Source organism: Geobacter sulfurreducens PCA, assembly GCF_000007985.2.
Classification (GTDB): Bacteria; Desulfobacterota; Desulfuromonadia; order Geobacterales; family Geobacteraceae; genus Geobacter; species Geobacter sulfurreducens.
Genome location: NC_002939.5, coordinates 687501 through 745171, shown reverse-complemented (window position 1 = coordinate 745171; position 57671 = coordinate 687501). Strand labels below are relative to the sequence as shown.

General features: G+C 62.0%; 48 protein-coding genes, 1 tRNA gene and 2 rRNA genes (1 of these 51 only partly in view). 17 read left to right on the top strand and 34 right to left on the bottom strand.

Annotated features, from left to right (window positions below; genetic code table 11):
- Positions 1–453: 453 nt before the first annotated feature.
- The gene (locus tag GS_RS03500) at positions 454–1737 is read right to left on the bottom strand and encodes a cytochrome c (RefSeq protein ID WP_010941362.1); all 1284 of its coding nucleotides are present in this window, start codon (positions 1735–1737) and stop codon (positions 454–456) included.
- A 194-nt stretch (positions 1738–1931) separates the two neighbouring features.
- Between GS_RS03500 and GS_RS03495 the strand changes: the two genes are divergently transcribed.
- Positions 1932–3845, top strand: coding sequence for a SpoIIE family protein phosphatase (locus GS_RS03495; RefSeq protein ID WP_010941361.1), 1914 nt, complete (start codon positions 1932–1934; stop codon positions 3843–3845).
- On the opposite strand, the gene GS_RS03490 is transcribed toward GS_RS03495, so the two are convergent.
- Both GS_RS03490 and GS_RS03485 read right to left on the bottom strand, forming a co-directional pair.
- A complete protein-coding gene (locus tag GS_RS03490) occupies positions 3842–4957 on the bottom strand; it encodes an HD-GYP domain-containing protein (RefSeq protein ID WP_010941360.1) in 1116 nt (371 codons plus the stop codon). The genes GS_RS03495 and GS_RS03490 overlap by 4 nt on opposite strands.
- Positions 4954–7122 carry a HEAT repeat domain-containing protein gene (locus GS_RS03485; RefSeq protein WP_010941359.1) on the bottom strand — a complete coding sequence of 723 codons (2169 nt, stop codon included), beginning with the start codon at positions 7120–7122 and terminating at the stop codon, positions 4954–4956. The genes GS_RS03490 and GS_RS03485 overlap by 4 nt, the downstream gene beginning before the upstream one ends.
- Before the next feature lie 201 nt (positions 7123–7323).
- On the opposite strand from GS_RS03485, the gene hpnI reads away from it, so the two are divergent.
- Positions 7324–8466: a bacteriohopanetetrol glucosamine biosynthesis glycosyltransferase HpnI gene (gene hpnI / locus GS_RS03480; protein WP_010941358.1), complete on the top strand. Its 1143-nt coding sequence runs from the start codon at positions 7324–7326 to the stop codon at positions 8464–8466.
- Between the two features lie 3 nt (positions 8467–8469).
- Here the strand turns inward: hpnI and GS_RS03475 are convergent, their stop codons facing one another.
- On the bottom strand, positions 8470–9228 hold the full coding sequence (locus GS_RS03475) for a glucose 1-dehydrogenase (RefSeq protein WP_010941357.1): 759 nt from the start codon (positions 9226–9228) through the stop codon (positions 8470–8472).
- Positions 9229–9358: 130 nt separating this feature from the next.
- On the opposite strand from GS_RS03475, the gene GS_RS03470 reads away from it, so the two are divergent.
- Both GS_RS03470 and GS_RS03465 read left to right on the top strand, forming a co-directional pair.
- Positions 9359–10078, top strand: a complete 720-nt coding sequence (locus tag GS_RS03470) for a hypothetical protein (protein ID WP_010941356.1) — start codon at positions 9359–9361, stop codon at positions 10076–10078.
- Entirely contained in the window at positions 10075–10719 is a 645-nt protein-coding gene (locus tag GS_RS03465; RefSeq protein ID WP_010941355.1) for an HAD family hydrolase, read from the top strand. Before GS_RS03470 ends, GS_RS03465 begins: the two co-directional genes overlap by 4 nt.
- Here the strand turns inward: GS_RS03465 and GS_RS03460 are convergent.
- Positions 10706–12514, bottom strand: coding sequence for a PAS domain-containing sensor histidine kinase (locus tag GS_RS03460; protein ID WP_010941354.1), 1809 nt, complete (start codon positions 12512–12514; stop codon positions 10706–10708). The two genes, GS_RS03465 and GS_RS03460, sit on opposite strands and share 14 nt — an antisense overlap.
- 144 nt (positions 12515–12658) lie before the next feature.
- Between GS_RS03460 and GS_RS03455 the strand changes: the two genes are divergently transcribed.
- Genes GS_RS03455 through GS_RS03445 form a run of 3 tightly spaced genes read left to right on the top strand, consistent with a single transcriptional unit; the run spans position 12659 to position 14203 of the window.
- Positions 12659–13573 (top strand): sugar kinase, encoded by a 915-nt coding sequence (locus GS_RS03455; RefSeq protein ID WP_010941353.1) that lies wholly within the window; start codon positions 12659–12661, stop codon positions 13571–13573.
- A gap of 34 nt (positions 13574–13607) precedes the next feature.
- Positions 13608–13841, top strand: a complete 234-nt coding sequence (locus tag GS_RS03450) for a hypothetical protein (protein ID WP_010941352.1) — start codon at positions 13608–13610, stop codon at positions 13839–13841.
- Positions 13838–14203, top strand: a complete 366-nt coding sequence (locus GS_RS03445) for a translation initiation factor Sui1 (protein WP_010941351.1) — start codon at positions 13838–13840, stop codon at positions 14201–14203. The genes GS_RS03450 and GS_RS03445 overlap by 4 nt, the downstream gene beginning before the upstream one ends.
- A gap of 12 nt (positions 14204–14215) precedes the next feature.
- Here GS_RS03445 and GS_RS03440 read toward each other — a convergent pair whose 3' ends face one another.
- Both GS_RS03440 and GS_RS03435 read right to left on the bottom strand, forming a co-directional pair.
- Positions 14216–14785 (bottom strand): class I SAM-dependent methyltransferase, encoded by a 570-nt coding sequence (locus GS_RS03440; protein ID WP_010941350.1) that lies wholly within the window; start codon positions 14783–14785, stop codon positions 14216–14218.
- Positions 14778–17477, bottom strand: a complete 2700-nt coding sequence (locus GS_RS03435; protein ID WP_010941349.1) for an MMPL family transporter — start codon at positions 17475–17477, stop codon at positions 14778–14780. The genes GS_RS03440 and GS_RS03435 overlap by 8 nt, the downstream gene beginning before the upstream one ends.
- A gap of 228 nt (positions 17478–17705) precedes the next feature.
- On the opposite strand from GS_RS03435, the gene shc reads away from it, so the two are divergent.
- The 4 genes from shc to hpnH all read left to right on the top strand — a co-directional run bounded on the left by shc (position 17706) and on the right by hpnH (position 23853).
- Positions 17706–19745, top strand: coding sequence for a squalene--hopene cyclase (gene shc / locus GS_RS03430; RefSeq protein WP_010941348.1), 2040 nt, complete (start codon positions 17706–17708; stop codon positions 19743–19745).
- 73 nt (positions 19746–19818) lie between these two features.
- Positions 19819–20805, top strand: a complete 987-nt coding sequence (gene hpnA / locus GS_RS03425; protein WP_010941347.1) for a hopanoid-associated sugar epimerase — start codon at positions 19819–19821, stop codon at positions 20803–20805.
- Positions 20806–20856: 51 nt separating this feature from the next.
- Entirely contained in the window at positions 20857–22770 is a 1914-nt protein-coding gene (dxs, locus tag GS_RS03420; protein WP_010941346.1) for a 1-deoxy-D-xylulose-5-phosphate synthase, read from the top strand.
- 84 nt (positions 22771–22854) lie between these two features.
- Entirely contained in the window at positions 22855–23853 is a 999-nt protein-coding gene (hpnH, locus tag GS_RS03415) for an adenosyl-hopene transferase HpnH (protein ID WP_010941345.1), read from the top strand.
- 141 nt (positions 23854–23994) lie between these two features.
- Here hpnH and GS_RS03410 read toward each other — a convergent pair whose 3' ends face one another.
- From GS_RS03410 to GS_RS03365, 10 genes are all read right to left on the bottom strand, one after another.
- A complete protein-coding gene (locus GS_RS03410; RefSeq protein WP_010941344.1) occupies positions 23995–24489 on the bottom strand; it encodes a chemotaxis protein CheW in 495 nt (164 codons plus the stop codon).
- A gap of 9 nt (positions 24490–24498) precedes the next feature.
- Positions 24499–26205: a methyl-accepting chemotaxis protein gene (locus GS_RS03405; protein WP_010941343.1), complete on the bottom strand. Its 1707-nt coding sequence runs from the start codon at positions 26203–26205 to the stop codon at positions 24499–24501.
- Positions 26206–26518: 313 nt separating this feature from the next.
- Complete coding sequence (locus tag GS_RS03400; RefSeq protein ID WP_010941342.1) at positions 26519–27166, bottom strand: response regulator transcription factor; 648 nt, start codon at positions 27164–27166, stop codon at positions 26519–26521.
- Positions 27166–28197 (bottom strand): ATP-binding protein, encoded by a 1032-nt coding sequence (locus GS_RS03395; protein ID WP_235044960.1) that lies wholly within the window; start codon positions 28195–28197, stop codon positions 27166–27168. Before GS_RS03395 ends, GS_RS03400 begins: the two co-directional genes overlap by 1 nt.
- Positions 28198–28577: 380 nt before the next feature.
- Positions 28578–32141, bottom strand: coding sequence for a DUF748 domain-containing protein (locus tag GS_RS03390; RefSeq protein WP_010941340.1), 3564 nt, complete (start codon positions 32139–32141; stop codon positions 28578–28580).
- Between the two features lie 90 nt (positions 32142–32231).
- On the bottom strand, positions 32232–32822 hold the full coding sequence (locus GS_RS03385) for a class I SAM-dependent methyltransferase (RefSeq protein WP_010941339.1): 591 nt from the start codon (positions 32820–32822) through the stop codon (positions 32232–32234).
- Between the two features lie 155 nt (positions 32823–32977).
- Complete coding sequence (locus GS_RS03380; RefSeq protein ID WP_010941338.1) at positions 32978–33655, bottom strand: ABC transporter ATP-binding protein; 678 nt, start codon at positions 33653–33655, stop codon at positions 32978–32980.
- The gene (locus GS_RS03375) at positions 33648–34811 is read right to left on the bottom strand and encodes an ABC transporter permease (protein WP_010941337.1); all 1164 of its coding nucleotides are present in this window, start codon (positions 34809–34811) and stop codon (positions 33648–33650) included. Before GS_RS03375 ends, GS_RS03380 begins: the two co-directional genes overlap by 8 nt.
- On the bottom strand, positions 34812–35195 hold the full coding sequence (locus GS_RS03370; RefSeq protein ID WP_010941336.1) for a lipoprotein: 384 nt from the start codon (positions 35193–35195) through the stop codon (positions 34812–34814).
- 146 nt (positions 35196–35341) lie between these two features.
- Positions 35342–35683: a hypothetical protein gene (locus tag GS_RS03365; RefSeq protein WP_010941335.1), complete on the bottom strand. Its 342-nt coding sequence runs from the start codon at positions 35681–35683 to the stop codon at positions 35342–35344.
- 213 nt (positions 35684–35896) lie between these two features.
- Between GS_RS03365 and hcp the strand changes: the two genes are divergently transcribed.
- Positions 35897–37549, top strand: a complete 1653-nt coding sequence (gene hcp, locus GS_RS03360) for a hydroxylamine reductase (protein WP_010941334.1) — start codon at positions 35897–35899, stop codon at positions 37547–37549.
- Positions 37550–37616: 67 nt separating this feature from the next.
- Here the strand turns inward: hcp and GS_RS03355 are convergent, their stop codons facing one another.
- Entirely contained in the window at positions 37617–38360 is a 744-nt protein-coding gene (locus tag GS_RS03355) for a DUF3108 domain-containing protein (RefSeq protein WP_010941333.1), read from the bottom strand.
- A 210-nt stretch (positions 38361–38570) separates the two neighbouring features.
- Here GS_RS03355 and GS_RS03350 point away from each other — a divergent pair, with 210 nt between their 5' ends.
- The 3 genes from GS_RS03350 to GS_RS03340 all read left to right on the top strand — a co-directional run bounded on the left by GS_RS03350 (position 38571) and on the right by GS_RS03340 (position 41375).
- Positions 38571–39281: an AAA family ATPase gene (locus GS_RS03350; RefSeq protein WP_010941332.1), complete on the top strand. Its 711-nt coding sequence runs from the start codon at positions 38571–38573 to the stop codon at positions 39279–39281.
- Between the two features lie 85 nt (positions 39282–39366).
- Positions 39367–40257 carry an RluA family pseudouridine synthase gene (locus tag GS_RS03345; protein ID WP_010941331.1) on the top strand — a complete coding sequence of 297 codons (891 nt, stop codon included), beginning with the start codon at positions 39367–39369 and terminating at the stop codon, positions 40255–40257.
- 263 nt (positions 40258–40520) lie between these two features.
- Positions 40521–41375: a cytochrome c gene (locus tag GS_RS03340; RefSeq protein ID WP_010941330.1), complete on the top strand. Its 855-nt coding sequence runs from the start codon at positions 40521–40523 to the stop codon at positions 41373–41375.
- 224 nt (positions 41376–41599) lie between these two features.
- Here GS_RS03340 and rplI read toward each other — a convergent pair whose 3' ends face one another.
- From rplI to GS_RS03275, 14 genes are all read right to left on the bottom strand, one after another.
- Complete coding sequence (rplI, locus tag GS_RS03335; RefSeq protein WP_010941329.1) at positions 41600–42046, bottom strand: 50S ribosomal protein L9; 447 nt, start codon at positions 42044–42046, stop codon at positions 41600–41602.
- A gap of 20 nt (positions 42047–42066) precedes the next feature.
- Positions 42067–43011, bottom strand: a complete 945-nt coding sequence (locus GS_RS03330) for a YybS family protein (RefSeq protein WP_010941328.1) — start codon at positions 43009–43011, stop codon at positions 42067–42069.
- 12 nt (positions 43012–43023) lie between these two features.
- Entirely contained in the window at positions 43024–43335 is a 312-nt protein-coding gene (gene rpsR / locus GS_RS03325) for a 30S ribosomal protein S18 (RefSeq protein WP_010941327.1), read from the bottom strand.
- Positions 43336–43355: 20 nt separating this feature from the next.
- Positions 43356–43709 carry a 30S ribosomal protein S6 gene (gene rpsF, locus GS_RS03320; protein ID WP_010941326.1) on the bottom strand — a complete coding sequence of 118 codons (354 nt, stop codon included), beginning with the start codon at positions 43707–43709 and terminating at the stop codon, positions 43356–43358.
- 145 nt (positions 43710–43854) lie between these two features.
- Entirely contained in the window at positions 43855–44949 is a 1095-nt protein-coding gene (gene ychF, locus GS_RS03315) for a redox-regulated ATPase YchF (RefSeq protein WP_010941325.1), read from the bottom strand.
- Between the two features lie 41 nt (positions 44950–44990).
- A complete protein-coding gene (gene pth / locus GS_RS03310) occupies positions 44991–45572 on the bottom strand; it encodes an aminoacyl-tRNA hydrolase (RefSeq protein ID WP_010941324.1) in 582 nt (193 codons plus the stop codon).
- A 33-nt stretch (positions 45573–45605) separates the two neighbouring features.
- Positions 45606–46190, bottom strand: coding sequence for a 50S ribosomal protein L25 (locus tag GS_RS03305; protein WP_010941323.1), 585 nt, complete (start codon positions 46188–46190; stop codon positions 45606–45608).
- 40 nt (positions 46191–46230) lie between these two features.
- The gene (locus GS_RS03300) at positions 46231–47175 is read right to left on the bottom strand and encodes a ribose-phosphate pyrophosphokinase (RefSeq protein ID WP_010941322.1); all 945 of its coding nucleotides are present in this window, start codon (positions 47173–47175) and stop codon (positions 46231–46233) included.
- A gap of 65 nt (positions 47176–47240) precedes the next feature.
- A tRNA-Gln gene (locus tag GS_RS03295) sits at positions 47241–47315 on the bottom strand.
- A 55-nt stretch (positions 47316–47370) separates the two neighbouring features.
- Positions 47371–48210 carry a 4-(cytidine 5'-diphospho)-2-C-methyl-D-erythritol kinase gene (gene ispE, locus GS_RS03290; RefSeq protein WP_010941321.1) on the bottom strand — a complete coding sequence of 280 codons (840 nt, stop codon included), beginning with the start codon at positions 48208–48210 and terminating at the stop codon, positions 47371–47373.
- 75 nt (positions 48211–48285) lie between these two features.
- Positions 48286–49074 (bottom strand): polysaccharide deacetylase family protein, encoded by a 789-nt coding sequence (locus tag GS_RS03285; RefSeq protein WP_232008963.1) that lies wholly within the window; start codon positions 49072–49074, stop codon positions 48286–48288.
- A 156-nt stretch (positions 49075–49230) separates the two neighbouring features.
- On the bottom strand, positions 49231–51828 hold the full coding sequence (gene clpB, locus GS_RS03280) for an ATP-dependent chaperone ClpB (RefSeq protein WP_010941319.1): 2598 nt from the start codon (positions 51826–51828) through the stop codon (positions 49231–49233).
- A gap of 106 nt (positions 51829–51934) precedes the next feature.
- Positions 51935–52099 carry a hypothetical protein gene (locus GS_RS17390; RefSeq protein WP_010941318.1) on the bottom strand — a complete coding sequence of 55 codons (165 nt, stop codon included), beginning with the start codon at positions 52097–52099 and terminating at the stop codon, positions 51935–51937.
- Positions 52100–52203: 104 nt separating this feature from the next.
- Positions 52204–53277 (bottom strand): branched-chain amino acid aminotransferase, encoded by a 1074-nt coding sequence (locus GS_RS03275; protein ID WP_010941317.1) that lies wholly within the window; start codon positions 53275–53277, stop codon positions 52204–52206.
- Between the two features lie 286 nt (positions 53278–53563).
- On the opposite strand from GS_RS03275, the gene rpoH reads away from it, so the two are divergent.
- On the top strand, positions 53564–54418 hold the full coding sequence (rpoH, locus tag GS_RS03270) for an RNA polymerase sigma factor RpoH (RefSeq protein WP_010941316.1): 855 nt from the start codon (positions 53564–53566) through the stop codon (positions 54416–54418).
- A gap of 71 nt (positions 54419–54489) precedes the next feature.
- On the top strand, positions 54490–55236 hold the full coding sequence (locus GS_RS03265) for a HesA/MoeB/ThiF family protein (RefSeq protein ID WP_010941315.1): 747 nt from the start codon (positions 54490–54492) through the stop codon (positions 55234–55236).
- A gap of 59 nt (positions 55237–55295) precedes the next feature.
- Here the strand turns inward: GS_RS03265 and rrf are convergent.
- Together rrf and GS_RS03255 are read right to left on the bottom strand one after the other, a co-directional pair.
- Positions 55296–55412, bottom strand: a 5S ribosomal RNA gene (rrf, locus tag GS_RS03260).
- A 106-nt stretch (positions 55413–55518) separates the two neighbouring features.
- A 23S ribosomal RNA gene (locus GS_RS03255) occupies positions 55519–57671 on the bottom strand; it runs 805 nt beyond the window's last position.

Genomic DNA, 57671 nt, shown 5'->3' with positions numbered 1-57671 from the left:
ATACCATGTGAGTATTACGTTAAATAACCGACACTCGACGCACCAAAAGTCAAAATCACGACATAATACCGATTGGCAACAGCCTTCCGAAAACAACAGTTCACAATGAAATCAATCAGTTTCACTATGCACCCATTGCCAACACCCCACGTACCCATCAAAGCTATTCATAAAGCAGCAAATTGAATACCAATATGTGACAAAAATTTAATAAATACAAAGTAACCGCAGGTGATGCAGTTTAATATCCATCTCCCCTTAATTGCACTGCTTTTGTTTATTTCCTTGTGTTTTCAGCGGGTACGAAGGAGCGGAGGTTTCGGGAAGGTGGTTGAGCGAGGGGGGGCGAGCACTTCCGGACGTGCATCAGCGGCAAAAAAGGGCCGACCATTGCTGGCCGGCCCTTTCAAGCCACTGTTTTCGCTTTTCTCAGAGTGGTGCGGACACTCGATATCAGTCCCTGGCGTGGCACTTGTTGCAGAGCACGCGCTGGTAGGGAGAAAACGCCTGCGGATGCCTCCCGTAGTATGCCTGCCGGGTCTCGGCCACGGTCCGGCCCTGGGCCTGGGAGGGGTTCATGACCGGATCGGGCCAGATGGCATTGCCGGAGGCATCGGCCACGGTAATGTGGTTGGAGTCGATGGCGAACCGCGTCATATGGCTGAAGCCGGAGGCGTGGGCACGGTGGCAGGAAAGACACGACACCTTGTCCGTTGCGGCCGGACCGGCGGTGGTGGCGATTGCATCCTTGAGGGCCGTCAGGTCGGTCACATCCCCCAGCTCAAACGGGACAAGCGACAGATAGGCCGTAGCCACAGTGCCGTCCAGGCTGCCCGTCTTGCGGTAGGCATTGTAGGTCTGGGCCACGTCGCCGAGCTGTTTGTCGGCCGGGTGAAGCGAAGAACCGGGGGCAGAATGCATGAGGGCATGGCAGTTGGTGCACCAGGCAGAAGTCCCCTTGCCGTAGGAAACGCGGGTGTCGCTGGATTCTTCGGACCGGTTGTAGACGACGGGCGCCACCGCAAAAGGCGCTGCGTGGGTAAAGGCCGGGCCGCCGGCCAGGGACTTGGGTTTGTAGCCGACCCCCGCCAGGAGTCGATACGTACCCACGGCGGAACCTGCGTCGGGGAGGGAGCCGTAGGAGCCGGCCCCCCTGATCGGCTTGCCGCTCGTGGCCTGAACCCCGTTCTCCACAATGCGGTACGCGCCGTGCGGATCGTGGCAGCTGGAACAGTGGAGGCTGTCGGACGGATAGGGAGTGGAGCTTCCCGGAGCGTTGATATTTGTGGTGTCTGCCACATAGTTAAAGTCGGCGGCGACAATGTTGTGACCATGCTGTTCGCCGCGAATCTCCACCGAGGCTGAGCCCGGCGCGGGAGCCCAGGAATAGGATTTTTTCAGCCAGCCGAAATCGCCGCCGGGGGTGAGCTGCAACGGCGGCGACCCCACGGGCATGTCATTTTCGGCAGTGGAAACATGATACGAGGTGGGACCGGTGTCTCCGGCCTGCTGATGGCAGTTGAGGCAGGCTGAGCTCTGGTCCGATCCTCTGAGAAGAAACGGGCCGCTCTGAAAGCGGGCGCTCGACCCGGTCATGGCGGCGCCTTCGCTTGTATTGTGCATGGTGTGGCACCCCTCGCACTGGGCCGCACCGCCCGAATGGAAGGCCCCGGCCGGCGTCGCAATACAGATGGCCGCCAGTACCGCAGATACACACCCCGCCTGCAATGATTTCATGATGTTCTCCAGTGCCAATAACATAGTCTCAACTCATGTAACTCTTTTCGGCATAACGGAAATTTTCTTGAACGCATTTGTGGAGGCACTGATTTTTTTCGCCCGTCGACGCCTCCTTCTTGCCCCACCTGCAACCCGTAGTACACTATGAAACCGGGACGTTATCTCCGGGACAGGGCACCAGGAGGCACGCCATGGGCATTCCACTCCGCGTTCTGATCATCGAAGACTCCGAAGACGACATGCTGTTGGTGCTGCGGGAACTCCGCAAGGGGGGATACGAGCCTGATCATGTGCGGGTGGAGACCGCCGCCGAGATGGTTGCGGCCATGGCGGCGCGGGACTGGGATCTGGCCCTCTCGGACTACGTCCTCCCCCGCTTCAGCGGCATGGACGCGCTGCGGCTCTGGCGGGAGCGGGAGGAGGATCTGCCGTTCATCGTGGTGTCGGGCAAAATCGGCGAGGAAACGGCGGTGGCCGCCATGAAGGCGGGCGCCAACGACTACCTCATCAAGGGAAGCACCTCCCGGCTGGTGCCTGCCATCGCCCGCGAACTGCAGGAGGCGGAAGTGCGCCGCAAGCGCCGGGAGGCCGAACAGGCCCTGGCCCGGAGCGAGGAACGGTACCGGCGGCTGGTGGCCGCCGTGTCCAACTACACCTACACCGTGGAATTGGCGGAAGGGCACGTGATCCGCACCTCCCACGGCCAGGGGTGCCTGCCCGTGACCGGCTACACGAGCGACGAATACAATACCCGCCCCACCCTCTGGTACGAGATGATCCACGGCGAAGACCGGGACCGGGTGCTGGCCAGCATCGCCCGGCTGGAGGCAAAGAAGGGGGTGGTGACCCTCGAGCACCGGATCGTCCGCAAGGACGGTGAAACCCGCTGGGTGCGCAATACCATCGTCCCAACCTGGGACGACACGGGCCGGCTCACGGCCTACGACGGACTCATCGCCGACATCACCGAGCGCAAGGAAGGAGAACTGACCCGCCAGATTCAGACCGTGGCCCTGAAGGCGGCGGCCAACGCCATCGTCATCTGCGCCCCGGAGGGGAGGATAATCTGGGCCAACCCCGCCTTCACCCGCCTGACCGGCTACCTGCTGGACGAGGTGGCGGGCCGCGGCATCGGTATCCTCAACTCCGGCGTGCACGGTAAGGAGTTCTACCGCAATCTGTGGCACACCATTCGCTCGGGTACGGTCTGGCACGGCGAGATGATCAACCGGCGCCGGGACGGCTCCCTCTACCCGGAAGAGCAGACCATCACGCCGGTGCGGGACGAACGCGGGGCCATCCGCTGCTTCATTGCCATCAAGCAGGACATTGCCGAGCGGAAACAGGCCCAGGAAGCGCTGTTGGAGAATGCCCGGCTCGCCTGCGACATGCAGCTGGCCCGCCAGATCCAGCGATCGCTGCTGCCGGAGACGCCTCCGCCCGTGCCGGGTTGCCGGTGCGCGGGGCGCTGGGTGCCGGCCGCCCACGTGGGGGGCGATTACTACGATTTCTTCCCCCGGGAGGACGGCTCACTCGACCTGGTCATCGCTGACGTGTCCGGCCACAGCGTCGGCGCGGCTCTTATCATGACCGAACTGCGGAGCGTCATCCGCTCCCTGGTCCACGCGGGGGGAACACCCGCTCAGATCGTCGGTTCGCTCAATGCACTGCTCCATGAAGACCTGTCCCGGGCGGAGCTCATCATAACCCTCTTCTATGCCTCCTACTCCCCCGCCACCCACACTCTGGCCTTTGCCAGCGCCGGACACAGCCCTCCCCTGGTCTGCCGCCGCCGGGGGGAATGCCGCCAGATTGACGCGGAGGGGCTGATCCTCGGCGTCAATCCCCTCGTGGAGTATGAGCAGAACGAAGTCACCATGGCCGCCGGAGACATCCTTCTGCTCTACACCGACGGCATCACCGAGGCGACCGGCGCGGACGGGGAATTCTTCGGCACGGCCAGGCTCGCCCGGGCCATGGAGGAGGAAAGCGGACGCGAACCGGAAGAACTCCTCGACGCCATTCTGACACGACTGCGGATGTTCACGGGGGGAGTGCCGTCCGGCGACGACATCTGTATGGCGCTGCTGAAGGTGGGGGATTAGGCGGCAAGCCGGCTCAAGACCAGCAGAAAATTGCGGGTGAGGAGGGGATGGAAATCCCGGCCCCGCTTCTCCAGCAGGATGCCGGCTATCTGACGGAGTTCCATGGAGTCGCGGTAGGCGCGCCGGGTGCGCAGGGCATCGAAAAAGTCCGAAAGGGTCGTCATCTCGCTGCAGAGACTCTGGCGCCAGCCGGCGGCAACGGACGGATAGCCGGAGAGATCGTGCTTTAGATGGTGCTCGAAGGTGGCAACCACTGCGAGCCGCGGCACGCCGGGGGTTTCAGCCAGACAGCGGGCTCCCATGAGGGGATGGCGGCGCATGACGGCCCATTCGTCATCATCCAGCTGGCCCGGCTTGGTGAGTATCTCGGGGGGAACGAACATCTTGCCGATGTCGTGAAGCATGCCGGCAATGCCTATTTCCTGCAGGAGAGGCCCGTCGATGCCCAGGGCCATGGCCTGGGCCAGATTGAGGACACAGACGTTCACCGAGTGGGTGAATGTATATTCGTCAACGTCCCGCAAAGGGGCCAGGGCCGCCAGCGGACTGGCCTGCTCGCGCAGGGCGGTGATGAAGCCCGCCACCAGATCGGCCAGGCCGGTCACATGGCTGCGCCGGTGGCGGGCGACCCCTTGGTACAGCTCCATAAAACGGCCGATCTCCATGGCGGGCAGGCCCGAGGCGTGTCCGGTGCCGTCCGTGCCCCCGGAATAGCGGACCTCCACCCGGCCGAACCGCACGTGGGGTGACGAATGGAACTCGCCACCCGCCGTTCCCGACCCAGCGAGAATCGATGCCAGGGCCGCCAGCTCCTCTTCCGTCACGCCGCGCAGGAACTTGAGGTGCCCGATCCCCCGGGACGTGAGCATTCCCGCGAGGCGTTGCAGAAACAGCCCTCCGTCAAGCGGCGTGCCCTCCACCAGTATCTCGCCATCGATGACCACCAGCGACAGGGCCTCGTCCGCCTCAAGGGCGGCCGACAGCTCTGTGAACGCCTCGGAACGCAGCAGGATGACGCGGGGATGCCGGGCCGCGTAGAGGGCGGCGCCGGAAATGGCCGTGACCAGCGACCTGAGTGCCCCGAGAAGCCGTTGACGCGTCGCTTCGTTCATCGGTCCCTCGCTTCGGCGAGCCTGAGCGCGACCCGCGCGGCACCGGCGATTTCGCCACCAGTAGCGGCGGCATCGCGCAGCAGGCGCAGGGGCTCCTGCCCCGGGAAACGGGGAAGCGAGCGGATCACCTCCAGCTTCACCTGATTGAGGGCCGCGGAGCGCAGCAGGCTCCTGCTGCCCAGAATGCGCGTCAGCTCCGGCAGGGCTGCGGGATCCCCCGTCTCGGCCAGCGCCCGGACCGTGGCGCAGCGGACCTCTGGATCGGCGGCAGCGCCGCCGCGCCGCAGAAGCTCGATCAACTGAGCCCGGACCCGCCGGCTCGCATTGCCGTCCACCAACGGCACCGCCATGAGCAGGGTCTCGCGGTCAGAGCTGTCCAGCCCGCGGAGCAGCCACTGCTCCGCCTGGGAGTCGCGGAACCTGAGCAGGGTGCGGGCCGCCTCCTGACGTACCTTGGGGTGGGGATGCGCAAGCAGCTTTCTGGCGGGTGCCGCGCCGGCCGAGTAGTCGAGTTGCCGGAGAAGGATCAGGAGGTTTCGCACGAAGTACCACCGGCCGTCCTCCAGGAGGGCGACGGCGGCAGCGCCGGCGGCGTCGCCGAGCCCCATCAGGCATTCCATGTACCAGCGTCGGAGGGTCATGGACTCCTCCACCGCCAGCCGGTCAAGCAGGGGAGTCACACAGGGGGAGCCGAGCTGCGAAATAATCTGCCGGATCTCGTCGTAACGCACTTTTCCCCAGATGGCGGGCGCGTCGATCAATGCAGCCGCGAAAGACGGAGCGCCGAGTGCCTCTCGCAGGGCAGCGCCGGCACCGGCCTTTTCCAGGGCGTGGATGCGCAGGAACAGTCCCCCCAGTGAACCGAAGTCTCCGGTGGCGAGGTAGTACTCGGCAAGCTCTGCCAGGTTCGACGCAAACGGGTCGGCTCCGTCAGGCTCCAGGCGGATGATTTCCATGATGACCTCTCCCGCCTTGACTGCAGCATTTTCCGATTCAAGTTCCAGCCGCAGGGACTCCAGTTCGGGAGCCACCGCCCGTTGAACCCCGGCTCGCGTCAAACGGGAGAGGTCTTCCTCATAGGGCAGGGGAACGAAGGCCCGGCTGTCCCCTTCTCGCAGAACGGTTTCCAACCGGCGCGCCATCTCCGCCGCCCCGGCGGGATGGGACGATGGGGCCCGGCCGACAGCAGTGGAGGGGGCGGCCAAACCGAAACGCTGAAAGAGATCGAGCAGAACGGCAGGGATGGAGGAGCCGCGTTCGGTCAGCCCCGTAAAGGCCTCCATGACCGCTCCGTCGGACAGGGCTGCGGCAACCCGCTCCGCCATGGCAGGATGGCGCGCCAGGGACGCAAAGGTACTGCCCAGAAACTGGCGGCGTAACTCGGGGGTGAGCAGTTCGGCCAGCTCGGCCAGGCGGGCCGTCTGACTATCGTCTCCCACCGGATGTTGCTCGGCCTCCCGTACGGTGCGGAGAAACGCGGTGATGACCGCGTCGTAACTTTTCTGCCGGTTTTCCGATGAGCCGGCGAGGCAGCCGTTCATGAGCCGGGCCAGCTCCTCCGGCGCCAGAGTGCCGTGATGCTCGGTCACCGTGCCGAAGGGGTCCAGGGTACCATCGAGCATCCCCCGCACGTACCGCTCCCAGAGTGAAAGATCGTCCTGATCGGCCGATGGGGCCGTAACACGCTCGTCCTCGGTTACGTGGAACAGGCCGTAATCGAGCCCCGTCACCTCAAGCCCCAGGATAGCCGCTTCGGTCATCATCCGCCCCAGGCCACCCCGCTGGCGAATCTCCTCGCGCCGGAGACCCAGCAGTGAGCAGAACCGGACCAGTTCGTCCGGGGAGACGCCCCGTTTCACCGTAAGCAGGGTGAGCCCCCGCTCGGAGAGAAACCGTGCCAGGTCACGGAACACGAGGTTCCGACGGTCCAGGGGGTGGCCGCCGAAGAGGATGGTGTCGCGCGCGATGCCCATGGTGGCGCTTCCCTCGCCGGCGAGGAGCAGGTCCGTCTGGCCGGCGACCTTCTCCGCCGCGGAGCGGATGGCCGGATGCCCCTCCGGGTAGGCCGAGACCGCCCGCCTCAGGATATTCAGCTCGATGATGAACGAGGAGAGAATACCCGGCTCGATGCCGGCAATGCGTATGTCTGAGTTCGTATCAGTCAAACGTGACCGCTCCCGTGGCACCGGCACCGTAACTGCTGAGCCCGGCTCATTGCCGGTGCATCGTAAACGAAAACGGCATACCGTGCAACGCATGCCGTCGGAACCGCTTCCCTGGGGGAAAAAGGGGTTGCATAATCAGCCCAAATGGAGAGAATAGCCCTGCCGCGCCGGACACTAGGGGCGCGCCGCAGAGAGGTTCCCGTGACGCCCGACACCCTGCTTCCCCTCCTCGCCGTTCTCCCGCCGCTGGCCTACGGGCTCCTGGCACTCTTCTGCGCCCGGGCCTGGTTCGGCCGGCAGCGACCCGGACCGGGACACACCCCGCCGGTGACCATCCTCAAGCCGGTCAAGGGGATGGACGCAGAGAGCTTCGAGAACTTCGCCTCCTTCTGCCGCCAGGAGTACGGCGGGCCGTGGCAGATGCTCTTTGCCTGCGCCTCGGCCGACGACCCGGTCATTCCGGTGATCCGGCGCCTCATGGCCGAGTTTCCGGACCGTGACATCGATCTGGTGGTGGACGGCACCATCCATGGCCCCAACTACAAGGTCTCCAACCTGATCAACGCCTTCCCAAGGGCCAGGCACGACATCCTCATCGTCTGCGACAGCGACATCCGTGTCACGTCCGACTATCTGGGGGAGGTGACCGCGCCGTTCGCCGACCCGGCAGTGGGGCTCGTCACCTCTCTCTACCGGAGCCCCGGCGTACGGGGCGCCGCCACGGCCCTGGAGGCCATGGGGTTCACAGTGGAGATGGTGCCGAACGTCATGGTCGCCCAACGGCTCGAAGGGCTTTCCTTCGCCCTGGGCGCCTCCATGGCGGTGCGGCGCACGGCACTGGAGTCCATCGGCGGCTTCCCGGCCCTGACCCACTATCTGGCCGACGACTACCAGCTGGGCAACAAGATCCACCGGGCCGGCTGGCGGCTGGAGCTGTCGGACTGTTTCGTGGAGAGCGTCATGCACCGGGAGAACCTGACCACGGTCCTCTCCCGCCAGCTCCGCTGGTGCCGCACCATGCGGGCCTCGCGCCCCGGCGGCTACCTGGGCTCGGGCATCACCCAGCCCGTTCCCCTGGCCTGCCTGGCACTTCTGGTGTCGGGCTGTTCCGCCGCCGGATGGGGGGCGGTGATCCTCCTCTACCTGACCCGCGCCCTGGTGGCCGTTACCTTCAGCCGCCGGTACCTGCGGGACGGCATCTTCCCCCGCTGGCTCTGGCTCCTCCCCCTGCGCGACATCCTCGCCTTCGCCACCTGGGCCCTCTCCTTCGCCGGCAACCGGGTCCGCTGGCGCGGCAACCTCTTCCGGCTCCTGCCGGGAGGAAAGATCGTGGAAATCGGCTGAGAGTTACACGTACACCATCTTCCGCGTCATTCCCCCGTCCACCACGAAATTGACGCCGGTGACGAATCCCGCCTCGGGCGAGACCAGCCACGCCGCCAGGGATGCCACATCCTCCGGCGTGCCGACCCGGCCGGCGGGGTGCTGGCTCCGGTCCTCCTCCGAATGTGCCGCGGGCCGGCGACGGCTCGCCTTCTGCCACTCGCAGGTCTCGATCCAGCCGGGAGAGATGCAGTTCACCCGCACGCCGGGGCCGAGGGAAACGGCCAGGGCATGGGTGAGCGCCACCAGCCCCCCCTTGGACGCGGCGTAGGCCTCGGTGTCGGGCTCGGACATGAATGCCCGGGTGGAGGCGATGGTGACGATGCTGCCGCCGTGGCACGCCAGGAACGGTGCAGCGTGCTTCGCGCAGAGAAAGGCGCCGGTCAGATTGGTGCCGATTAGCCTCTGCCATTCGTCCAGGGAACAGTGCTCCAGGGGAACGCTCCGGAAGACGCCGGCATTGCAGACCAGGATGTCCAGCCTGCCGAAATGCGACGCCGCCCGCTCCACGAGCACGCGGACATCGTCCTCCCGGCCCACGTCGGCGGGAACGAACAGGACCCGGCCGAGTCCGGCGAACCCGGCGGCCGTTTCCTCCCCGGCCTCCCAGTCCGTGTCGGCCATGACCACGGCGCATCCCTTTTCCATCAGCTTCTTCACGACCGCCTTGCCGATTCCCTGGGCTCCCCCGGTAACTACGGCAACCTTTCCCTTGAGCGGCATGACACCCCCCTCACGCTGGTTTTCGCAGTGCGCTGCCAGACAATTGTACTCCATTTTGGTTCTCTGTTTTTCCCCGATCTTCTGCTACCATTGACCGGGCGGCGAACCGGACGCCGCCGGAGGAACAATCATGAGGCATTATCTTCGCATCATCACCGCGGCGCTTGCCGGGCATCTGCTCGCCGCAGCGGGCGCTGCCCATGGCTGGCACGATGAAACCCACCTGGCGGTTGCACGGGCGGCCGGCTACCACAAGTGGTACAACGCGGCAGGACCGGATATCGCCAAGCAGAAGGCGGGAAACATCGAACAGCGCAACCACTACTGCAACAACAACCGGGGCGAGGCGGTGACCGTCGGGACGGTCCTCGGCCAGATTGCCCGCTACAACGATCCATCCGATGAAGAGGGCCATCTCTACGGCGCCATCATCGCCGCGCTCCGGGGATACGAACGCTCCAGCCGCGAGGGGAAGTACGCCGAATACCACCTGGCCTACGCTGCCCACTACCTGGCGGATCTTTCCATGCCCCTGCACAACACCCCCTACGACGACTTCAACCGGAGGCGCCACGAACGAAACGACGGCATCGTGGAAAAATCGGTTCTCCGTGACGTTGAGCGTATCCAGCGGCTCATGGCGCCGGTGGCCCTGGGCAGGGAGAGTTTCGAAGCGGACCTGGCCCGGGAGATCACGCGAATCGCCAATGGCGCCAGCCGGCTGGCCGAGCGGATGCGGCGGGAAAACCGGGACATGACCCCGGAGGAGACCTACGGGCAGCTCGCCCAGAGTGCTGCACTGCTGGAAGCTGTTCTCGGCCGGGTTCAACAGCGGGGGGGCGAACGATGACGGACGAACGGCGTCCGGACCCGGTCGTGCCTGACCTGCTGGCGCGCCCTTACTGGATCTTCGACATGGATGGAACCCTGACCGAGCCGGTTCACGACTTCGCCGCCATACGCGCCGCCCTGGGGGTGCCGGCGGGGTGCGACATCCTCGGCCATCTGGACACTCTCCCCGAAGGGGAGTCGCGGCGTCTACACGGACTTCTGGACGAAATCGAGATCGAACTGGCGGGCCGGGCCGAGGCGTCCGCCGGAGCCCGGCGCCTGGTGCAGGCCCTGGACCGGCGCGGAGTACGCATGGGGATCGTGACCCGCAACACGAGACAGGTGGCGCTGCGGGTGCTGGAACATATCGGCGTGGGGAGCTACTTCCCGGCCGGGAGCATTCTGGGGCGTCACGACGCACTCCCCAAGCCGGAGCCGGACGGCATCCTCCGCCTGGCGGCATCCTGGGGGACAACCGGACGGTCTGCGGTAATGGTGGGGGACTACCTCTTCGACCTCCAGTGCGGCCGGTCGGCAGGGGCGCTCACGGTACACGTGGACCGGACCCGAGCCTTCCGCTGGCCCCAGTTCACCGATCTGGCGGTGGCAAGCCTGGAAGAGCTGGCTGAACTGGTGGAACGGGGAATCAGCCGAGAGTGAAGGAGAACGCGGCCCCCCGTCCGATCTCGCTCTCGGCCCGGACCGTGCCGCCGTGGCGTTCCACGATCCGGCGGACAATGGCCAGCCCCATGCCTGGGCCGGAGAATTCCTCGGGGCCGTGGAGCCGCTCGAAGGAACCGAAGAGCTTGTGAACATAGCGCATATCGAAGCCAACGCCGTTGTCGCGGACGACATACACATTTTTGCCATCGCGGGACTCCATGCGGAACTCGACCTTGGGCCGCTCGACACGTGCAGTAAACTTCCAGGCATTGCCCAGGAGGTTTTCGAACAGTATCCTGAGCAGGCGCGGGTCACCGCAACCGTTGATCCCGTCGGCAACCTCGAGTTCCACCTTGCGGTCCGGCTCCCGTTCGGACAATTCGCGGCCCACCGAGCGCGCAATGGAGCTCAGGCTGACATTACGGCGCTCAATGTCCTCCCGTGAGATGTGAGACAGACTCAGGAGCCCGTCCACCAGCTCACCCATATTGACCGCCGCCCGGCCGATGCGCGACAGGCAGTGGCGGCCGGTGTCATCGAGACGGTCCCGGTAGTCCTCCTGGAGCATCCGTGCATAGCCGGCGATGTGCCGCAGGGGTGCCCGCAGGTCATGGGAGACCGAGTGACAGAACGACTCCAGGTCGGCGGTGCGCTCCCGGACCCGCGCTTCCAGGTCGGCATTCAGCCGCCGGATTTCCTCCTCGACGGCCCGACGGTCGGTGACGTCGTGCAGGAGCCAGACCTCGCCCGATTCGTACTGGTAACCGAAGAACTCCAGGTGGCGGATCGTGCCGTCCTTGCGCCTGACGGGCATGATGCGGGGGACGCGCATCCCCGCCGCGCGATCCGCCTCGTAGACGGCGCGGACCTCTGCGGCCTGCTCGCCGTAGATGGTAGAAAACCACTTGTCGAGGGTGTCCAGTTCATGGCGCCGGTAACCGGTTATCTCTTCCACTGCCCGGTTGACCAGGAGCCGGTCACCCTCCCGGTGGGCGGCGCCTGCAGGCAGATGCTCCACCATGAGCCGCAGCCGGTGCTCACTGGTGCGCAGGGCTTCTTCCACCCGTTTCCGCTCGCTGATATCACGGGCAAAGCCGTAGACGATCTCCCGCCCACCGATGCTCGCATACCTGACGGAAATCTCCTTGGGGATGTCGCGGCCGTCCCGGGTCCGGTGGACCGAGTCCATAACGAACCCACCCTGGAGCCGCACCGTTTCCCACATGACGGGCCAGCGGTCGGAGGGGACCAGGGGATCCACGTCGCTGACGGTCATGGAGAGGAGCTCTTCGCGGGAATAACCGAGGTTCTCGCAGGCCGCCCGGTTGACATACACCAGGCGCCCCTGGCGGTCCGCCCAGAAGATTTCATCGGTGGCATCATCGACCACCGCCCCCATCAGGACGAGTTGTTCCTCGTTCCGCTTGCGTGCGGTTATATCGAAGATGGTCCCCACCATCCGGGCCGGGCGACCGGCGTCATCATGGTCCACGGCGGTCCCCCGCGCCTGGACCCAGACGGTGGCGCCGTCACCCCGCAGGATACGGTATTCAAGGGTGGCCGAGATGCGGCTCCCATCCATGAGGTCTCTGATGACCGGCACGCACGCGGGCCGATCGTCGGGATGGACGATTGCCTCGATAAAGACGCTGTCAATAAAGGTTTCGTCGGATGAGTAGCCGATCAGGGTGCGGTAGCCTTCACTCAGGAAAAGTCGGTCAGCGCGCAGGTCCCAATCCCAGAATCCGTCGGTGGCGGTTTCCAGGATCAAGGCGAGGCGGTCGGAATTCATTCAGTGCTCCGGATTTGAATTTGATCAGGGCAGGATGGAATAAGTTTGCAAATGTAACCGAATTGCGACGACAATGTAAACAATTTTAATGTTTACTGGTTTTTTAATAAACCTTTACGAGCAGATGCACACGGAGACGTGACGATGGTTGTGACGGGACTGGGACAGTGCTGCTGGGACACGCTGGCTGAGGTGGAGGAGTATCCCTCGCCCGACAGCAAAGCAGAATCGGGACAATGGGTGGAGCAGGGAGGAGGGCCGGCGGCCACGGCACTGGTGACTGTGGCGAGACTCGGCCTGCAGTGCCGCTTTGCCGGTGTGGTGGGGGACGATGCCGCGGGCGCGCTGATCCGCCATGCGCTCCACGCGGAAGGAATTGACGTGACCCATCTGCTCACCCGGCCGGGAGCCGCCTCCCAGCGGGCCTTCATCATGGTCGAACGGACCGGCGGGCGGCGGACCATCGTCTGGCAGCGCCCCACCGGCGCCCACCTGGCCCCTGCGGAACTTGAGGAGCCGTTCTGGTCCGGCAGCGCCTTCCTCCACCTGGACGGGCTCATGGAAGAGGCGTCCCTCCATGGGGTCCGGGAGGCCCGGCGCCGGGGAATCCCGGTCATGGTGGACGCGGGCCGGATGCGTCCTGGGATGCGGGAGCTCGCGAAACTCTGCGATTACCTGGTGGCGGCGGAGCAGTTCTTCCTCGACTTGGGCTGGGACGGTTCCGAGGAGCAGTTCGCACGGCTTGCCGACGGCCTCGGCGCACCGACAGTCACCGTTACCTTGGGCGACAGGGGGAGCCTCACCCGGCACGACGGAACGACCTGCCACGTGCCGGCGTTTCCCGTAACGACCCTGGACACCACGGGTGCCGGGGATGTCTTTCACGGGGGCTATCTGTTCGGGCTCCTCAAGGGGTGGCCGTTGCGGGAGACGGTGATCTTCGCCTCGGCCGCGGCGGCCCTTTCATGCCTTCACCTGGGTGCCCAGCGGGGAGCGCCCCGGCTGGACGAAGTGATCCGGTTCCTCGTTGACCGGGGAATTCCCGTGCCGGCCGTCTGAACCGGGCCGCAACACCACATGAAGAGGTCAATCCATGAAACACCTGATGACGTACCCTGTCCTGATTCCTCTCGCCCTGATCCTGGGCATGGCCCCCTTCGTGCCGGAGCCTCACCTGGTCGAAAAGTTCCGGATGCTGTCGGCCGGGACCCTGACGCGTCCCATCGACATCTTCGATCTGCTCTGGCATGCCTGGCCCCTGGCGCTGCTGGGCTTCAAGGCGGGCCGGGACCTGGGCCGGCGCTTTTCGGGGGGGAAGGAACAATGAAAGGGAAAAGCTCGTCCGGCGCCACCCTTGTCTGGTCGTCGGAACACGGTCGAATCTGTTCCGGCTGCGGCAAGCCGGTTGCATCCTGTTCCTGCCGGGAAAAGGGCGCGGCCCCGGCCGGAGACGGCATTGTGCGGGTCAGGCGCGAAACAAAAGGGCGGGGCGGCAAGACGGTAACCGTGATCACGGGAGTCCCCCTGAACGAGGCGGGGGTCAGGGAGCTTGCCGGTGAGCTCAAGCGCCGCTGCGGCACCGGCGGCACGGTGAAGGAGGGGGTCGTGGAGATCCAGGGCGATCACGCCGACCTTCTGGTAGCCGAGCTCACGCGGCGGGGATTCATCGTCAAGCGGGCCGGAGGGTAAAGGGAGGGGCGCTCAGGCGCGGCACTCAGCCACCACCAGGTAGGGCGCGGCGGACGAACGGTTGCCCTGGCGGCAGCGCCAGACATTGAAACGTGCCGGCGGCAGGGAGGCTGCCCAGGCATCCACGGCTGCCTCCTCTTCCGGCCCGCCGGGATGGCCGGTGTAGACCGCCACCGTAACGATGCCGCCGGGCAGGAGTAGTTCCGTCGCCTGGTCCAGGGCCGCGCCGGTGGTTGCCGGGGTGGTGATCGTGCCGTTCTCCGCGCCGGGCAGAAACCCCAAGTTGAACACCACGGCGGTCACCGGACCGGGCACCAGTTCCGCCAGCCGTTCGTGACCGCCGTTGACCAGCTCCACCCGCTCCCCGCATCCGGCCGCTTCCAACCGCTTCGCCGTGGCGGCCAGGGCCGCATCCTGAATATCGAACGCCCAGACCCGTCCCTCCGGCCCCACCAGCTCCGCGAGAAAGAGGGTATCATGGCCGTTGCCGCAGGTGGCGTCGACCACCCGGTCCCCCGGCTTCACCCGTTCGCGCAGGAAAAAGTGCGCCAGCGGGACCGCACCGCTGAGCCCCCTAGTCACTACGCTTCCCCACCAGCGTCAACACCGCCGGCAGCACCAGGATGAACGCGGCCTGGCAGGCCACCATGCCCAGGCTCATGACCGCCCCGATGCTGAAGACCCCTTGGTGGCGGGCCACCATGAGCGCGCCGAAGCTCGCCATGATGGTGAGTGTATTGTAGATGACGCCCAGGCCGGTGCTGCTCATGATGACCGAGGCAGCGTCCCCCTCTTCCCGGCGGAAGCGGTTGATGATGTAGATCCCCGAATCCACGGCAATGCCGAGGATAAGCGGCAGCACGATGATATTGGCAGAGTTGAAGGGAATGCCGGCCAGCCACATCCCCCCCACCATGAGGAGCATTCCCACCACCAGCGGCACGAGCCCCACCAGGGTATAGACTAGACTGCGGAAGGTAATGAACAGGATCAGCACGATTGCACCGAAGGCGTAGACGAACGCCCGCAAGTAGGCGTCGCGCATGATGGTCATGGATTCGTAGACCATAACCGGCTCGCCGTTGGCCCGGGGCGCCACGCTGCGAACCTGGTCCAGGAACCGCTTCAGTGGCTCGCGCTCGAAAATCTCCTGCCGGGGCGCCACCTGGAGCAGATACGTGCCGCTTTTCCCCACGAAGCGCTCCCTGAGCTGCTGAGGCACGTCCGCCTCGGTTACCGGACGGACTGCGAGGCTTGCCTTGAGCTGCTGGATCTGTTCCGGGAACGAGGCGAGCATCCCCCCCTGGAAATCCCGGAGCATGCCGAGGGCATTGCGGTCCTTTTCTTTCTCAAGGTCAGCGAAGAAACGATCAAGGGTGGCGAGGAAGGCCCCCACCCGAACAGCCTCGGGCCTCTTCTCCGCCTCGAGCCGCACCTTGAACCGCTCCACGGAGGTACGGAAATTCTCGAACACCGTGGGGAGTTCCATGACCCGCAGATCCTCCTCGTAGGGAACCGGGTTCACATCGGCCAGTTCATCCCGCAGCACGGCCAGTTCCCGGAGCTTGGCATCCTGATCGTCGGGGACGAACGTAAGGAGGCTCACCACGTGGTCGACCGTCGGCAACTGCTCCAGGCGGGCCGTGAGCATCCTGGCCTCGGCCGGCGTCGCAGCGGTCACTTCGGCGAAGTAGCCCGCATTCTCCCTGCTTTTCATCAGCTTGTAGGCATACTCCACCGACTCGAGCCCCCGGGCCTGCAGGTTAAGGAGATTGTAGTCGAAGCGGGTATCGGCCAGCGGATAGAGCGAAGCGAGGCAGAGCAGAACAGTGATCCCCACGACGATCCGCGGATGGCCGAAGAGAAACGCCTCCAGCCGTGCGAACCGGGGTGAGCGCCTCAGCAGGCCGGCGGCCCGGGCTTCTCGCTCGGTCTCCCTCGTTTTGCGCAGCGGCACGAGAAGGACCAGGGCCGCGGGCAGGGTGGTGAAGGTAACGGCCACGCAGACGGCAATGCCGAGGGAGGCGATGATCCCCAGCTCGGCAATTCCCCGGAAATCGGTGAAGGCGAAGGTGAAAAACGCCGCTGCCGTGGTGGCGGCGGCCATGACAATGGCGAGCATGTTCCGGCTGAGCCCCGTGTTCACGGCCTCCAGTTCACCGGCCCCGAGCCCCAGCTCTTCCTGGTAGCGGAGCACCACCTGGATGCCGTACTCGATGCCGATGCCGATCAGCATGACCGCAAAGACCATGGAAAGGATGTTCAGGTGCCCGACCACCAGGGTCGCCACGCCGAAGGAGACGCAGATGGCCACCACCAGGGAAACCATGGCGGCCGCCACGTTCAGCACCCCCCGGAAGGCCGCCAGCAGGAGGACCACGGTCAGGGCCAGGGAGAGACCCGTTGCCAGGGTGATGTCCCGCTCGCTGGTTGCCATCTCCTCGTACTCCAGAACCGGCGTGCCGGTGAGCCCAACGGTCACGCCGGCGAACTCGGGACGTGCCTTGAGCTCAGCCACCCGGGCGCGGACCACGCGGATCGCCTCCTCGGCCGGAACAAAACTGGCAGCGTCGCGCACCGGCCTGACCGTCACTATCTGCATCCGCTGGGCCCGGGCCAGAGCCGAGTCCCCACCGAGGAAGACCTCTTCAAGGGAAAAGGAGCCCTTGCCGCCGCCAAAGGAGGCAATGCCGCTGCCCAGCTTGTCGAGCATAAAGACGAGTCCCGCCCGTTCCCGGTCGCGGCCGGCGGAAGAATCGTCCGCCGCCGTGTAAACGTCCATGCGTGTGGTAAGATGGGTAAAGAGGGTCTGGACCGACGGCGTTGAGGCGAGATCCTTCAGCACCGGCTCGGCCAGGGTAAGGTTTTCTCGGAGCGACCGCAGCTCGTCCAGGGGAAGGAGCAACAGGCCGTGCTCCCGGAAAAACGGAAGACCGTTGGGGTGAAAGACATCGCGAAAGCGCGTCCGATCGGCCGAGAGGTCCGCGGCCAGGCGTTCGGCAAAGCCCGATGCCCTGGCCTGATCGCCGCTCTCGACCACCACGACGATCTCTTCGCGGTCGCCGAATTCCGCCCGGTTTGCCCGGTAGTCCTGCTGGAACGGCGCATTTTTCGGCATCAGGTCGTCGCGGCCGGTCAGGAAGCTCATCTCCTGCCAGGTATAGAGCACCGAAAGCACTGCCAGCAGGAGTGACACCCCGAGAACGAGGCGCGGATGGCGGGCGACGACGCCGAAAAGTCCCGTAAACCGTTTTCTGTCGTTTGTGTGCTGCATGAATCCTCCCCACACGTCAAAACCTTGGCACGATACCATAGCCCCCCCGATGGGTGCAATCGTCTCGTGCCGCAGCTCTGGAGCGGCGGCAGCCGTTGCAGGGAGGTCAGTAACCATTGAAAACGGTGTCTTTTTTGTTAAATCTGTGATATTAAACACCGATTGCTGTTGGCTGCCCACGGTTGGCGGGCCGATATTCAGATGCATTGTCCAAGGAGCAGAGCCGAGATGAAAATCTCAAAAAATCCCATTTCGCACGCACTCACTTCGTTCAATGATGCGGCACGGGAAACAGCTGACAATAGTGCCGCACGCAAGTCGGGGAAAATCCACCACCTCCCCGCCACCATTTGGAAAAAAAAGGAATCGACGGTATCGAGCCCTCTCGATATAGCTATCGAGCGGACCCAGGAATTCTTTTTCCGCGAGCAGCTCCCCGCCGGCTACTGGTGGGCCGAGCTGGAATCCAACGCTACTATAACCGCCGAATACATCATGCTGTTCCACTTCATGGGGCTGGTTAACCGTGAAAAAGAGCGGAAGATGGCCAATTACCTTCTCCGCCAGCAGACTACGGAGGGCTACTGGACCATCTGGCACGGCGGTCCCGGCGACCTTTCCACCACAATCGAGGCCTATTTCGCCCTGAAGCTCGCCGGCTACCCGGCCGATCATCCGTCCATGAGCAAGGCCCGGGCGTTCATCCTAGAGCACGGCGGCATCCTCAAGGCGCGGGTCTTCACCAAGATATTCCTTGCCCTGTTCGGGGAGTTCTCCTGGCTGGGGGTTCCCTCCATGCCCATCGAGATGATGCTGCTCCCCGCCGGCTTCACCTTCAACATGTACGAGTTTTCCAGCTGGTCACGGGCAACGATCATCCCCCTCTCCATCGTCATGGCGGAGCGGCCGGTGCGCAAGCTGCCCCCCTGGGCCCGGGTGCAGGAGCTTTACGTGCGCCCCCCGCGGCCCACGGACTATACCTTCACCAAGGAAGACGGTATCCTCACCTGGAAGAACATCTTCATCGGCATCGACCACGTACTGAAGGTGTACGAGGCGAGCCCCATCCGGCCGGGCAGGAAGAAAGCCATGGCCATCGCCGAGAAGTGGGTGCTCGAGCACCAGGAGCCCACCGGCGACTGGGGGGGCATCCAGCCCGCCATGCTCAACTCGGTGCTGGCGCTCCACGTACTCGGTTACGCCAACGACCATCCGGCCGTGGCCAAGGGGCTGCAGGCCCTGGCCAACTTCTGCATCGAGGGTGAGGACGAACTGGTCCTCCAGTCCTGCGTCTCGCCGGTATGGGATACGGCCCTGGGCCTCATGGCCATGGTCGACTCGGGAGTCCCCACCGATCACCCTTCCCTCTCCAAGGCGGCCCAATGGCTTCTGGACCGTGAAGTCCGCAGGCCGGGCGACTGGAAGATCAAGTGTCCCGATCTGGAGCCCGGCGGCTGGGCCTTCGAGTTCATGAACGACTGGTATCCCGATGTGGACGACTCGGGTATCGTCATGATGGCCATCAAAAACGTGAAGGTTAAGGACCAGCGGGCCAAAGAGGACACCATCACCCGCGGCATCGCCTGGTGCCTGGGCATGCAGAGCAAGAACGGCGGCTGGGGGGCCTTTGACAAGGACAACACCAAGCACATCCTCAACAAGATCCCCTTCGCCGACCTGGAGGCCCTCATCGACCCCCCCACGGCGGATCTGACCGGCCGCATGCTGGAGCTCATGGGGACCTACGGTTATCCCAAGGACCACCCAGCGGCGGTCAGGGCGCTGAAGTTCATCCGTGAGACCCAGGAACCCGACGGTCCCTGGTGGGGACGGTGGGGGGTAAATTACATCTACGGCACTTGGTCGGTCATGTCCGGACTTGCCGCCTTTGGCGAAGACATGAGCCAGCCTTGGATCCGCAAGGCCGTGGACTGGCTCGTGGAGCACCAGAACGAAGACGGCGGCTGGGGCGAGTGTTGCGAGTCGTACGCCGATCCCCGGCTGGCCGGCGTCGGGCCCAGCACGGCGTCTCAGACAGGATGGGCCCTTCTCACGCTCCTTGCCGCCGGCGAGGTGGCAAGCTCGTCCGTGGTGCGGGGAGTCCAGTATCTCCTCGACACCCAGAAGCCCGACGGGACCTGGGACGAGGACGCCTTCACCGGCACGGGCTTCCCGAAATTTTTCATGATCAAGTACCACATCTACCGGAACTGCTTCCCTCTCATGGCGCTGGGACGCTACCGGACGCTTGCGGGCAAAGGGCTCTGACAGCCTCGACAAGTAAGTGGATTACGCGTAGGGGCGGTTCACCAACCGCCCCTACATCAGTTTTGAAGGCACTATGAAGGTTTTTGTCACCGGCGCGACCGGTTTTATAGGGGCGAGCATCGTCCGGGAATTGCTGAAGGACGGCTGCCACGTGCGGGTGCTTGCCCGCCCGGGCTCCGACCGTCGGAACCTCGCGGGGCTGGACGTGGAGATCTGCGAAGGGGATCTCCGGGATCGGCAGGCGCTGGAGCACGGCCTTGCCGGCTGCGAGGTTCTTTACCACGCCGCCGCCGACTACCGACTCTGGACCCGCACGCCGGCGGCAATGTATGCGGCCAACGTGGACGGCACCCGCAACATCCTGGAGGCGGCCCTGCGGCGCGGCATCGCCAGGGTGGTCTACACCAGCAGCGTAGGCACCCTCGGCAATCCCGGCAACGGCACCCCCGGAACCGAGACGACGCCGGTCACCTTCGCCGACATGGTCGGTCACTACAAAAAAAGCAAGTTCCTGGCCGAGCGGGAAGCGGAGGCGTTCATCGCCCGGGGTCTCCCGCTGGTGATCGTAAATCCCTCCACGCCGGTGGGCCCCCACGACGTGAAGCCGACTCCCACGGGCAAGATCATCGTCGACTTCCTTAACCGGAAGATGCCCGCCTACCTGGACACCGGCCTCAATATCATCGATGTGGAGGACTGTGCCCGGGGACACCTGCTGGCGGCACGGCACGGCCGGATCGGTGAAAAGTACATCCTGGGGCACGAGAACCTGACCCTGCGGGAGATCTTCGCCCTGTTGGCCAGGCTCACGGGGATTCCGGCGCCCAGGGTGCGGCTCCCCCATACCCCGATTCTCATGGCCGCTTACGTGAACGAGGCACTGGCCAAGCTTACGGGAAAAGAGCCGCTCATCCCGTTGGCAGGGGTGCAGATGGCCAAAAAATTCATGTTCTTCGAATCGTCCAAGGCGACGGGGGAGCTGGGGCTCCAACGCCGTCCCGCCGTGGATGCCCTGCGCAGGGCCGTGGAGTGGTTCCGCGCCAACGGGTATGCCCGGTGAACTGAGGCCGAAGGCTAAGGATTCCCTTTGCCCTCGGCCGGGAGGTTACGCATGTCCACGCTGCTCGACACAATCACCTGCCCCGCCGATCTGAAAAAGATCCCGCGGGACCAACTCCCGGCTCTGGCCGAGGAGATCCGCGCGTTTCTTCTGGAAACCGTATCCCGCACCGGTGGCCATCTGGCCTCGAACCTGGGGGTGGTCGAACTCTCCATTGCCCTCCACTACTGTTTCGACTCGCCAACGGACCGGTTCGTCTGGGACGTGGGACACCAGGCCTACACCCACAAGATTCTCACCGGCCGCCGCGACCGCTTCCACACCCAGCGCCAGTACGGCGGCATCAGCGGCTTCCCCAAGCGGAGCGAATCGTCCCACGATGCTTTTGACACCGGGCACTCCTCCACTTCCATCTCGGCTGGGCTCGGCATGGCCATGGCCCGGGAGTTGAGGGGGGGGAGCAACAAGGTGGTCGCCGTCATCGGCGACGGCTCCATGACCGGCGGCATCGCCTTCGAGGCCCTCAACCAGGCGGGGCACCTGAAGAAAAACCTCATCGTCGTGCTCAACGACAACGAGATGTCCATCTCCCCCAACGTGGGGGCCTTTTCCTCCTTTGTCTCCCGCAAGCTCACGGGCAGCTACTTCCGCGAGTTGAAGAAGGAGGTCCAGGGGCTGCTGCAGAACATCCCGGCCATCGGCAAGGACATCCTCCAGTTCGCCCGCCGGGCCGAGAACTCCCTCAAGGGGTTCCTGACCCCGGGGATGCTCTTCGAGGCCCTGGGCTTCGACTACATCGGCCCCATCCAGGGGCACAACCTGCCCCAGCTTCTGGAGGTGTTCGAGAATGCCCGGGGATTGGATGGCCCGGTGGTGGTCCACGTCATGACCACCAAGGGCAAGGGGTACGTGCCGGCAGAGACGAACCCGTCCGCATTCCACGGCGTCGGCCCCTTTGACGTGGCCACCGGCAAAACCACCGGCAGCAAGCCGGGGGCCGCCTCCTATACCGGCATCTTCGGAGATACCCTGGCACAACTGGCCCGGGAAAACGAAAAAATCGTCGCCATCACCGCGGCCATGCCCGACGGCACCGGTCTTACCGGCTTCGCGAAAGAGTTCCCCGAGCGCTTCTTCGACGTGGGGATCGCGGAGCAGCACGCCGTCACCTTTGCGGCGGGGCTGGCGGCCGAAGGCTTCCGTCCCGTGACCGCCATCTACTCCACCTTCCTCCAACGGGCTTACGACCAGGTGTTCCACGACGTCTGCCTCCAGAACCTGCCGGTCGTCTTCGCCCTGGACCGGGGGGGAGTCGTGGGCGACGACGGCCCCACCCACCACGGGGTCTTCGACCTGTCGTACCTGCGGCACCTGCCCGGCATGACCCTGATGGCGCCCAAAGACGAGAACGAACTGCGCCACATGCTCAAGACCGCCGTCTCCCATGATGGCCCCATCGCCCTGCGCTATCCCCGCGGTGCCGGCTGCGGCATCCCCCTGGACCAGGAGCTTCGGGAGATCCCCATCGGCACAGGTGAAATCCTGGCCGAAGGAGACGACGTCGCCATCATCGCCATCGGCATCACGGTCCTGCCCGCCCTTGAGGCTGCACGGACCCTGGCGGAGAAAGGAATCCGGGCCACGGTGATCAACGCCCGCTTCGTCAAGCCCCTGGACCGGGAGATGATCCTCCAGGCGGCCCGCCGGACCGGCTGCATAATCACCGCCGAGGAAAACGCCCTGCAGGGAGGCTTCGGCAGCGCCGTACTCGAACTCCTCGCCGACGAGGGGATGACCGGCGTGCGGGTGAAGCGGCTCGGCATCCCCGACCGGTTCGTGGAGCAGGGTCCCCAGCCGCAACTGCGGGCCGACCTGGGCATCGACGCCGCCGGCATCGCTGCCGCGACCGAGGCGTTCCTGGCGGCAAAGGGGGCCCCGGCGCCCGCTCTCTCGATGGTCAAATGATCCGGCACCTGGAGGGAAGGAGGGGCATTCCTCCTGCCCCGACCAAGACGAAACAGACATACATGTGAAAGGAATTGCCGTTCAATGCGCTTTCCCTGGCGACTCAACTACGACCTGACCCGATACATCATCAGCAACAAGCTCAACAAGGTGGAGAAGTTTCCGCTGGTCCTCATGCTGGAGCCGACCCACCTCTGCAACCTGGCCTGCTCCGGCTGCGGCCGCATTCGGGAGTATGCCGACACCATCCAGCAGATGATGAGCCTGGAGGAATGTCTCCGCTCCGTGGACGAATGCCCGGCCCCCGTGGTCACCATCACTGGCGGCGAACCGTTCCTCTACACCCACATCTACGAACTGATCCCGGAGGTGCTCGACCGGGGCAAGCACGTCTACCTCTGCACCAACGGCCTGCTGCTGGAGAAGGCCCTTGAAAACGTAAAGGTCCACCCCAACTTCTACCTGAACGTCCACATGGACGGCTTGGAGGAAACCCACGACCGGATACTGGAGCGCAAGGGGACCTTCAAGGTGGCCATCGAGGGTATCCGAAAGGCAAAAGCCAAGGGGTTCCGGGTCTGCACCAACACCACCATCTTCAAGGACACGGACCTTGTGGAGATCGAGATGCTCTTCTCGCTCCTGACCGACCTGGGGGTGGACGGCATCCTCGTGGCGCCGGGCTTCGACTACGAGGCCGTGGGCGAAGATCTCTTCCTCCAGCGGCGCGAGATCCAGAAGAAATTCGAGGAAGTCTACCGGATGAGCAAGCGGTTCCGCTTCTGGTCGACCCCAATGTACCTGCGCTTCCTCAAGGGAGAGAAACAGCTTGAGTGCACCCCCTGGGGCAATCCCACGCGCAACCCACTGGGGTGGAAGGCACCCTGCTACCTTATCACCGACACCCATCACCCCACCTTCCGGGAGATGATGGAAAAGACCGAATGGGACAGCTACGGCGTGGGTAAGGATCCCCGCTGCGCCCAGTGCATGATGCACTGCGGCTTCGAGCCGACGGTGGTCTCGGAGATCGGCAAGAGCTGGAAGGATATTCTGGAAATGGCGATCTGGAACATGACGTGAATCCAGGCGGACAAAGACCGATAAAGATTCCCAAAGATCATTGCCACACCAACGTCAAAGCCGGCACCGTTCGAAACGGTGCCGGCTTTGACGTTGCCCATCAACACAGCCTGCTCGGCAGCCGTGGCTTCCCAATGTCTTTCAGGCAGCCGCCTCCCCTGCCGCGGCCAGTCCGGCCAGATCATCGCCGCCGAATACCCGGTCGATGTCCAGGATTATCAGAAATGCATCGCCATGCTTCCCCATTCCCTTCAGGAACGAGGTGTCCAACTTTGTCCCGATCCGGGGCGCAGGCTCGATGTTTCCACTCTCCAGCTCGAACACCTCCTGCACCGAGTCCGCGAGCATTCCCAGCACCAGCGTTTCCGCCCCCGTCTCCACCTCAACCACGATGATGCACGTGTTGATGCTGCGCTCCGTTTCAGGCATCCCGAACTTCTGCCGCAAGTCGATCACCGGAACCACGCTCCCCCGCAGGTTGATCACCCCGCGCATGAATTCGGGCGTCTGCGGGACCTTGGTGATGCTGCTCCATTCCAATATCTCACGTACCTTGGCCACGTCCACCGCAAATACTTCCCCGGCAAGGGTGAAGGTCAGGTACTGCCGCGTTTCCGTTACGTCTGCGTGTGCCATCGCTCCCTCCTAGAATTTCTCGAACTGGTCATCCAGGTGATCGGTGTCCAGGTTCAGATCCACCCCGCCGCCTACCGCTACTTTTCGCGACGTCGCGGGCTCGGTGTGGTAGCCGTTGGACATACCGTGACCCAAATGAGAGATCGCTGCCTTTTTCTTGGCAACGGGCCGACGGGCCGCACTCCGGCTCGACGCGCCACGATCATCGGTCCGGAAGAATGAAATGGTTGCCTGCAGTTGTTCGGCCTGGCTGGCCAGTTCTTCGCTGGTGGACGCCATCTCTTCGCTGGCGCTGGCATTCTGCTGGATCACCTGGTCAAGCTGCTGGATCGCCTTGTTGATCTGCTCCGCGCCCGTGTCCTGCTCCTTGCACGCGGCACTGATCTCCTGCACCAGCTCCGCGGTACGCTGGATATCCGGCACGATCCGCGTCAGCATCTCGCCGGCGTCTTCCGCCACCTGCACGCTGGAGGCAGACAGCTCGCTGATCTCGCCCGCCGCCTTCTGGCTCCGCTCGGCAAGCTTTCTGACCTCGGCCGCCACCACCGCGAACCCTTTGCCGTGCTCGCCGGCTCGCGCCGCTTCAATGGCCGCGTTCAGCGCTAACAGGTTCGTCTGACGGGCGATCTCCTCGATGATCGAGATCTTGGAGGCGATTTCCTTCATGGCCACGACGGTTTCAGCCACGGCCGTGCCCCCCTGCTTGGCGTCGGAGGCGCTCTTCAGGGCGATCTTCTCGGTCTGGGTGGCGTTGTCCGCGTTCTGCCGGATGTTGGAGCTCATCTGCTCCATGGAACTGGAGGCCTCTTCGGCCGCGGCCGCCTGCTCGGTGGCACCCTGGCTCATCTCCTCGGAGCTGGAGGAGAGCTCCTGGCTGCCGGCGGCAACGTTGTCCGCCGCGCTCTTCACGTCCGCAACCACTCCCTTCAGCTTCTCAACCATGTTGTGCATCGCCGCATACACGCCCGTTTCCGCCTTGCCGGTGGTGTCAAAGGCGATGCGCAAATCGCCATCCGCAAGCTTGTTGGCAATATCGGCAATTGCCGTCGGCTCCCCGCCAAGCTGCCTGAGAAGCACCCGCGTAATTACCAGCCCCATGACTACTGCAAGGACAATACAGGCGATCAGCGAACCGATGATCCAGATACGTGCCGAGGAATAGAGTTTATCGCCACGTGCGCTGGCATCTTTGGCCTCCTGCGTGTTCAGCGTCTTGAGCTTGTCGATCAGGGCTCCGGCTTCGTTGTACAGTTTGCGCGAGTTTGCATTCAGGAGGGCGGCTGCTTCCTGGGCCTTATTCTGCCGGGACAGCTCAAGGACCGGCTTGCCTTCGTTCAGGTATTCCTGCCATTTTGTGCTGAACTCCTGAAGCATTTGCTTCTCTTCCGGCGTTGACAGCAATGGTTCGTATTCTTTCTGGTGCTCGGCAATACTCTTGACGAGCCCCGCCATTCTCTCTTCGTACGTTTTCTGCCCGGCGCTCTCCACCTCCAGAATATGCTGCAGCTCAAGACGGCGGTAGCTGGCGAAATCCAGTTGCATGGCCGATATCGCGTTGAGGCTGGGGATCCAGTTCTCCGCCATGTCGGTTCCCGTCTCATTGACTCGCGACAGCTCGAATATGGAAAAGATTCCAAGGAAAGTCGTCAGAACTATGACCACCATGAATGACACGGCCAGCTTGCTTGAAACCTTGAGTTCCTCGAACCACTTCATGCGCTGCCTCCTTGTTGGGTGTTGTTGCGGGATCCGCGTTGTTCCCGATGGCGCCGGGTACACACACTGTCGCGCCATCTCCCCTCCCGGCATGCGGGGAAGCGGAGATAATGAGCGGGCTCCGGGGCCGGACCATGGGCAGGCTTGGCAAGTCACACGTGGTCACATCGCGGGAATACCCCGTCTCGGCCGGGGCGACGCATATTCTCTGTATATTGTATTCGGATTGGGGGAATGATTTCTCTATCAGCGGATTGCGAGGTGAGATTTCGAAAAACCCCAAAGCAGGGGTGAGGAGAAGAGGCGACTCTGGTCAGCGGAGCGGGGTGAGCCCTTCGCGAATGGCATACTTGGTAAGTTCCGCGACACTGTAAAGGTTGAGCTTTTTCATGATGCTGTGACGCTGGGTCTCGATGGTTTTGAGGCTCACCCCGAAGGCAAAGGCGATCTCTTTTGTGCTCTTCCCGGCGGCAATCAGCTGCAGCACCTCTCGTTCGCGGAGGGATAGAAGGGTATGGGTCAGGAGTGTATCATCAGGAATCCGTTCCATGTAGGCTCGAATGATCATCTCGGTGATACGGGGCCCAAGGTAGGGTTCGCCCCCCGCCACGTGACGAATTGCCGAAACCAGCTCGTCCTGGCTGCAGTCCTTCAGCAGATAGCCGTGGGCACCGGTCTTGAGGACCTCGAGGACAAACCGCCGCTCCGACTCCATGGACAGGATAAGAACCCGGGTGCGGGGGAATTCCGCCACGATGCGCCGGGTCGCCTCAATGCCGTTCATGCCGGGCATCGTTATGTCCATCACCACCACGTCAGGCCGCAGCTGTCGGGTGAGCTCGATGGCCGTTGCCCCGTCGCACGCGACCCCGACGACCTCCAGGTCGGAATGCTCGCTCACGAGGGCCCGCAGCCCCTCCAGCACGATCCGGTGGTCATCGACCAGCAGTACCCGCAGCATCATTGCGCTCCACTTTCGGCATGAGTCGTACCGTGCTGTTCCCCTTTCAGCGGAACGCGGATGACCGTACGGGTGCCGCAGCCTGGTTCCGACTGGACCGTCAGCGTCCCGCCCAGGTACTCTATTTTCTGCCGAGCGTTGAAGAGACCAAAACCGCCGCTCTTGCCGCAGTTAAGGCTCACGGAGGAGACGTCAAACCCCACGCCCCCGTCTTCAACGCTTACCATGATGGAGTCGGCCTCCGTCGTGACGGATATGGCCGCCCGCGGTGCCGACGCATGCTTTGCGGTGTTCAGCAACAGTTCCCTGACAACCTGAAAGAGCGTCGAACTGACCTCGGGCGAGAGCGGCTTCTCATGCTGGTCATCAAAGATGTCCACCTGCAGCCCGAAGTCTTCCCGAAATTGCTCCCCCAGCCAGCAAAGAGCTGCAACCAGCCCCCCATGGGCAAGGAGCGGCGGCCGGAGCTGACAGGTCAGTGAACGGATATCCTGCAGGGCACCACCGATCAGATGCCTGATCTCTTCCACCACGCGGCGGTCATCATCGCCGAGAGAGGAAATCTTCAACGAACCAAGCTTGAGCCCCGCCAGGAAAAGATTCTGCCCCACCTGATCGTGAAGCTCGCCCGCGATGCGGCTGCGCTCACGGTCTTCGGCAACAGCAAGCTCCACCGCAAGGGACGCAAGCCGCTCCCGGTAGATATTCAGCTCTTCCTCAAGACGCAAACGACGCGTAATGTCGAGCCCGATCCCGCCGAGCAGAACGACTTCACCCTGCTCGTCACGGATCGGGAACTCGCTCATGATCCAGTGGTGCACACCGTCCTCGGCCTGAACCGTTTCCACGGTCTGGATGCCGGCCGCTTCCGTAATGACCCGTTGGTCGTTCTCTTCGAACTGCCCCCCGTCAGGACCTCCAGGTCGGTCTTCGGCGGTGTCCGACGATACAAGCCGCTTCCACTGATCATTGGCATAGAGGTAGTGTCCGGCAAGGTCCTTGATAAAGGAAACCCCGGGAAGATGCTGCATGAACAGGCTGAAAATGTTGTCTCGGAGCACTGACAGCATTGGCTTTGCGCGCCCCCGCAATATCGTAAAATATAGAGTTGTCAATATTGCACTATGAAACAACGCACGACTGGTCGTAAATCATCCAAATGCGAATAAAGAAAAAAAATTCGTGCCAACAAGCGACAGACGAAAACCGGGAGAGACAACGCCCCCCATCACTGTAAAACATCACGATGTTAGCCCGTTGTCCGCACCTCATCACCCATCTCACTGACCCGAAACTCCACGGTTCAATATGACAAACGACTTAACGAAAGGACGCATGAAGCAGGCAGTGGTCTTGGGGAGCTCCGCACCCAAAGGGGCGACCGTGCCACCGGTCGCCCCCTGTTGTCGCATCAGTCAACGGCTGCGCCGAATTCAACCCGGGCGCCGCGTTCGCCCTGCTTATCTGGGCGTTTGAAGATATCGCCGCTCTTCTGGAAGACCCGGGCCGAATCGAGCTTGCCCTGCTCCACCAGGAAGGTGCGGACCGCTGCGGACCGCTCGTCGGCCAGGGTCTTGAGCTCGGCGTCGCCCACGACCGTATTGGCCAGGATCAGCTTGGTCATCTCCTCAACGGGGAGTTCCTTCACCGTACCGATGATGGTGCGCGGCTTGGGGAACTTCTCCTTCTTGTAGACTGCCGTGAGCAACCGCTCGTACTCCTCCGGAGCCACGACCACCGTCTCGGCCGAATCGCCCGGCTTGTTCTGCTTTTTCTTCACCATCTCCAGGAACTTCTCCGCCCGCACCTTCCGCCTCAGCAGCTCGGACCGGTATCCCTCGGCGTCCTTGTCCCGCTCCACGTAGCCGGCCACCTCCACCTTGATGGCGGGGCGATCGGCCAGGGCCTGGGCGATTTTTCGGAGTTTGTCCTGCTCCGCCGGGGCAAGCTCCGCCGAGCCGTAGCCGAAGGAGATGACGCTCAGGTCGGCGCCGCCGCCGAAGGCGGACTGCAGGAGTGCAAAGGGAGATGTGGCCGCCTTCACCAGCAGGTTTTTCAGGATCTGGAGCACCACCCGCCAGACGCTGAACTGGGGATCATCCGTACGGCCGGTGACCGGCAGGTCCAGATGGATCTCACCCTTGCGATCCTTCAGCAGTGCCACGGCCAGACGCACCGGCAGGCTCGTGGCCTTGTCGCTCTCGATCCGGTTGCCGAAGGTAAGCTGGTCGATGAAGACCTTGTTCTCTGAATTGAGTTGCTTGTTCTCGATCGTGTACTGGAGGTCCAGGAAGAGTTTCCCCTTGTCCACGGCATACCCCAGGTAGGTGCCGGAGTAAGGGGTCATGGGCGAGAGTTCGATATCAGTGAACCGCACCTTGATGTCGGCGTAGAGATCGTCGCGCAGGGGGTTGATCCTGCCGGTGATGCTGATCGGGGAGTGGTTCTCCAGATTCCCCCGCAGGTCCACGTCGGCAAATTTGCTCTCCTCCGACGTGAGGCCGCTCACCCGGCCGCCAAGATTGTAGAAGGTGGTGGCATAGGGTTTCGGCATGTGCCTGTCGCTGAAGTCGAGGGTCCCCGCCTGCATGGTGACCGCACCGATGGTGATGGCCCGCTGCCGGGCCGGCAGCTCCGGAGGCGGAGCCGGTTGCGCCACTGCCGCGACCGCTTCCGGTTTTGCCGCCCCCTCCGCCGGTTCCGGCGCGGGGGCGAAGAGCTTCTGGAGGTTGAGGCGGCCATCCGGGTCGATGACGATCTTGGAGTAAAACTGGTTGAGAGCAACTTCGCGGATGTCGAGGGTGAAGGGGTCGATGTTCCCCTTGACCTTGTCGAGCTGGAGGCTTTCCCAGCGGAGCAGGTCTTCGCCGTCACCGTCCAGCAGGTAGAAGGAACGGACCCCCAGCCCGCCGGCGAAGCTCCCGGTCAGCTTCCCGCCGCTGCGGGCAAGGCTGACGGCCATGGTGGTGTCAAGGGTGCCGTCGGCCAGGATGGCGAGCAGATTCTTTGGCAGATAGTAATCGAAATCAGTCAGGGGAAGCTGCCTGATGGTCACGTTGCCGTTGACGGTGAGCGGCTCGGGCCGGACCCTGCCCGTTGCCTTGAGCTCACCCTCCTTGCCGTAACGGGCGGCAAAGCGGAAGGGTATCTGGCCGAATTTCGGACCGGTGAGATTCTCCGCTCCCGCCGCGATCCTCCGCAGGGTAAAGGTGGGACGATCCTCGATGGTGCCATCAGTGAACGAGGCGGTGAGGCCCGATAGACTTACCGTGCCGATGCGGTAGCTGAACGGAGCGGCTGCCTTTTCCCTGGACCGGGCGGGCTGTTTCGCCGGTGCCGATCCGGGCGGCCGCACCAGCGTGAGGGGAGACCACTCTCCCTTCCCGTTGCGGGAGAACCGAATCTCTCCGTCACGCAGCCGAACAGCGCCCACCGTCAGATTGGCGTCCTTCTGCACGAACGCGATATCCTCCCCGGCCACCTCGGCCAGGCGGGCCTCATCCTTTCCCTCGAAAGGCACCCTGAGCGAGGCGAGGCGGATGCGCCCCTTGTCCACCCGAACCCCGTCGGGCGTGCTGAAGCCGATATCTGCGCCCGCGTCGAGCTTACCCGTCACCGGGGCCGTCAGATAGGGGCTCAGATAGGGATAGTAGGCCCCCAGGTCGATGCCGGCCACCTGGACGGTGCCGGTCAGCGCCAGTGGATCGGGGGTCACGCGCCCCTCCACCCGCGCCTCTTCACCCCGGCCGGTGGCGAGGGAGAGCATGCAGTCGGCAGCCGTGCCCGGCGCAGTGGAAAACCCTTTGACGGTCATGGCGATCTTTTCCACCCGGGCGGCAAAACCGCCGGCGGGAAGGCGGTCATCCAGCTGCACCGCACCGTCCGCCAGGCGGAACTCGGCCACGGACACGAGCGGCTTGCGGCCCGGCGATGCGGGTTTCTCCTCTGCTGCCGGAGCGGCAGTTTTTTTCCCGGCCAGGCGCTGCAGGTTCCAGATCCCCGCTGCGTCCCGCGCCAGATGGATCTCGGGACGCTCCAGGGTCACCAGCGAAAGGGGAAACTCCCCGGCCAGCACCCGGGCACGGTTCAGGCGGGCTTCCAGCCCAGCCAGCGCCAAGAGCGGCACGCCACCGTGCTCGGCGACCTTGACCCCGGCCAACCGCGCCGAGCCGGAAACCATCAGGTCCGGATCTTTTCCCTCGGCAACCCGGTAGGTGATGCCGAGAGTGGTGGACAGGGTTCCGTCCTGCACCAGAATCGGCAGATCGGCCGGGATATAGGATGCAAAGCGCTTGATGGCCAGGTCGCGCAGGTCCACATTGAGATCATACTCGGCCGCCTTGGCAAAGGGGCGCAGCTTCCCCTCGGCCCGCACCGGGGCATCATTGACCAGGGCGCTGAAGCGGGGGGTTATGTAGCGGTCGGCAAAGTAGGGGATAGTGCTGAGAAACGGAATGCCCAAATCGAGCCGCCGCACTTCGTGGCGCCGCATGATCCGCTCCCCCTGGTCCAGGAAGTCCAGGGAACCGTTGGCGATGGTGATATTGTTGAGGGAAAAACGGGGCAACCCCTCGTCTTTCTTGGGCTCGGCCTTCTTTTTCCCGAGCAGGTCGGAAAAGTTGTAGGTATTGGGTCCCACGCGCACGAGCCGGACATGGGGGGACGAAAGCCGGGCCTCGCGGACCACGGGAGCCATCCGGAAAATGGAGGCGGGGCTCACCTGGACCCGTGCGCTGCTGAAAGAGGCGAAGACCGTGGTCTTGTCGGGCTCGGTGAAGCTGACATCGCGCACCTCCACCGTCCAGGTGAACGGGTTGATGGAAATATCACCCACAACGAGTTTCCGGCCGGTGGCCGCCTCTACTCCCTCCATGGCCCGTGTTTTCACGATTCCAGGCAGGATGAGGCCGATGAAGCCGACCAGAAGGATGATACATGCGCCTGCGCCGATTGCCGCCTTGTGCCACCGTTTCATGAGCTGTTCACACCCCTTTGAAGTCACCGCATACTGATAATTGTGGCAGAAAGGTCTGCCATGTCAAAGCCGCAACGCACCGTCCTCCCGTTATCTGTCAGCCTGCGCGTCCGGCGTATTCCGGAAGATGAGCTTTGCCGTGGGCGTGGCATCGTCGGGAAATTCTGCGCTGTAGAGAACGGTCCCCGGAAAGGGGGCGAATAGCCGCTCCAGCTCGCCGGGCTGCAGGAGATACTCCTTTTTGTGAGGCACCGGCGCCGTGGGCGACTGGAGGATGGTATCGAAGATGAGCATTCCGCCCGGCGCAAGGGACGCCACCTCGTGGGGAATCAAGTCTCGAAGGAGGAAATTGAAGTTGATGATCAGATCGTAGGTTCCGGTGATCCGATACCCCTCAAGATCCGTCAGCCGGAAATCAACGGAGAGCTTCTCCCGCGCTGCCCAGCGCCGGGCCTTGTCCAGCCCTACGGGCGAGATATCGAGGCCGGTGACGGCAAACCCGTGCCGGGCCAGGAAGATGCTGTTCCGCCCCTCGCCGCAGGCGATGTCCAGGGCACGCCGGCCGGGACAGAGCCGCTTCAGCTCATCGATCCACTCGGCAAGAAGCCGCGACGGCCGCTCCCCCAGCAGACACTCCTCCGAAAGGTACCGCTGGTCCCAGCGTTCCTGCTCTTCTCCCATTCCACCCCTCCCCCTACTGCCTGCTTAGGGATACCGCTCCGCGACAGGCGCGATTGATACCCTCCCCCAGCACAACTACCATACCTTGAGGCATAAAAAAAGCCCGCCCCCATTCGGGGGCGGGCCGTCCGCACGGAGATGCGGCACGCGTTCCATCAGGCCGAGGCCAGCCGGCCGTCCCTGATCTCCACCACCATCTGGGCCTGGCGGGCGATCTCCGGGTTGTGGGTGACGATCACCACCGTCTTCCCCTGACGGTGGAGCTCAGCCACGGCCGCCAGCACCTCGGCTTCTGCGGCCGAATCCAGGTTGCCCGTGGGCTCGTCCATCAGGAGGATATCGGGGTCGTTGGCCAGAGCACGGGCAATGGCCACGCGCTGCTGCTGGCCCCCGGAAAGCTGGCGGGGCCGTGCGCCCAGCTTCTCTCCGAGCCCCACCAGTTCCAGCAATTCCCGGGCCCGTTCCTTTTGCTGTTTTTCCGGGATGCCCGCGAACATCATGGCAGCAGCCACATTCTCCTCGGCCGTGAGACTGCCCAAAAGGTTGAAAAACTGGAACACGAAGCCGATCTTCTCGGCCCGCAGCCGCGCCAGGTCACTGTTGGCAAGACCGGTCAGCTCGATGCCGTCCACTGCCACCTGGCCGGCCGAAGGCCGATCGAGCCCTCCCACCAGATGCATGAGGGTGCTTTTACCGTGCCCCGAAGGCCCCACGATGGCGCAGAACGCGCCGCGCGGGATCTCCAGGCTCACTCCCCGCAGGGCGTGGGTGGTGACCTGGCCGGAGCCGTACGTTTTGGTCAGGTTTTCCGTCCGGATGATTGCGTCACTCATGGCTGATCGCCTCCACTGGGGTGAGCCGCGCGGCGCGCCACGCGGGATAGAGCCCGGCCACCAGGGCAACCGCCACCGAGAAGGCCACTGAGCCGACCATGAGCTTCGGGTCCAGGACCGCCGCAGGGTCATTGCCCTTCACGAAGGCCAGGAAGGCATTCTGATTTACCATGGGCCCGACCAGGATCGACGCCGCCAGGCCTCCCGCGACGCCGCAGATGCCGCCCAGGAGGCCGTAGAATCCGGACTCCATGAGAAAAATGGCGAATATTTCCCTGCGTCGCGCCCCGATGGCCTGGAGGATGCCGATCTCACGACGCCGCTCGTAGGTGGCGGTCATCATGGTATTGACGATGCCGAAGGCCGCGGCCAGCACCGATATCGCGGCGATCAACTGAAGCGTCACATTCACCGTGCCGATGATGCCCAGGACCGACTTGAGCATCTGCTTGTCCGACACGACCCCCGCGTTCACCGTTTCCTTGATCTTCATGATGTAGTCGTCGGTCCGGGAGAGGTCGTCCACCTTCACCGCCACGAACGACGCCTTGCCGGCGGCCTTGAAGAGCTCCTGGGCCACGGAGAGGGCCAGGAACAGGGTGGTGTCGTCCTTGCTGCCGGTCTCCTTCAACACCCCCTTCACCGGCAGCCGCGTCCCGCGGATGGTAACCTCGTCGCCGGGCTTGAGGCCGAAGGATTCAGCCGCGGCCGCGCCGACCACCACGACCCGCTCGTCATTATTCGCGAAATACTCTCCGCTGCGCACCTCCCACCCCTTGAACGGCTTCATGGCGTCGGGAAGAACGCCGGCCACCCCCACGGGACGGTTCCGGATGGCGGTCTTCTCGGTCAGGACCGGCACCGCCGTGAGCCCCTGGATGGCCGCGACCCGGCCCACCTCCTCCATGGTGATGGTTGAGGGAAGCTGCTCGCCGGTGAGAATCGATACCTGCTCATAGGCGCACGACCCTTTGGGGGTCACCACCAGGTTCGCCCCCAGGGCGGCCGCCTCGCGCCGCACCTCATCCTTGAGCCCGCCCCCCAGGGCCAGAAATGCCACAAAGGAGGCGATGCCGATGGTGATGCCCAGAAGGGTGAACACGAACCTCCCCCGCCGGCGGGTGATGTTCTTAACCACCAGTTTCGTGATGTTCATCTACCCTCCGATCTTGTGGTTCTTCACCACCTTCATCTTTTCGGCCACAAAGATGAGACCGCCCGGCTCGGTCCGGAAGCTGCCGGTCACCCGCACCTCGTCGCCCAGGGCGGGAACCGTCCCATTGGCGCGGATCGGGATGAAGATCTTGTTGCAGCCCGGCGTAGTACAGGCCAGTTCCTTTAGATCCATGATGCCGAAGACGGTCCGGTCCGCCTGCGACGTCCCCCCCATGACCCCGGCGATGGTGATGGTGCCCGTATAGGCGGCGGGGTCCGAGGCCACGTCGTTTACGTTGAATATCTGCTCGTTGCAGCCGGTGAGGGTAAGGGCACCCAATGCCAGTACGAGCATCGTCACAGCCATAAGCATGTTTTTGCGCATTTTCTGATCTCCTCGAATGGACATGAAAGTCGGACGCACCATGGCGCCCCGGACCCGCCACTGCCCGCACCGCGCACATGCACGGACGAGACGACCGATAGCGGCCCGACGATAGTAATAACGACACTAACAGGGAGAAAAAAGGATCAGGCTGACTCGGGGGGATACTCTATGGGTGGTGCAACGGGAGACGGCGGCAGAGAGCGCACGGCAACGGCGCCGCAACTTCCTTCGGCATGGGGAATTGCAGGGGCGTGATGCACGTGTTCGTCGGCCACAAGGCACGACGGGCAGGCACACGCGGCATCGGAGCAGGGCACTGGCATATTGTCCCGGTCCGTATCCTGCTCCTGCGGCTGAACGGGGCAGCACGTATCCGCAATCGGCATGTCCGTGGCGAATACGCTGCACTCGGCAATGCCGGAGCAGACGAGCAGGGCCGCCACGAGGGTTAGGAGAGAGACGATGCGAATAATTCCCGAACACATGGCTTAACTTTATGAAGTTCGCGGTATCCTTGTCAACCCGAAAACGTCGTGGCAGCGTACCGGCCAAAGATGCAAACCTTGACCCACGTCAAGGAGATCAGCCCGCCGCTGGGGTATCAAAGAGACACGCATCATTGAAAACCGGCGGATCGCAGTTATAGTTACCCAATACCGATCCGTTGAACACAACAAAAAACCAAGGAGGAAACAGCAATGGGAATGTTCTGTAACCAGTGCGAACAGGCCGCCAAGGGCGTCGGCTGCGAGATCATGGGAGTCTGCGGGAAAAATCCCGAGGTCGCCGCGCTGCAGGATCTGATGCTCTACGGGCTCAAGGGGCTAGCCATTTACGCCGACAAGGCCCGCGAACTGGGAGCCAGGGACGAGGCCATCGACCTCTTCATGATCGAAGGGCTCTTCACTACCGTCACCAACGTGGACTTCGATCCGGTCAGCCTCGCGGGCAAGCTCCGCACCTGCTACGACATGAAGGAAAAGGCCAAGTCCCTCTATGAAACCGCCTACCGCGAGAAGAACGGCGGCCACGCTCCGGCAATCGCTGCCGGTCCCGCCGCCTGGGTCATCGCCAGCGATCTCGAAGGGCTCGTGAAGCAGGGACTCGAGCACGGCATCAACACCCACCACACGGACGCCGACGTGCGCTCTGCCATCGAGATCCTCATCTACGGCCTCAAGGGAATGGCGGCCTACGCTGACCACGCCTACATCCTCGGCAAGAAGGACGAAGAGGTCTTCGCCTTCTTCCACAAAGCCATGGCCGCCACCGCCGACCCGGCCAAGGGGCTCATGGACTTCGTGGGGCTCTCCATGGAGTGCGGCAAGCTCAACATCAAGGTCATGGGGATGCTGAACGAAGGGCACGTGGACCACTACGGCCACCCGGTCCCCACCAAGGTGCCCACCGGCACCCGGAGGAACAAGGGGATTCTCGTGTCGGGCCACGACCTGCGCATGCTTGAAGAACTCCTCAAGCAGACCGCCGGCAAGGGGATCGACATCTACACCCACGGCGAGATGCTCCCGGCCCACGGCTATCCGGGCCTGAAGCAGAAGTATCCGCATCTCTACGGCAATTTCGGCGGCGCGTGGCAGGATCAGGCCAAGGAATTCCCCCTCTTCCCCGGCGCCATCATCTTCAACACCAACTGCATCCAACGGCCGGCCGACTCTTACAAGGACCGTCTCTTCTCCTGGGGACAGGTGGGATGGCCCGGCGTGAAGCACATCTCCGGCTGGGACTTCTCCGAGGTCATCAACAAGGCTCTTGAGTGCCCCGAGCTGGCAGACGCGCCGGAGAAGGAAATCCTCACCGGCTTCGGCCACAACGCCGTCCTCGGCGTCGCCGACAAGGTCATCGAAGGGGTGAAGGCAGGCGCCATCAAGCACTTCTTCCTCATCGGCGGCTGCGACGGCGCCAAGCCGGGCCGCAACTACTACACCGAACTGGCCGAGAAGGTGCCCCAGGACTGCGTTATCCTGACCCTCGCCTGCGGCAAGTACCGCTTCAACAAGCTCGAGTTCGGCGACATCGGCGGCATCCCGCGACTGCTGGACATCGGCCAGTGCAACGATGCCTACTCGGCCCTCCAGATCGCCCTGGCCCTGGCCAACGCCTTCAACTGCGGCGTGAACGATCTGCCCCTGTCCATGATCCTTTCCTGGTATGAGCAGAAGGCGGTGGTCATCCTCCTGTCGCTGCTCCACCTGGGGATCAGGAACATCAAGATCGGCCCCAGCCTCCCGGCCTTCGTCACCCCGAACGTCCTCAACTTCCTGGTTGAGAACTTCAACCTGGGCCCCATCACCACGGTGGAAGCCGACCTCAAGGCAGCCCTCGGCCAGTAACCACCTGATCCGGCAACGGGCACGCAAACGGCGCGGAGAATACTCTCCGCGCCGTTTGTCTATCCTGCTACCGCTTTTTCTCGAAGGTCCCGTCCACCAGCGTTGCTGTCACGCTCCCCACCGTGACCCTGGTTCGCGCCCGCACCGGAATGCGCTGCTCATCATCGGTGAGCCAGATATGCACCGTCCCCTTTCCCTCGAACACCCCCTCCGAATAGACCAGCGGCTGGATGACGATGGTCTCCACTTCACCCAGCACTGTTTTGAGCTTTTCCTTGCGCAGAACCCGCACCTCGATGAGCCGCTGGCGCTTGCTGTCCAGGATGTTCAGGTGGTGGGACGTTCCCACCTCCAGGGGGAGGTAGCGCACGTAGTAAAAACTGCCGTACACATCGATGGTATCGACCGGAATAGGGATATTCGCCTTTTCCCCGGTTTTGTGATCGGTAAACCGGGCCACTCCACGCTCATGTTCGAACACGATCTCCCGGTCCCGCCGCCGGTTTCCTTCCCGGGTCTGGAGCCGGTAGTGGCGGGCCAGACCCGGGAAGGGCGCCCGATGCCGGTCGTAGCTGCTCACGATTCGGTCCTCCACGGGAAAAAAGACCGATAGCCAGTCGTTGGACCGGGCAGTTGAAACGATCGTGCGGAGATCGCCCGCATCCGAAATCTCCTGGGTGGCCGTACCGACCGGAACGCCGGTCCACGACAACTCGTACACGAGCTTTTCGGGAACCTTCGGCGCTGCCCCGACCGTCGAGTTCCCCCACAGCACTACGACTGCCGCGGCAAGAACGGCATAGATCCTCATTCCCCCTCCTCCGCAAAACATCAACGTGTCCCCTCTTCGACCGGCATCCAGCGGGCCGGATCGTTCTTGCCCGCCCACGGCATTCAAGTATCCCACAATAAGACGTCGACTCAACCCCTTGACTCCGTTCCGGGCAAGGGCACAATTATTACCAGAGGGCTGTGATTGTTGGAGCGGCGTCACCGAATCGGCGCCCGAAAGGAGGAGGCCATGCCGGAAAAACTACTTGTGCCGTCCATCGAACAGAGAATCGCCGGAATGCTTGAAGTCACACGCCGCATGAAGGACGAGTCGGAGGGGAGAAAAAAAGGGAAAATCCGGCCGACGGTAACCATTTCCCGGGAGTTCGGCTGCGAAGCCTTTCCCATGGCCGAGCGGCTAAAGGAAATACTGGACCGGCAGTCGGGAGAGCCATGGGTAATTATGGACAAAGGGCTGCTGGAGGAGGCGGCGAAGCGACTTGATGTTTCAACGGAGGTCTTCAGCTCCCTCGGCCACCGGCCCCGCTTCCTCGACGACATGATCGCCACGCTCACGCCTCACTGGAAAAGCGAACGGGATTACTTCCGCATCCTCTGCGACCAGATCGCCTCTCTGGCTGACGCAGGCAACGTCATTCTCATCGGACGGGGAAGCACCGTGATCACCCAGAGTATGGCGAATTGCTTCCACTTCCGCATCTATGCCTCCCACGAATACAAGGTCCGCTCCATCGCCCGCAGGGCGAAACTGCCGCTCCAGGAGGCGGAGCACCTGGTGGAGCGGAAACAGAAAGAACGCGACCGCTTCATCCGCGACTTCCTCGACCGCGACATCAGCGATCTGAGCCTCTACCACCTGGCCATCAACAATGACCGGAACTCCTCGGACCTCATCGCCCGGACCATTGCCGATTATCTTGTTGCCAGGAAAAGCGGCTGAGCCTCTCATCGAACCGGGGGACGGGAAACCGCCCCCCGCTGTCGTTTACCTTGCATGCCCGCACGCGGCCCAGTATACTCGCCCCATGCTCACCTACCAGATCACGGACATCGATCATTGCCGTAGCGCCGAAAGTTTTCTGCGCAACCTCTTGCCTGCAGCCCCCTCCGCCTACATCCGGAAACTCATATCGGCCGGGCACCTGAAGATCAATGGCGGAGCCGTCGCACCCGACACCCTCCTCGCCGCCGGAAACACGGCAACCATCAAGGAAAGCGACCGCACCCGCCAGCTCCTTGCCGCCGCCAAGCCCCAACTCGACATCCTGTGGGAAGACGACTACTGCGTTATCGTCAACAAACCCGCCGGCCTGCCCGTCCATCGCACAGCCGAGGCCGGCGAGGCAAACCTGGTCGAACTGGCCGAACACTTCATGGCCGGACGCGGCACCGCGGTGAAACTGCGTCCGGTCAACCGCCTGGACCGCGGCACGTCTGGAGCGACAATCCTGGCGAAGAGCTCATCCAGCGCCGGCATGCTGGGACGCTATGTCAAGGAAGAGGGCCTCGACAAACTCTACCTGGCAGTGACCGACGGCAGCCTGCCCGACGCGGGCACGATCGACACCCCCCTGGACGGGAAAGACGCACACACTGACTTCCGCACCCTGGCCCGGGATACGGCCGTTTCCTTCGCCCTCGTCATTCCCATCAGCGGACGAATGCACCAGATCCGCAAGCATCTTTCCGCCATCGGCCATCCGGTGCGAGGTGACCGCCGCTACCGGGGCACCCTGTTGACGGGATACCCGGGCCATCTCCTTCACGCCTTTCGGGTCGCCCTCATCCATCCCGTTACCGGTCGAAAACTGATTGTCCATGCACCGCTTCCTCCTGCCTTCATTCAGTACCTGCCGACTGGGGCTCCCTTGGTGTGGCACGATCTCCTGAGAGAAATCGCCAGTCGTCCCGACTGAGCCGGGCTCCTGGCCCGTAACCCTTTTTCAATCAAAGAACATCGAGCATGTGACCACAAAGACCATTTAGCGTTATTCCTTTGCAATTTCAATGAGTTCAGCCCCCGCAGAATTACTTTTTTCTAATTGACTGAACCCCCCAGAAATGGCATAATCTCCCCGCTTTTCTCTTGGTTTGCTCCGGGATATTCCCGCGACTCACGCTCTCTTCCGTCCGGAAGCGGAGCACATACTATTCGTGCCAAACGCACAAAGGAGGAACGATGAACGCTGTACGACGTATCAGGCTCGTTGCCGTGTCGGCCCTGACCCTGGCCGCAACGCTCTGCCTGGGAACGCTCGACTCCCAGGCCGCTCAGCCCGCCGCCAAACTGGTGCAGGACGATTGCGTCAAGTGTCACATCCAGCCCCCGGCAGACGTGGCCAGCGCCGGTGCAGGCCACAAGAAGATCACCTGTTTCGACTGCCATGCCGGCCACCGTCCCCAGTCAAAGAACAACATTCCCCAGTGCAGCCAGTGCCACAGCGGCAAAAAGCACTATGAGCTGGCAAACTGTATGGGATGCCACACGAATCCCCACACTCCGCTCAACATCGTTCTGTCGGGCAATATCACCGACCCCTGCCTGACCTGCCACTCGCAGCAGATCTCGCAGCTCAAGGAATTCAAGAGCAAGCACACCAACCTCTACTGCTCCACCTGCCACAACGTCCACGGCAAAATCCCGGCTTGCACCCAGTGCCACAAGCCGCACTATGCCGAGCAGACCCAGGCAGACTGCAAGAAGTGCCACAAGGCTCACATGCCCAAGAACGTTGTCTACGGCAAAGAAGTGCCTAACAAGGATTGCGGCGCCTGCCACAAGAAAGCCGTCGACCTCCTGAGCGCCAGCACCGCCAAGCACAAGTCGCTCGCCTGCGTGTACTGCCACCAGGAGAAGCACAAGATGGTTCCGACCTGCCAGAGCTGCCACGGCACTCCGCACCCCGCTCCGATGATGGCAAAATTCGGCACCTGCGGCGACTGCCACAGCATTGCCCACGACCTGAACCACTGGTCTGCCCAAAAGGGTGAACCTGCCAAGGCCGCGCCGGCGAAAGACAAGAAGAAGAAGTAAACTTCGTCCGAAGTAAAACGCAAAGAGGGCCTGCACCCTGTTCGGATGCAGGCCCTCTTTGCGTTTGATCGGGGGATACGCCGGCCCCGCACGCTCCTCGTGCCGCCGCCCCGCATCGCCCCCCCTCCCGGCACGGCAACCAGATGGTTGCTGCGCGCCTGAGAACACAAAAAAAACGGCCTCCACAAGGAGGCCGTTTCGTCTACTGGTTATCAGGCGTTTTGTTATTCCGCCTTGGTCACCACGACTTTCAGGTTGGCGGCAACCTCCGGGTGAACCTTTACCACGGCGGTAAACTCGCCCACATGCTTGATCGGCTCGGCGAGCACGATCTTCTTCCGGTCGATTTCGACGCCCTGGGCCTTGAGCAACTCAGCGAGCTCCATGTTGGTGACCGAACCGAAGAGCTTGCCTTCTTCCCCTGCCTGGTGCGAAATGCTCAGGCTCAGCCCTTCGATCTTGGCGACAAGCAGCCGGGCCTGCTCAAGGACCTTGTTGCGCTTGTACTCCAGCTGACGCTTGGCGTGCTCAAGGGCTTTGGCGTTCTTTTCGGTTGCTTCGATGGCGAAATTGCGGGGGATCAGATAGTTGCGGGCATAGCCGGGTGCAACCTTGACAATATCGCCAATGTGGCCGAGATTTTCTACGTTTTCCTTCAGAATGACTTTCATGTCTTTCCTCCTAGCCTGTTTTACAGGTTTGTTGGGATTCGCGGTCTGCGGAAGTTGCCCCAGAGATCCAACAGTCCGAACAACGCCACCGCTACGACCAGATAGGCCTGCACAAAGAGCAGGAAATACAACAGATACCTCAGAAATGCCGGTGCGGCATAACGGTCGAACAGATGAATGATGATCGCCATGCCTTGAATGAAATAGAGAAACCCGGTCAGGACCAGTACGTTCAGGGCAATAGTCGTCACTGCGTCGTGGCCGGCCAGCAGGGCAAATCCCGCGCAAATCGGCAGCCAGACCAGATGATCGGGGTTCCGGTATTTCCCGAAGGAGCCCCCGGGAACCGCAAGGCCCAACCGGCGTCCGAACCGCTGGAGCAGAAGCAGGTTCAGCCCGCCGGCCATGGCAATCCCCACGACAAAGAGTGACGGATAGAGCTGAGCAAGCGATTTGGCTGCCTGCTCCATACCCTCGCGCAGTTCGTCGAGATCGGCACCGCTTACCCCACTCTTTTCATAAAGTTGAATCGCCTGGGTTATGCTGGATTGCAGCGACTCGGCGACTTGCCCCTCGACGGTGACGCCACGGGTTACCCCATAGCCGACCGCTGCGGCGGTAATGACTGCCACCGTCACGGCCACGGCTGATGCGAGAGCCCGTGCAGGGCCCCCGCCCATTGTGAGGAACCGCGGCAATGCCAGGGAGAAAATGCCCGCCTGCAACACGTACAGGAGGGCTCCTGCGGGGCCGGCAATCAGCATGAATATGAGCGCTGAGGCCAGCACAATAGCCAGCCCGGACCATTTGCCCCGCTTGAGATCATAGAGCAGGGCGGGGAGCGGTACTACCACCCCCGCAAGCATGCCGATAACCGGAAGTTCCAGGTAGGCGATGAAGAGCGCCACCGTTGCGATGCACCCTTTGACGATATCGAGCAGGGTGCTCCTGAGACTGTTCTCCATCTCCCGTGACGCTTAGGCGATGACGTGGGTCGACGCGATCGGAATCAGGGCAATGTTTCTGGCCCGCTTGATCGCCTCGGTGATCTCCCGCTGATGGGCGGAGCAGTTACCGGAGATACGGCGGGGAACGATCTTGCCGCGCTCGGTAATGAACGAACGGAGAACGCGGGGGTCCTTATAGTCGATCACCAGGGTCTTGTCAGCACAGAAGCGGCATACTTTCCTGCGCTGGAACGGTCTTCTCTTTCTCGGGCCACTGCCCCGCTGCTGGGGTCTTTCGGGCCGTTCGGTTCTCTCGGGTCTTTCGGTTCTTTCTTCGCTCATCTATGTGATCCTCCGTATGCTTATTCGGCTTCGACTGCAGGAGCGCTTTCGACGGGCGCAGCCTTCGGGGCGGGAGCGGCAGCCTCTTTTTCAAGCTTCACGCTCTGATAGCGCAGCACCTTGTCATCAAGACGCAGGCGCCGCTCCAGTTCGGCGATAAGAGGCGCGTCGCCGTCGAAGCGGACGTAGTAATACCGCCCCCGCACGCTCTTTTTCACCGGATAGGCAAGCTTTCTGACACCCCAGTCCTCAAGGCGGTGAAGAACCCCCTTGAAGGAACCGATGATGTCCGTCACCTTGGCAGTGAGCCCCTTGAGCTCGTCGTCGCCGAGTTCCGGCTGGACGATCACGATTGTTTCATACATCCTGACCATTCTACTTCCTCCTCACGGTTTGGTAGCCCCGGCTTCAGCCGGAGCAAGGAGTTGCAGCCCAAGCTGCAGTGGAAAAGTAATTATGTACTACAAAACGCCTTGAAGTTCAAGGAGAATATCCCGCATGACCGTAGGTGCGCCCCGCTCAGACGTTGAACCGGAAATGCATGACATCACCATCCTGAACCACGTATTCCTTCCCTTCGAGCCGCATGAGCCCTTTTTCCTTAGCCCCGGTCTCGCCGCCCGCCGCGATGTAGTCGGCGTAGGCAATGACTTCTGCCCGAATGAACCCTTTTTCAAAATCGGTGTGGATAACGCCTGCCGCCTGGGGCGCCTTGGTGCCGGTCGGAATCGTCCAGGCCCGGACTTCTTTTTTGCCGGCAGTGAAATAGGTGATGAGCCCGAGCAGTTCGTAGCCCATGCGGATCAGGCGGTCGAGTCCCGACTCGGCAAGCCCCATCTCCTCGAGGAACACCCGTTTTTCATCCCCATCCAGCTCGGCGATCTCAGCCTCGATCCGACCGCAGATGGTGACCACCCGCGCCCCCTCCCGCTCGGCCAGCTCTCGCACCTTGGCCACCGCCGGGTGAGCTCCGTCAAGGTCGTCCTCGGCCACATTGGCCACATAGAGCACCGGCTTGTCGGTCAGCAGATGGAGGTCCCGCAGCCAGGGGAGCTCTTCGTCGGCCACCTGGACGTGGCGCGCAGGGATTCCCTGCTCCAGGGCCGCCTTGAGGCGAGCGTAGAATTCGCTTTCCTCCTTGAGCCGCTTGTCACCGCTTTTCGCCTGCTTTTCGACGCGCTGCAGCTTTTTGTCGACGCTGTCCAGATCGGCAAGTGCCAGCTCGGTCTGAATGATGTCGATATCCCGCAAGGGATCGACGCTGCCGCTCACGTGCACCACGTTCTCGTCCTCAAAGCAGCGCACCACGTGGACAATGGCATCTACGGAGCGGATATGGCCGAGAAACTGGTTGCCGAGCCCCTCCCCCTGGCTGGCCCCCTTTACCAGGCCGGCTATATCGACAAACTCGATGGTGGTCGGCAGGATGCGCTCGGGGCTGACGATCTCCGCCAGCCGGTCAAGACGTACATCCGGAACCTGCACGATGCCGACGTTGGGATCGATGGTGCAGAAGGGATAGTTGGCCGACTCGGCCCCCGCCGAGGTAAGAGCATTGAAGATGGTCGACTTTCCCACGTTGGGGAGTCCCACGATGCCGCAGTTGAAACCCATGTGCATCCTTCCTTCAGGAAGATATCCGCCCCCCCTCGTTGTCAGGGGGCAAGAAGATCCTTGTTGTTATACAGACTCATGGTCTTGGGGAGTCCGGCTGTCAGGAGTGACTCCAGGAGGTCGAGGGTTCCGTCGAGCAGGTGGGCAAGATCCGCCATTTCGTCCTGACTGAAATTGGTCAGAACGTAATTCACCACGTCACCATGGACCGGCCTGCCGATCCCGACTCTCACCCGGACAAAGCCTGCTCCGCCAAGCTCCTGAACAAGGGAGCGGAGACCATTGTGCCCGCCGTGACCGCCCCCCTCCTTGACCTTGACACGGCCGAAGGGAATGTCGAGGTCGTCATGAATCACGATGGTGTCGCAAAGCGGAAGCTTGTGAAAACGGAGCGCCTCGGCCACCGAGCGCCCGGAAAGATTCATGTAGGTCTGGGGCTTGAGAAGGAGAAGCCGTTCGCCGTGCCAAGCCCCCTCACCGAAGACACCGGAAAAGCTCTTCCTGGTAACCGACGCACCGATGGCGTGGGCAAGACGGTCTAAAACCATGAAACCCGCGTTGTGGCGGGTCCATAGGTATTTCGGGCCGGGATTCCCCAGCCCGACGATCAGTTTTGTTGCCATGTGGTCGACGCGGCGTGAAGCCGTGCGGCGGGGTTATTCCGCCGCAGGAGCTTCTTCCTTTGCCTTTCCGTGGATGCTCACGATGGGAGTCTCGGGGTCATTGAGCACTTTGATCCCGGCAGGCAGAACAAGCTCGCTCACGTGAATGGAATGGCCGATGGCAAGATTGGTAACGTCGACGTTGATGGCCTCGGGAATCGCCGTCGGAAGGCACTCAACATCGAGGGAGTAGGTAACCACGTCGAGCATCCCGCCTTCCTTGACGCCGGCGGCGGTTCCGACCATAACCAGAGGCACGTGAACCTTTACCTTCTCGTCGAGCGAAATCCGGTGGAAATCCACGTGCAGGATGTCACCCTTGAGGGGGTTGCGCTGCATATCGGCAACGATGACGATATTGCCGTTGAGGCTGCCGCCACCCGACAGGGTGATGAGGCTGTTGAGCCCCCCCTCGCCGGCGATGGTTGCGGCGAGATCCTTGGCAGCGACCTTGACGGAAACCGGCTCGATCCCCTTGCCGTAAACCACGCCGGGCACAACATCTTGAGCCCTGAGCTTACGGGCAACGCCCTTGCCGTTCTTCTCCCTCAGTTCTATGCTCATCGTTTTCTGTTCCATTACATCCTCCAGTATCAGTCGTTACGTTATGGTCGCCAGATTACACAAACAGCGAGCTTACCGATTCATCCTCATGAATCCGCCGGATTGCCTCGGCAAGAAGGTTGGCCACGGACAGCACCTTTACCTTGCTGGTCTGCTGCTCCTTGTCGCCAAGGGGAACCGTGTCAGTTATCACTACCGCTTCGATGTCGGAATTGTTGATCCTCTCTATGGCCGGGCCGGAAAGGACGCCGTGGGTGGCACAGGCATAAATGGTCTTGGCACCGTGCTCTTTGAGCGCGCGGGCAGCCTGGGTGAGAGTTCCTGCCGTGTCGATCATGTCATCGAGAATAATGGCCGTCTTATCCGTCACATCGCCGATAAGGTGCATCACTTCGGCCACGTTGGGTCCGGTCCGGCGCTTGTCGATGACCGCCAGCGTACAACCGAGGCGCTTGGCAAAGGCCCGTGCCCGCTCGGTTCCACCAGCATCGGGGGAAACCATCACGATGGAGTTCTCGGGGAAGCGCTGCTTGAGGTGCTCGAGGATAACCGGTGCGGCATAGAGGTTGTCAACGGGGATATTGAAGAATCCCTGGATCTGCCCCGCGTGGAGGTCGACGGTTACCACCCGGTCCGCCCCGGCGGTGGTGATCAGGTCGGCCACCAGCTTGGACGTAATGGGTGTTCGGGGCGCGACCTTGCGATCCTGCCGGGCGTAGCCGTAATAGGGGATCACCGCCGTGATGGTTGCCGCCGACGCGCGCTTCAGAGCATCCATCATTATCAGGAGCTCCATGAGATTGTTGTTGGTGGGGGCGCAGGTGGACTGCACCACGTAGGTATCGCGCCCACGGACGTTTTCGCCGATTTCCACCATGACCTCGCCGTCAGAAAAGGTCTTGACGTTGGCTTTGCCGAGGGGAAGACCCAGGTTGGCGCAGATACTTTCCGCCAAGCTCCGGTTGGAATTGCCACTGAACACCCTGATTTTCTGATTCATGACCGCTGCCTTGCCACAAAAAATAATTTCCATCGGACGAGCCGGATGGAAATGAGTGGGTAAAGTGGCTGGGGTGCAAGGATTCGAACCTTGGAATGCCGGAATCAAAATCCGGTGCCTTACCGCTTGGCGACACCCCAACGTGCCGTATGTGCCGTGCCTGCCCGGGCTTCCGCATAGCCGGCACGGCTCCGCTCAGATTGTCCTGACCGCTGCGGCGAACCAACTCCGCGCGCGCATCATCTCGGCGGCTCGAACGGCTGCGTCCTCTTCCTCGAAGAGTGCAAAAACCGTCGGCCCGCTTCCCGACATGAGGGAACCGAGCGCCCCGGCGGCGAGAAGCTCACGCTTGATCTCGCCGATAACCGGATACCGCGGGATAGTGACCGATTCAAGGTCATTGGAGAGAATCGCGCAGACCTCCGCGACACTCTCGAAGAAACGGGGAATTTTAACCCTGGCGGCCTCACCTGTCAATTGCAAATTTTGATAGACCCATGCCGTCGAAACGGGAACATTGGGATTGACCACCACAATCCAGGCGGCGGGCACTCGGTCGATGGCGGTCAGCTCCTCGCCGATCCCTTCGGCCAGGGCTGTCCGGCCGAAGATGAAAAACGGCACGTCAGCGCCGAGGGTGACGCCGATCTCCCGGAGACGCTTTTCGGGCAGATCCAGTCCCAGCAGCTCGTTCACCCCCATGAGCACCGTCGCCGCGTCACTGCTTCCGCCTCCCAGGCCGGCCGCCACCGGAATCTTCTTGGTTATGGAGATATCAATACCAGGCTTGTCGGCGGACAGGGCGAGCAGGGCGTCAGCAGCGCGCCAGGCAATATTGCCGGGCCCATCAGGCACCCCCTCGCGGCCGCAGACCACCCGAATGCCGGGCCCGTCCGTGAGGCAGATCTCTATCTCGTCACAGAGATCGATCCGCTGCATGATCATCCGCAAATCATGGTAGCCGTCGGGGCGCCGCCTCAGAACGTCGAGGCGGTAATTGACCTTGGCCGGGGCCTTGAGCGTCAGCTTCTTCACGTCGCATCCACCTGGGGAAAAATGGAAAGATTTTTTTGTAAAGCAAAAGCCCGGGTAACGCAAGGGGAAATCACCTCAGTCACCCATCCCCTCCGAGAGAGTCACAAACCGCAGCCCCCTGGTCCGCAGCAGGGGGATTGCAGCCTCAACGCCGGCGGCGGTTCCGCTCTCCGGATGATTCATATGGAGTATAACCACATCACCGGGTGTCGCCGCCAGCAACGCCCGTCGGACCTGCTCGACAGAGAAGGTTGCCCCGGCATCACCTAGGACCGAAAAGCCGGCCACCCGATGCCCAAGAACGCCGGCGACCTCCACGGCAACCTCATCATAGTAGGCGGTCCCGGAACGGAAGAATCGGGGTCTCCGACCGGTCACTTCCTGGATGCGGCGTGCATTGAGCTCTATTTCGTCAACCAGTGCGGCGACATCGGCCGTGCCGGCAATACCGTAGGCCGACCGCCCCGCGACCGAGGCAGGGCGATGCCGGTCGCCATGGTTGGCGATCTCGAACAGAGGGTTTGCGGCCAGTCGCCGGAACTCGCCAGGATTTGCCTCTATCCAGCGACCAGTGACAAACAGGGTTGCCGGGACTCCTTCCCGCTCCAGAAAGGCGATAAGGCGGCTGTCGATCCCTTTGCCCCGGGCGGTTCCGCAGGCGTCCAGGGTCAGGGCAACCCCATTGGTGCCAGACCGAAGATGCGTAATAACACCTGCAACCCGTTCGCCCCACTGGGTCGGTGCTCGTCCGGCAAATCGCTCAACCACGCGCTGCCGCAGAGCGGCATAACCGTCGTCGCCTCCCTCTCCCGCCTCGACCGCTGTCACCGGCCGACTCACGGCAAGCAGAACAATGACTGCCACTAATGCCCTTGCTATCGTACATATCCGTCGTGCCGTCACGCTGATCACCTCGCCCAGTCAGGTACTGCCAATAGTAACGCCTCTCAAGGCACCCTGAAACAAAAAAAGCGGGCTTCAGGAATGAAGCCCGCTGATGCGCTCTAATCGGTGGCGAAACTATTTCTTCGTGATGACAAGCTCCTCCCCCGACACGGACAGGTCGACCCTGACCGTATCCCCTTCCTGAAACTTTCCTTCCAGAAGCGCCAGGGCCAGCGGGTCTTGGATCTTTCGCTGGATCGTCCGCTTGAGGGGCCGGGCACCGTAGGCGGGGTCATAGCCCTCGCGGCTCAGGTATTCCCGGGCCTTGTCGCTCAGTTCAAGGACGATGCGCCGATCAGCGAGTCGCTGCTTCAGACATTCCACCTGGATATCGACGATCTTCTTGATCTGCTCAAGGGGAAGCGCATGATAGATCACGATTTCGTCGATGCGGTTGAGGAATTCTGGTTTGAATCCCTCCTTGAGCGTCTCGGTGACCATGGCCTTCATGCGTGCGTAGTCGCTGGAACCGTACTGCTGAATCCATTGGGAACCAAGGTTGCTCGTCATGATGATGACCGTGTTGCGGAAATCGACAGTACGCCCCTGCCCATCGGTGAGCCGCCCGTCGTCCAGCACCTGGAGGAGCACATTGAAGACCTCCGGATGAGCCTTTTCGATCTCGTCGAAGAGGACGATGGAATAGGGTCGCCGCCTGACCGCCTCGGTAAGCTGCCCCCCTTCTTCGTATCCCACATAGCCCGGCGGAGCGCCGATGAGTCGGGCAACGGTGTGCTTTTCCTGATACTCGCTCATGTCGATGCGAACGATGGCCTGGTCGTCGTTGAACAGGAACTCCGCCAGGGCCTTGGCGGTTTCGGTTTTGCCGACACCGGTGGGCCCCAGAAACAGGAACGAGCCAATAGGGCGATTGGGGTCCGAGAGACCGGACCGGGCCCGGCGGATGGCGTTTGCCACCAGGACGAGTGCCTCATCCTGGCCGACGACCCGGGTTATCAGCCGGTCCTCCATATGCACCAGCTTGTCCGCCTCGCCCTCCATCATGCGGGAAACCGGAATACCGGTCCACCGGGAAACGATCTCGGCCACCAGCTCGCCATCCACTTCCTCCGGCAGCATCTTTCCTTCCTTGCGGATATCCTCCAGCTCCGCGCTCCTGTCGGCGATTTCTTTCTCGATAGCCGGGATCTCACCGTAGCGGATCTCAGCCGTCCGGGCCAGATTGCCTTCGCGCTCGGCCTTTTTCGCTTCTTCCCTCTTCTCTTCGAGCCGTTGCCTGAGCGAACTTACCCGGCCGATGATATCCTTCTCCCGCTGCCAGTGCCCCTTGAGCTCGGCCGACTTAGCCTTGAGTTCCTCCAGTTCGTCGGCGAGTTTTTTCAGCCGCTCCAGAGAGTGAGGATCTTGGCTCTCCCGCAGCAAGGCCTGTTTTTCGATCTCCAGTTGAATGATCCTCCGCTCAACCTCATCGATTTCCGTAGGCATGGAATCGATCTCGATCCTCAAACGTGAGGCGGCCTCATCGATCAGGTCGATTGCCTTATCGGGGAGAAAGCGGTCGGTGATGTAGCGGTCCGACAGGGTGGCGGCCGCAATGATGGCGCTGTCCTTGATCCTTATGCCGTGATAGTTCTCGTACTTTTCCTTGAGCCCGCGCAGGATCGCGATAGTGTCCTCAACCGACGGTTCGCCGGTATAGACCTGCTGGAACCGCCGTTCAAGAGCCGCGTCCTTCTCGATGTACTTGCGATATTCATTGAGCGTCGTGGCACCGATGCAGTGGAGCTCTCCCCGGGCAAGCGCCGGTTTGAGCATGTTGGACGCATCCATGGCCCCCTCGGCAGCACCGGCCCCGACCAAGGTGTGAAGCTCGTCGATGAACAGGATCACCTTGCCCTCAGACTTGGCCACCTCCCTGATGACCGCCTTGAGGCGCTCCTCGAATTCACCGCGGTACTTGGCACCGGCAATGAGCGCACCCATATCGAGAGCAACGAGCCGCTTATCCTTGAGGGTCTCAGGCACATCACCGGAGACGATCCGCTGCGCAAGCCCCTCCACGATGGCGGTCTTTCCCACCCCAGGCTCACCGATCAGGACCGGGTTGTTCTTTGTTCGCCGGGACAGCACCTGGAGCACCCGCCGGATCTCGTCGTCGCGGCCGATAACCGGGTCGAGCTTTCCCTGACGGGCCAAATCGGTCAGGTCGCGGGCATACTTGGCCAAGGCCTGATAAGTATCCTCGGGGTTCTGGTCGGTAACCCGCTCTCCCCCGCGGATCTCCATCAGGGCCGCCAGGACGTTATCCCGGCTGACTCCTGCATCAAGAAGCGCCCGGGCTGCCGCGCACTGCCGGTCGGCAAAGAAGCCGAGGAGGAGATGCTCGGTGGAGACGAATTCATCCTTCATGGTATCGGCTTCGCGCTGGGCCGCGTCGAGAATCCGGTTGAGGGCCGGCGACAGATAGGCCTGGGCCGTGGCCCCGCTCACCTGGGGAAGCCTTTTCACCAACACATCCGCAGCGCTCCGCAGTGCGGCCGGTGCACCTCCCACTTTCTGAATGATCGGGGCAATGAGCCCCCCTTCCTGCTCAAGGAGCGAGACCAGAAGGTGCTCCGGCTCGATGGAGCCATTACCCTGCCGTGCGGCCAGTTGCTGGGCTCCGGCCAAGGCTTCCTGGGTCTTTATGGTCATTTTCTCAGGTCTGATCATTGGGCGCTCTCCTTTCCTGTTTCAAGGAAAACATAGGCACGCCCGGGGAGGAAGTCAAGGACGGGTAAGAGAAGGTTTTCGGCGGAGGATGGATGCTGACGGACCGCTAGTGGAGCGAAATAAGGTCGAACTCCAACTGTTTCCAGTTCTCCCGCTTAATCTTGGGACCGGGATAGTAGCGGGGGCAGGAGGAAATGACAACCGCAGCGGCCTGCTTGCACGGGCGGCGGCAGGAAAGACAGAGCTTATTGGCTTCGGGCTTCCGTTTCATGGTGACCTTCGCTAGGGTGTCCGGAGCAATCTCCATATTTGCCATGGCAACAGAATGTGACGAAAAAAGGGAAGGCGGCGTTGCCGCCGCCTTCCTTGGCACAATCAGGCAATTTTGCGGGTCCAGCCGAAGGTGTCGGGAATCCGGCCCGTCTGGATGCCGGTAAGGGTATCATAGAGTTCCCGGGTGATCGGCCCTACGCCACCGTCGCCTACGGTCACGCTCTCGCCCTTGTACGCCAGGATTCCAACGGGACTGACGACAGCGGCAGTGCCACTGCCGAAAGCCTCGGTCACCTTGCCGGCACGAATATCGGCCATGAGATCGTTCACGTCAATCAACCGCTCTTCAATGGTGTAACCGCGGCTCGCGGCCAGTTTCAGAACCGAGTCGCGGGTAACGCCGTTCAGAATGGTGCCCGTGAGAGGCGAGGTGACTATGGTCTTGCCGTAGGCAAACAGCATATTCATAGCCCCAACCTCCTCGATGTAGCGACGGTGGACCCCGTCAAGCCAGAGGACCTGGTCAAACCCCTTCTTTTTTGCCTCAAGGCCGGCCCTGAGCGACGAAGCATAATTGCCGCCTGTCTTGGCTTCACCGGTGCCGCCGGGCACGGCGCGGACATACTGGTCTTCCACCATGATTTTCACCGGATTGAATCCAGAGGCGTAATAGGCGCCCACCGGTGAAAGAATCACAAAAAAGTAGTAATGATCGGCAGGTTTCACGCCGAGAGCCGGCTCCACGGCAATCATTGCGGGGCGGATATACAGGGAAGTCCCCGCGGAGGCCGGTATCCAGTCGCGCTCGAGCGCCACCAGTTGCTCGATGCCGCCGATGAAAAGATCTTCCGGCACCTCGGGCATGCAGAGACGCTCTGCTGAATGATTGAAGCGGCGGGCATTCATTTCAGGGCGAAAGAGTGCTATGGAACCATCCGCCCACTTATACGCCTTGAGTCCTTCAAAAATCTCCTGGGCATAGTGAAATACCGCACAGGCAGGATCCAGCGAAAACGGAGCATAGGGCTCAATTCGCGCATCGACCCAGCCCTGCCCGACTTTCCATTCGGCAACAAGCATCCGGTCGGTAAAAAGACGACCAAAGCCTAGAGCTGTTTCGTCAGTGGCCTTGTGCTTCTTCTGCTCAGCGGGAAGTGGTGCAACTCTGATTTCCATCTTCAGGACCTCCGTTAGCCAGCGCCAAGCGTCGGCTCAGTTTATATAAATCGGTTTATCACAGCATCCCAGACGCGGCAAGATGTTTTGCGCTGCCAGCCATGAGGCAGATCGCTCTCGGTGTGTCTGCCGGAGGCACCCTGTGCCCCATCATACGCCAACAGGGCTTTCATCTATCAAGGAAGAAATGGGCTACCTACCCGCTTGATTTTTAACACCCTACTTGTTACATTATTAGCACTCAGACGTACCGAGTGCTAATAACATCACGGTGGGAGGCGCGCATATGTCGATGAGCTTACCTGTTGTAGCGGATAGCCTTACCGTCTACCTGAGAGAAATCAGAAAATTTCCCGTCCTCACTCCTGAGGAGGAATACCGGTTTGCTGTTAAATTTTACGAGGACAAGGACCTGGAAGCGGCCCACTCTCTCATCACTTCGAATCTTAGATTCGTTGTCAAGATCGCAGCCGAGTATCGTTCCTATGGACTGAAAATGCTCGATCTCATTCAGGAAGGCAACGTCGGTCTGATGATGGCAGTACGTAAATTTAATCCCTACAAAGGGATACGTCTTATCTCCTATGCGGTCTGGTGGATCCGCGCATATATACAAAACCATATCATATCGGCATGGAGCCTCCTGAAGATAGGCACCACCCAGGCGCAGAAGAAGCTGTTCTTCAAGCTGAATCAAGCAAAAAACGCGATCAAAGGGCTCACGGGCACCGACGACATCGAAGCAACAGCGACCTCGCTCCACGTGAAAGAGTCCGAGGTCCTCGAAATGGACCAGCGGATGCGCGGTGACTTCTACCTCGACGCAGAAATCAAGAATGGCGACGGACTCACCATCCTGGAAACACTGGCTGACGAGCGGCAAAACCAAGAGGACACTCTGGCAGAACTCCAAGAGTCCGAGTTGCTCAAGCAGCATATCGCCGGTGCTCTCGGCAAACTTAACGAGAAGGAGCGTTTTATCGTCGAGCAGCGCGTGACAGCCGATACTCCGCTCACCCTTCAGGAGATCGCCGATCGATTCTCGATCTCCCGCGAACGTGTGCGCCAAATTGAAGAGGCTGCTCTCCGTAAAATTAAATCATATCTTATCCCCATTATTGCAGAGACGCGACCGGTCTGACCATTTCGTCACACTCACGGCCCCACTCCTGAACGGGTGGGGCCTTTTTACATTACACCCGAGGGAACCGCATGCTTACAAGTGATCAACAAGAGCGATATGCTCGCCACCTCATTCTTGAGGGAGTAGGCCCGGAAGGACAAGAAAAGCTCCTTAACGGTAAAGTACTCGTAATCGGCGCCGGCGGTCTCGGCTCACCGGCAGCTTTTTACCTGGCAGCCGCCGGTGTTGGAACCATCGGCATCGCCGACTCGGATCGAATCGAACTCTCAAATCTTCAACGCCAGATTATCCATTCCACTGCCGGCATCGGCCGCCTCAAAGTCGAATCGGCACGTGAAGCGATGTGCGAACTGAACCCCGACGTCCAAGTCCGAACATACCCGGTGAGAGTAGACGATGCTATCCTTCCGACCATACTCGCCGACTATGACTTCGTAATCGATGCCACCGACAATTTTGCCTCAAAGTTCTTGATCAACGACGCGTGCGTCCGTGCGGGCAAATCATTTTCGCATGGGGGTATCTTGCGCTACGCAGGGCAGACCATGACAGTGCATCCCCACCGGTCGGCATGCTATCGATGCCTCTTTGAGGAAGAGCCTTCGTCGGAGATAGCAACCAGTTGTTCGCGAGCAGGTGTAATGGGAGTATTACCGGGAGTGATAGGGTCGTTGCAGGCGACGGAGGCATTGAAGCACGTGATGGGAGTAGGGGAGTTGCTGACGGGACGCATGCTGACGTACGACAGTTTAGCGCTGCGATTTCGGGAGGTAGCGGTAGGCCGGCGGAGGGGCTGCGGAGCATGTGGACAGTAGCGGTGGGTCGAATGTAAGAAACCCCCTGCTCCGGAAGGGAGCAGGGGGTTTGGAAAAAATCCCGGCGGCGACCTACTTTCCCACACAGCTGCCCGTGCAGTATCATCGGCCCAGAGGGGCTTAACTTCCGTGTTCGAGATGGGAACGGGTGTGACCCCCTCGGCATAGCCACCGAGAAACGGTATAAATGTATCTAAGTCAATTGCATTGATCGAGATTGTGAAGGGTAGATGGTGGGGGTGGTGTTAGCACCCCCGTATGAATAAAGCTCGGAAGTAAATTATGGTCAAGCCTCACGGCCGATTAGTACCGGTCAGCTGAGCAGGTTACCCTGCTTACACACCCGGCCTATCAACGTTGTGGTCTACAACGGGCCTTCAGGGGACTCGCGTCCCGGGGATACCTAATCTTGAAGGAGGCTTCCCGCTTAGATGCTTTCAGCGGTTATCCTTTCCGTACATAGCTACCCAGCGAATGCTCCTGGCGGAACAACTGGAACACTAGAGGTACGTCCATCCCGGTCCTCTCGTACTAAGGACAGCTCTTCTCAAGTATCCTGCGCCCACGGCAGATAGGGACCAAACTGTCTCACGACGTTTTAAACCCAGCTCGCGTACCGCTTTAATTGGCGAACAGCCAAACCCTTGGGACCGACTTCAGCCCCAGGATGCGATGAGCCGACATCGAGGTGCCAAACCTCCCCGTCGATGTGAACTCTTGGGGGAGATCAGCCTGTTATCCCCGGAGTACCTTTTATCCGTTGAGCGACGGCCCTTCCATACAGAACCGCCGGATCACTAAGGCCTACTTTCGTACCTGCTCGACGTGTCTGTCTCGCAGTCAAGCTCCCTTATGCCTTTGCACTCTACGGCTGGTTTCCAATCAGCCTGAGGGAACCTTCGCGCGCCTCCGTTACGCTTTGGGAGGCGACCGCCCCAGTCAAACTACCCACCAGACAGTGTCCCCGACCCGGATGACGGGCCTGGGTTAGACATCCAAAACAACCAGGGTGGTATTTCAAGGTTGGCTCCACCGAAACTGGCGTCCCGGTTTCACAGCCTCCCACCTATCCTACACAAGCTATTCCGAATGTCACTGTCAAGCTGTAGTAAAGGTTCACGGGGTCTTTCCGTCTTGCCGCGGGTACTCGGCATCTTCACCGAGAATTCAATTTCGCTGAGCCACTGGTTGAGACAGCGCGGAAATCGTTACGCCATTCGTGCAGGTCGGAACTTACCCGACAAGGAATTTCGCTACCTTAGGACCGTTATAGTTACGGCCGCCGTTTACCGGGGCTTCGGTTCAAAGCTTCGCTTGCGCTAACAAATCCCCTTAACCTTCCGGCACCGGGCAGGCGTCAGACCCTATACATCGTCTTGCGACTTAGCAGAGTCCTGTGTTTTTAGTAAACAGTCGCTACCGCCATTTCTCTGCGACCCTCTTCGGCTTCACGTGCGAATCGCTACACCTAGTGAGGGCACACCTTCTCCCGAAGTTACGGTGTCAATTTGCCGAGTTCCTTAACCAGTGTTCTCTCAAGCACCTTAGGACATTAATCCTCACCCACCTGAGTCGGTTTACGGTACGGTCACCTGCCGCCTGAAGCTTAGAGGCTTTTCTTGGAAGCATGGGATCAACGACTTTGTGGGGATACCCCCTCGTCATCACGCCTTGGCGTTGTATGGAAGAAGGGATTTGCCTCCTCTTCCCGCCTACACGCTTGAACCGGGACGTCCAGCACCCGGATCGCCTACCCTTCTCCGTCCCCCCATCGCAGCGACAAGTGGTACAGGAATATTAACCTGTTTCCCATCAACTACGCCTTTCGGCCTCGCCTTAGGGACCGACTAACCCTCAGCAGATTACCTTTACTGAGGAACCCTTGGGTTTTCGGTGTGCGGGTTTCTCACCCGCATTTTCGCTACTCATGTCAGCATAATCTCTTGTGATACCTCCAGCCGTCCTCGCGGTCGACCTTCGCAGGCTTACACAATGCTCCCCTACCGCTGATACCTTAAGGTATCAACCCGTGGCTTCGGTACCATGCTTGAGCCCCGTTACATTTTCCGCGCAGACCCACTCGACCAGTGAGCTATTACGCTTTCTTTAAAGGGTGGCTGCTTCTAAGCCAACCTCCTGGTTGTCTGGGCATTTCCACATCGTTTTCCACTTAGCATGGATTTTGGGACCTTAGCCGACGATCTGGGCTCTTTCCCTTTTGACTACGGATCTTATCACCCGCAGTCTGACTCCCGTGATAACAGTTAGTGGTATTCGGAGTTTGATTGGGTTTGGTAATCTGGTAGGACCCCTAGCCCATTCAGTGCTCTACCCCCACTACTTACTTCACGAGGCTATACCTAAATATATTTCGGGGAGAACCAGCTATCTCCGAGTTTGATTAGCCTTTCACTCCTATCCACACCTCATCCCCT

Excerpts from the sequence above, each read along its gene's own strand:
- GS_RS03500 (WP_010941362.1), bottom strand. The coding sequence starts at position 1,737 with ATGAAATCATTGCAGGCGGGGTGTGTATCTGCGGTACTGGCGGCCATC.
- GS_RS03495 (WP_010941361.1), top strand. The coding sequence starts at position 1,932 with ATGGGCATTCCACTCCGCGTTCTGATCATCGAAGACTCCGAAGACGAC.
- GS_RS03490 (WP_010941360.1), bottom strand. The coding sequence starts at position 4,957 with ATGAACGAAGCGACGCGTCAACGGCTTCTCGGGGCACTCAGGTCGCTG.
- GS_RS03475 (WP_010941357.1), bottom strand. The coding sequence starts at position 9,228 with ATGCCGCTCAAGGGAAAGGTTGCCGTAGTTACCGGGGGAGCCCAGGGA.
- GS_RS03470 (WP_010941356.1), top strand. The coding sequence starts at position 9,359 with ATGAGGCATTATCTTCGCATCATCACCGCGGCGCTTGCCGGGCATCTG.
- GS_RS03465 (WP_010941355.1), top strand. The coding sequence starts at position 10,075 with ATGACGGACGAACGGCGTCCGGACCCGGTCGTGCCTGACCTGCTGGCG.
- GS_RS03460 (WP_010941354.1), bottom strand. The coding sequence starts at position 12,514 with ATGAATTCCGACCGCCTCGCCTTGATCCTGGAAACCGCCACCGACGGA.
- GS_RS03455 (WP_010941353.1), top strand. The coding sequence starts at position 12,659 with ATGGTTGTGACGGGACTGGGACAGTGCTGCTGGGACACGCTGGCTGAG.
- GS_RS03450 (WP_010941352.1), top strand. The coding sequence starts at position 13,608 with ATGAAACACCTGATGACGTACCCTGTCCTGATTCCTCTCGCCCTGATC.
- GS_RS03445 (WP_010941351.1), top strand. The coding sequence starts at position 13,838 with ATGAAAGGGAAAAGCTCGTCCGGCGCCACCCTTGTCTGGTCGTCGGAA.
- GS_RS03435 (WP_010941349.1), bottom strand. The coding sequence starts at position 17,477 with ATGCAGCACACAAACGACAGAAAACGGTTTACGGGACTTTTCGGCGTC.
- shc (WP_010941348.1), top strand. The coding sequence starts at position 17,706 with ATGAAAATCTCAAAAAATCCCATTTCGCACGCACTCACTTCGTTCAAT.
- hpnA (WP_010941347.1), top strand. The coding sequence starts at position 19,819 with ATGAAGGTTTTTGTCACCGGCGCGACCGGTTTTATAGGGGCGAGCATC.
- dxs (WP_010941346.1), top strand. The coding sequence starts at position 20,857 with ATGTCCACGCTGCTCGACACAATCACCTGCCCCGCCGATCTGAAAAAG.
- hpnH (WP_010941345.1), top strand. The coding sequence starts at position 22,855 with ATGCGCTTTCCCTGGCGACTCAACTACGACCTGACCCGATACATCATC.
- GS_RS03410 (WP_010941344.1), bottom strand. The coding sequence starts at position 24,489 with ATGGCACACGCAGACGTAACGGAAACGCGGCAGTACCTGACCTTCACC.
- GS_RS03405 (WP_010941343.1), bottom strand. The coding sequence starts at position 26,205 with ATGAAGTGGTTCGAGGAACTCAAGGTTTCAAGCAAGCTGGCCGTGTCA.
- GS_RS03400 (WP_010941342.1), bottom strand. The coding sequence starts at position 27,166 with ATGCTGCGGGTACTGCTGGTCGATGACCACCGGATCGTGCTGGAGGGG.
- GS_RS03395 (WP_235044960.1), bottom strand. The coding sequence starts at position 28,197 with ATGCAGCATCTTCCCGGGGTTTCCTTTATCAAGGACCTTGCCGGACAC.
- GS_RS03390 (WP_010941340.1), bottom strand. The coding sequence starts at position 32,141 with ATGAAACGGTGGCACAAGGCGGCAATCGGCGCAGGCGCATGTATCATC.
- GS_RS03385 (WP_010941339.1), bottom strand. The coding sequence starts at position 32,822 with ATGGGAGAAGAGCAGGAACGCTGGGACCAGCGGTACCTTTCGGAGGAG.
- GS_RS03380 (WP_010941338.1), bottom strand. The coding sequence starts at position 33,655 with ATGAGTGACGCAATCATCCGGACGGAAAACCTGACCAAAACGTACGGC.
- GS_RS03375 (WP_010941337.1), bottom strand. The coding sequence starts at position 34,811 with ATGAACATCACGAAACTGGTGGTTAAGAACATCACCCGCCGGCGGGGG.
- GS_RS03370 (WP_010941336.1), bottom strand. The coding sequence starts at position 35,195 with ATGCGCAAAAACATGCTTATGGCTGTGACGATGCTCGTACTGGCATTG.
- GS_RS03365 (WP_010941335.1), bottom strand. The coding sequence starts at position 35,683 with ATGTGTTCGGGAATTATTCGCATCGTCTCTCTCCTAACCCTCGTGGCG.
- hcp (WP_010941334.1), top strand. The coding sequence starts at position 35,897 with ATGGGAATGTTCTGTAACCAGTGCGAACAGGCCGCCAAGGGCGTCGGC.
- GS_RS03355 (WP_010941333.1), bottom strand. The coding sequence starts at position 38,360 with ATGAGGATCTATGCCGTTCTTGCCGCGGCAGTCGTAGTGCTGTGGGGG.
- GS_RS03350 (WP_010941332.1), top strand. The coding sequence starts at position 38,571 with ATGCCGGAAAAACTACTTGTGCCGTCCATCGAACAGAGAATCGCCGGA.
- GS_RS03345 (WP_010941331.1), top strand. The coding sequence starts at position 39,367 with ATGCTCACCTACCAGATCACGGACATCGATCATTGCCGTAGCGCCGAA.
- GS_RS03340 (WP_010941330.1), top strand. The coding sequence starts at position 40,521 with ATGAACGCTGTACGACGTATCAGGCTCGTTGCCGTGTCGGCCCTGACC.
- rplI (WP_010941329.1), bottom strand. The coding sequence starts at position 42,046 with ATGAAAGTCATTCTGAAGGAAAACGTAGAAAATCTCGGCCACATTGGC.
- GS_RS03330 (WP_010941328.1), bottom strand. The coding sequence starts at position 43,011 with ATGGAGAACAGTCTCAGGAGCACCCTGCTCGATATCGTCAAAGGGTGC.
- rpsR (WP_010941327.1), bottom strand. The coding sequence starts at position 43,335 with ATGAGCGAAGAAAGAACCGAAAGACCCGAGAGAACCGAACGGCCCGAA.
- rpsF (WP_010941326.1), bottom strand. The coding sequence starts at position 43,709 with ATGGTCAGGATGTATGAAACAATCGTGATCGTCCAGCCGGAACTCGGC.
- ychF (WP_010941325.1), bottom strand. The coding sequence starts at position 44,949 with ATGGGTTTCAACTGCGGCATCGTGGGACTCCCCAACGTGGGAAAGTCG.
- pth (WP_010941324.1), bottom strand. The coding sequence starts at position 45,572 with ATGGCAACAAAACTGATCGTCGGGCTGGGGAATCCCGGCCCGAAATAC.
- GS_RS03305 (WP_010941323.1), bottom strand. The coding sequence starts at position 46,190 with ATGGAACAGAAAACGATGAGCATAGAACTGAGGGAGAAGAACGGCAAG.
- GS_RS03300 (WP_010941322.1), bottom strand. The coding sequence starts at position 47,175 with ATGAATCAGAAAATCAGGGTGTTCAGTGGCAATTCCAACCGGAGCTTG.
- clpB (WP_010941319.1), bottom strand. The coding sequence starts at position 51,828 with ATGATCAGACCTGAGAAAATGACCATAAAGACCCAGGAAGCCTTGGCC.
- GS_RS17390 (WP_010941318.1), bottom strand. The coding sequence starts at position 52,099 with ATGAAACGGAAGCCCGAAGCCAATAAGCTCTGTCTTTCCTGCCGCCGC.
- GS_RS03275 (WP_010941317.1), bottom strand. The coding sequence starts at position 53,277 with ATGGAAATCAGAGTTGCACCACTTCCCGCTGAGCAGAAGAAGCACAAG.
- rpoH (WP_010941316.1), top strand. The coding sequence starts at position 53,564 with ATGTCGATGAGCTTACCTGTTGTAGCGGATAGCCTTACCGTCTACCTG.
- GS_RS03265 (WP_010941315.1), top strand. The coding sequence starts at position 54,490 with ATGCTTACAAGTGATCAACAAGAGCGATATGCTCGCCACCTCATTCTT.